Here is a 56,406-nt window from a genome sequence, read left to right as displayed (position 1 = left end):
GGCGGCGGCGCGGTCGGCGGCCCAGGCGAACACTTCATCGGACACGACCGCGTGCTGGTCGGGTTCGTGGTTGTCGAGCCGGGCCGCGGCACGGGTACGAAGAGTGTCCACAGTGGCCGGATCGGGGATGGGGTCGCCGTCGTCGAACCACGGCAGCATCGTGGGAGTCATTCGACACCTGCCTGCGTTGTCTCGAGCCCGCGGTGGAAGCCGACGGGCCTGTGCGCTTGGGCGTGCAGCACGCGGGCGGTGCGGCGGGTCGCTTTCCACAACGGACGCCGTGCGAGATGAAGCGGCTCGGTCGCGCCGTCGGCGAACACGCGGGCGCTGGGTGTGTCATCGGGCAGCGTCAGCCCGCGAGGCGCGTCCACGGCGCGGGCGGTATCGGAGGCACCGCGGGAGTCCGCGGCCAGCACCGCCAGCTCGACGCGCTCGAACCGGTCGGCCAAGTGGCGGGCGAGGTCCGTGCTGCCCGAGCAGGACCGCAGGTTCGGCCGTACCGCTAGCAGCACGCGGTCGGCCGCGTTCAGCAGCGGCCACGGTGTTTGCGGGCACCACCGGCCCGCATCCACCAGCACATCCGGACCCGTCTCGGACAGGTCCCGCAGGGCGCTGGCCAGCCGCGACCAGCCGTCCGCGCCGATCGCGACCGCCTGCTCGGCGTGCACCACTCCGGGCAGCACCCGGATGTGGCGCGCGTTCGGCACTTCCGCGGTGTGCCCCACCAGTCCTTCGGCCGGCACCGAGGTCATCCGCCGGGTACTGGCGGCGAAGGTCACCACCCCGGCCTCGGTCGTGATGCGCCCGTCGACCCACCAGCGCGAGAGCCAGCCCGGCACCAGCGACCCGCGCACCGGATCGGCATCCACGGCCAGCACCGGGCCGGGCCAGGCGGTGGCCAACGCCGCCACCGTCGTGGACACGCCCGGCGCACCGAGCGCACTGATCACCGTCGTGATCGCCATGCCACAACTCCTTTCACTCATGGGCAATTCAGTGCGGTGGGCCGAGCAGGCTCACCTGGGCACCAGTGACTGCTGCTTGTGCGGCCGCCGACGCGGTGTCCTCGGCAACGAGCAGGTCGACCGTGATCGCCCCGTCGGCATCGGGTGGGGAACTGCGCACGACGCGAGCGGTGAACTCGGTGCCCTGCGGGCTGATCTGTGCGCCGGAATCCGCCGCGGTGCTGGAGTTCTCAGGCGCAGGCCGCACGACGACCGGATCGTTCGGTGCCAGCCCGCGGGCGGGAAACCGGCCGGGTTCGAGCCGCAGCCCGACCACTTGCTGCCCAGGACCAGGGACCGCTTGGCGAATCAGGTCGCTGTGGGCCAGCAGGCTCCCGGCCTTGAGGTTGTGCCCGGCGACCAACCCCACGACCTGGCCGCGTTCGGTGTCCGGGACGGCGAAGTCCCCGACCGGGGCGGGAAGGTCTGCTTGCCGCACATCGGCGCCGGAAATGCGCTCGCCCCACGGAACATCGCGGGCCAGCACCAGCATCGGCTCCCGATCCGCGACCTGAGCGATCAGCGCGGCATTGCCCCCGGCGGCACCGAGCACGAGCACGAGGGCGGTGCCCCACATCCACCAGCGTCGCTTGCGCGGTACGCGTGGGGTCGTCGGTTCTCGTGCCGCAGAGCTGCTGGCGCGTGCTGTGTCTGTTGTGGACATAGGTATCCCCAAGGAAGAAAGGAAAATCGACGAGAAAAACGAGTTGCGTTAGTCGGTGGTGAGGGCTTGGGCCTCGGCCACGGCCAACTCGGCTTCGGCGCGGGAGGTCATCGGCGCTAAGGTGCCGCCGACCGGGGCGGTGCCGTCGAACCCTCGCCAGGACACCTGCCAGGTGATCGCCCACCGAGCCGGGACCTGCTCGCCAGGACGGCCCGCTGAGGAGTGCGCGAACACCACATCGCAATCCGGGGAAGCGGCGTGCAATCCGAACGACCGGTTGTAGGGAGTCCCTGGCCCGGTGCAGGAGGACGCTGGTTGTCCGGTCCCGGGATCCAGGCTCAACGTGCGGGGTGTGGCGGTGACCTCGACCCACACCGGCCCGGCCTGGGTCCGCCGCGATACCGGCCGCCACGCGCCGGGTTCGGTCCAGAACCAGGTGTGCTCGCCGACCACCGTGGCCGCGCGCCCGTCCGGCAACCGCAGATCCGGCGAATGCCGCGGCGTCGGCAACGGCAACCGCAACTGCCCGGCGGCCTGTCCCGCCAGCACATCCGGCGAGGGCGCGACCGCGGGGTCACTGAAGTCCGGGAACCGGAACTCCGGTGCCACGGTGAACCATTCCGGCACCCCGCTTCCCGGTGCCGACCAACTCAACCCCAACGGCGGCCCCGCCACCCCGGCACCGGCTTCCGCCCTACCCGAGGGCGCCGAGCCGGACTGGCCCGGAGACGACGGCGTCCCGCCCGCCACGGCGCCGAGGTCGACCGATGGGGCACCGTAGAGCCCGTCCGCATCCCCGGGCGTGACCACCACGTCGCCGTCGGCCACCGCGGGCACTGGCAGCAGCGTGCCCGCTCCGAGGCAGGTCAGGACTGCGAGAACACCGCGGCGCGGGCGCATCAGCAGCCTCCGTGCGGGTAGTCGATGCGCACGACCCGCCAGGTCCCGTCTCGGCCGCGTTCGAGCGTGCCGGAGGTGAGGTTGCGGGCGACGCCGACCGTGCGGGGCTTACCGGTGCCGGCCTCGGCCTGCCCGGACTGGCTGGTGTCCTGGCAATCGGTCACCACCGCACGAGTGCCCTCGAAGCGAACTCCGGTGATGCGGGGGTGAATCTCCCCGTACAAGCCGATTCCGGCCGCGCGCTGTTGTGCCAGGTTGGCCAGGATCGTCTCGGCCATCGGTCCGGCCGCGACCCGTTCCAACTCCGGGCGCCAGCGCTCGACCGGACGCTGCGGCAACGACCGCGACACCTGCCAAAACCGCTCATACGCACGCTCGACGTCCCCGTCGGGACCAGAATGCCCGGCCTGCGCTTGTGGAGGCGCTGCGATCGCCGGTTCCTCTGGCGGTGCCGGAGGCGTCGCACTCGCGCAGGAGGCCAGCAGCCCGGCTGCTAGCACGACGCCAGCCGCCGCGAAGCAGCGTCGGATCCGGCTCACAGCAACGGAATCCACGCCCCCAACAGCAGCCCCGGTCCGGCCGCGATTCGCGTGCTTGGCTCGCGGAGCCTGGACAACCATGCCAGCCCCGCGAAAGCCCCGAGCATCAGGTGCGCCGTGGTCAGTCCGGTGAGCACGGTCGTCCAGCCGTGCCAGGCCCAGAACGGTGCCAGCGCGGCGAGCAGGAGTGTGTCGCCGAATCCGACCTCGCTCGGCATCAGCCACTGCACCAGCAGCCCGAGCGCCAGTACCAGCAGGCTCGCGCCGATCAACCATCCGATCAGCTCGGGGCGCACTGCTCCGAGCATGGTTACGCCGCCGATCGCCAGGATCGTCAGCCACGGGTACGGCAGCCGGTGATGCTTGGTGTCGATCAGGCCGAGCACCGTGCCGATCACCGCGAGCCACCACCACGCCGCCCACGCCGGATCCGCCGCGAACCGCGCGTGCACCGCCGCCGACAGCACCGCCATTCCCGCCCCGATCAAGGTCGGCGTCCACACCGGCCAGCTGGGAAACCACGGCATCAACCCGAGGGTCACCAGCGGGGCGGCGACGAGCCCGCACAGCATCGTGGTCACGTCCGAGATCCTGTTCCGTGTGCGCGTTGGTGTGTTCGCGGTTCATCGCGCCGCTCCCAGCACCGCATCGGCCGAGGCCCGCGCGCGGCCACGCGGGCCAGGTGTGCAGCGGACCTCGGCGGCCGTGTCGGGCTTGTGCGCGTAGACGCCCGCATCGGCGCGCCGCAACAGCTCGTCCCGGCCCGCTCCACAGGGCAGCTCGGCGGCGTGGGCGTATCCGACCGAGGCGGACACGTGCACCGACCGTCCAGCGGGGAGCGGGACCGGTTCGAGCATCAACGTGGCGAACCGCGCGAGATCCGTGTTCTCGTCGAGGTCGCTGACGACGACGCCGAACTCGTCCCCGCCCAGCCGCGTCACCACCGGTGAGCGCACGGCGAAGGCGTCCTGCAGACGGCGCGCGACCTCGCGCAGCACCGCGTCGCCGACGAGGTGCCCGTGCCGGTCGTTGACCTGCTTGAAGTGGTCGAGATCGGCCCAGACCACCGCGGTACGGCCGGGTTCACCGGCCAGGCGGGCGTCCACGATGGACTCCCACACCGCGCGGATCGGTACTTCGGCCACGGTGTCCCAGGCCTGCGCGCTGGCCCGCGCCAGTTCTCGTTCCAGTTCACCGGTGTAATCACGCCAGAACTCGATCTGCCTGCGCAGTTCGCCGTTCTCGGCCTCCAGCCTCGTGCTACGGGTGCACACGTAATGGATCAGCGCGGCGTTGCCGACGACTTCCGGTGCGGTCGCCGTCCATCCCACGGTGTCGCTCATAACCTGCTCCTTCTCGAATGATGTTGAATTGCTGCTTCAGGGGAGCGAGATTTCGTTTTCTTGCCTGAGCTGAACCGTGGGTGGCGTGGTGGTGGTTCCGGTAGTGGTTCCGTGGTGCCAAACTTTGGAACCTCACGCTTGGCACCACGGAATCACTCGGACGAGTGAGCATCTGGGTTCGTTCGTCCCTGGCGTGTTATCACCGAGGCGGGAGCGAGGCTGTTTCCGGAGGTGCGCGTGGACGATCACCGTGTGGGCGCGCTGGTGAAGGAGTGGCGACGCAAGCGCGATCTGTCGGTGCGGGAACTCGCCAAACAGATCAGCATCAGCCACGGCCAGCTCTCCCGGCTCGAGGCAGGACACCGCCGATTGCGGCGCGAGTTGGCCGAGATTCTTGATCGCGAGCTGGAAACCAGCGGTCACTTCGTCGACGCCGTGTCGCGGTTGCCGGTCAACGGCGACGACCCCGCAGGCAACGCCCACGGGCGCGCTGCCGCCGTAGTGGCCCAGGTTCCCCCGGTCGAAGAACTCGTCGATCGCGTCGCCTTGCTGGAAACGATCACCCGGGAGGCCACCTCACCGACAAGCCCCGGTACGTCGTCGCCGATGACGCTGGTGCTGACCGGCCCGGGAGGCATCGGCAAAACCGCGGTCGCGGCCACGGCCGCTGCGCAGCTACGGCAGCGTTTCGACGGGGTGTTGTGGGCCGACATGCGCGGGTGGGACACCAACACCGGGCCTCGCATCCCGGCCACGGTGCTGCGCTCATGGTGCGCGTTGACCACCCAGACCCCGGTGACCGAACTCCCGTCCGACCTCGACGAACTCGTCGGACTGTGGCGCAGCAGCCTGCTGGACAAGCGCTACATCATCGGTGTGGACAACGCTCGATCCGATCAGATCTCTGCCCTGATCCCGGCCTCGCCCGGTAGCGTGGTGCTGATAACCAGTCGTGATCGAGTGCCCGACGTGCCCGGACGGGTCCGGTGGGTATCGGTGCCACCACTGAACATCGACGACGCCACCGCCCTGATCGCCGCCCGCGCCCACCAACCGCACCACCGGGTAGCCGGTCTCGCCGCCCGCGGCGCGGGGCTGCCGCTGGCATTGCGAGCACTCGGGGACTACATCGCCGCGCATGATGCCGACGAGGAGATGATCGCCGAAATGTCCGCCGACACCGTCCCTCCCGATGCCGTGCGCGGCGCCGCCCGCGCCTCCTACGAGCACCTCACCGACGAACAGGCCCGGGCCTGGCGGCTGTGCGCCTACCTGCCGGACGTGACCCCGGAGTCGGCGGCAGCGATCACCGGTCTCGACACCCCGCAAGTCCGCGAGCTACTCAACGCCGTCGCCGATGTGTCGCTTTTGACCAAGCACGGCCGCGAATGGAAATACCACGAGCTGCACCGGGCTTTCGCGCTCGAAGAATCACACCGTGTCGACTCGCGCGCGGTCCGCGACAACGCCGCCGAACGCACCCTCGGCTACATGCTGCACGGCTGGGCCAACGCCGGCGTCATGCTCGCCCCCGACCGCGCCGCCGGTCCTCCGCTGGAACCGCCACCGGCCGGGGTCCGCCCACCGCATTTCGACTCCTACGAAGCCGCCCTTGCCTGGTCGGAATCCCGCTGGGAATACCTCCCCGCTGCCGTCCGCACCGCCATCGACAAAGGATGGAACCGGCTCGCCTGGCAACTCGTCGCCAGCGCCTTCAGCTACATCATCCTCGTGAAAAGCTATGACCAGGCGTATCGACTGACGCAGCAGGTCTTGGAGGTCACCGAGCGATCCGACTCGGTCGAAGGTCACGCCTGGATGCTCAACATCCTCGGCTACATCGACACCGAACGACACCACCTTGACGACGCCGTGGAGCATCTCGAGCAAGCCCTGCAACTCCGCCGCCGGCGCGGCGACCTGCGCGATATCGGCTGGGCCGCCCAAGGACTCGGACGAGCCCAACTACTCCGCGGAGACTCGCCCGACACCGTCACCGCAACGCTGACCGAGGCGATCGACGCCCTCGACAGCATCGGCGGCACCTCCGCGTCCGCGAGCGCACGTTCCCTTCGAGGAACCCTGAACCTCGCCGCCCGCGACCTCGACACGGCCGCCGCCGACTTGACCCGCGCGGTCGAACAACTCCCCGTCGGCGGCGACCCGCTGCTGCACTGCTACGCCTACACCCGCCTCGCCGAAACCCGCCTGCACCAACACGAACTCGCCGACGCGGCCGAGCTCGCCCAGCACGCCGCCGACTACGCCCACGAACACACCGCCCAGTTCAGCGAAGTCGACGCCCTCGACATCCTCGGCCAAACCCGCAAAGCCCAACACCACCCCGACGACGCCGCACAGGCATGGCGCCGCGCACTCCAGATCGCCGACAACATCGGCGACCCCGAAGCCGACCGCATCCAAGACCAGCTGGACTCGCTTGATCTCGCCGACTGACAGGCCAGAACAGCCTGGATGCCCTCTGCCGATAGATGCCCGCGACGGCTCGGCTGTGTGCTTCTGGAGGACGGGATTCTTCGTTCGGCCACTACGGGACAAGCCGGTGTCGTAAACTGCCAGCGGTCTGTCGTGATCATGGATAGTGGTCGCGCTTGAGTGCTCGTCGCGGTGTCGCCCGTGCAGAGGTGTCGGCGCACACCACCGCGGACATGAGCCCTGGTGATTTGGGGGTCGCGATGGCGGATTTTCCGGAGCACTTGTTCTCGCTGGGTGGATCACCGGAAGCGATCGCGGGTTCGGCGCGCCGGTATGACCGCTTCGGCGGGTCCGCGTCGCACGCAGCCGAGCGGATCACCGGCATGGATACCGGCCAGTTTCAGGGGCCGGAGGCTGAGCAGTTCCGGGAGAAGGTCGATTCGGAGCTGCCGCCGAACCTGCGGGTGACCGGGACGGCGTTCAGCCAGGTCGGGACGGCGTTGGACACCTTCTCGTCGCGATTGTCGGAGCTGCAGGGCAAGATGCGACCGCTGGCGCATCAGGCGCCCGGCCTGTGGGAGCAGCTCAAGGCCAGTGAGGGACGTGTGGAGCGCGCTCAGTCGGCCGACCGCGCTCATGCTCGGTCTGAGCAAGATCGCGCCGCTCATGCCCCGGCCGGGCATGCTCCGCCACCGCCTGGAACCCCGTACGAATCGGATACCGGGGACGCCTCGGCGGCGTTGTCGTCAGCGCGCGTGGCCTGGCAGGACTGTGTGGACAAGGCCAATGGTCTGCGCACGGAGATGACCGCAGCCGCGCGGGAGTGCACGAACCGCATCAACGAGGCCAAGGAGATGCGGTTCCAGGAGCCTCCAGCCAGCTATGACCTCATCGGGCAGGGCCGGGACTTCATCCGCGAGAACAAGGACGTGCTCAAGAGCATTTCGGAAGCGCTCAAGGTGGTGTCGGGTGCGCTCGCGGTCGTCGGCCTAGTGCTGCAGGCGATCCCGGTGGTCGGCAACGCCGTCGGCGGAGCGTTCCTGATCGCCGCGGGCATCACCGGTGGTGCGGCGCTGGCCATTGACGCCGGTATCTACGCCGCCACCGGCGAAGGCAGCCTCACCTCGATCCTCGTGGACACGGCATTAACGGTCATCCCGTTCGGCAAGGTCGCCAAACTCGGCAGCAAAGTGGTCGGGGGCCTGTCCAAGGTTGCCAAGAACGCCCGAGGCACCAAGCACGGCGGCGACCTCGCCAGCCACACCGACGAGACGAAATCCCTGACCACGGGCGGAGACCCGATCGACGTCAACAGCGGGCGCATGCTGCAGACGCAGACCGATGTCGAGCTCGACGGCGTTCTTCCGTTGGTGCTACGCCGGACTCATCTGTCGTCGTATCGGATCGGGCAGGCGTTCGGGTCGAGTTGGGCATCCACATTGGACCAGCGCTTGGAAGTCGACGGCGATGGCGCGTATTTCGCCTCGGACGACGCCCTCGCGCTGGCCTACCCGGACCCGATGCCCGGGGTCACGGTCCTTCCACGCGTCGGGCCGCAATGGCCGCTGACCCGTACCGAGGACGGCGAGTATGTGCTCACCGACGTGGAGCAGGGACGGTTCCTGCACTTCACGCAGCACGACACGCACTGGCCGCTCACGGCGATCACCGACCGCAACGGCCACCGCATCGACTTCGTCCACGACGACACCGGTCTGCCCACCGAGGTCCGCCACAGCGGTGGCTACCGGATCCGGATCGAGACCACCGACCGCCTCGTGACGGCGCTGTACCTGTGCGGCGCTGACAACGGCGCGGACGTGCCGCTGATGCGCTACCGGTACCGGGGAGACCGGCTCACCGAGGTCATCAACGCCTCCGGACAACCGATGCGGTTCGACTACGACGACGCCGGTCGCATCACCGGTTGGCAAGACCGCGTCGGCAGCTCGTACCGCTTCACCTACGACGGCGAAGGCCGCTGCATCCGCGGGGAAGGCGCAGACGGGTTCCTCAGCTGCACGCTGGCGTACGACAGCGACAACTCGATCACCTACCTCACCGATTCCCTCGGCAATCAGACTGAATACCACCTCAACGATGACGGCAAAATCATCCGCGAGGTCGGCCCGTTGGGCAGCGAGACATTGTCCGAATGGGACGAGCACCGGCGGCTTTCCTCGCGCACCGACCCCCTCGGGCGCACCACGCGGTACTGGTATGACGACAACGGGAACGTCACGACCGTGCTTAGGCCGGACGGCAACCGGATTTCCGTGGAGTACAACGAGCTACGGCAGCCGGTTACCATGATCGCGCCCGACGGCACGCTCAAGCGTCATGAGTACGACGACGCGGGCAACCTCACCCGGGTCATCGACCCGATGGGCGCGGTAACCGCCTACGGCTACAACGAGCGCGGCCATCTCACTGCTGTCACCGACACGTTGGGGCATGCCAGTACGGTCGAAACGAACGCGGCGGGACTTCCGACGGCGATTACCGGGCCGACCGGCGGGACGACCCGGTACGAGCGGGACGGCTTCGGCCGCGTCGTCGCCAACATCGATCCGGTTGGCGGCGTGACCCGGCTCGGCTATACCGTCGACGGCAAACCCGCATGGCGGATCCTACCCAGTGGTGCCACCGAACGGTGGCTCTACGACGGCGAGGGCAACCTCCGCACTCACATCGACCCGCTCGGTCAGACCACCCGTTCCGAAGCCACGCACTTCGAACTGCCCTCGGCCGAAGTCCGTCCCGACGGCACGCGACTGGAATTCGGCTACGACACCGAACTCCGACTCGTCAGCGTCACGAACCAGCGCGGCTTGGTGTGGAGCTACGAATACGACGCTGCGGGCAACCTCACCGCCGAGCACGACTTCGACGGACGAACCCTCACTTACCAGCACGACGCCGCAGGTGAACTCGTTGCACGCACCAACGGAGCGGGCGAGACGACCTCGTTCCTCCGTGATCCGTTGGGCCAGGTCCTCGAACGCCGCAGTGGAGGTTCTGTGGCGTCGTTCCGCTATGACGCCCTCGGAAGGCTGCTGGAAGCAACCAACGACGACGCACAGGTGCGCTTTGAACGTGACTCGCTGGGCCGCGTGCTCACTGAATCCGTCAACGGCCGCACTGTCAGCTCGACCTACGACGCACTGGGACGGCGCACTCGACGACTCACTCCCTCCGGCGCGGAAAGCGTGTGGGACTACGACGAGGGAAGCAACCCGCTCGCGCTGCACACCGCGGGACGCACGGTGCGGTTCAGCCACGATGCAGCCGGGCGAGAAATCCGCAGATCCCTCGGAGCGAATGTGGCGCTGACCCAAGAATGGGACGCCAACCATCAGCTCACGGCACAGGCCGTGATCGGAACGGCCGAAAGGCAGACCCAGCATCGTGCCTACGCCTATCGTCCCGACGGCTACTTGGTCGGCATCGAGGACCAGATCGCGGGGCCTCGTCGCTTCGACCTTGACCACGTCGGACGCGTCACCGCTGTGCACGGTTCCGGGTGGAGTGAACGCTACGCCTACGACACGGCGGGCAACATCACCAGTGCATCGTGGCCTGCGCCGGAGAGCGAGTCCGAGGCGTTGGGCGAGCGCGAATACAGCGGCAGCCTGATCAGGCGAGCCGGCAAGGTCCGCTACGAACACGACGCGCAAGGCCGGTTGGTGTTGCGGCAGCAGAAGCGCCTGTCGCAGAAGCCCGCCACATGGCGATACACCTGGGACGCCGATGACCGGCTTACGCGTGTGGCCACACCGGAGGGATCCCACTGGCGCTATCGATACGACGCCTTGGGGCGACGCACCGCCAAGCAACGTCTCGCCCTGGACGGCTCGATCATCGAGCAGGTCACGTTCGCCTGGGACGGCGCACAGCTCGCGGAGCAATCCCAGACTCATGAAAGCGCGGAAAACCCGGAATCTGCCAATGCGTCGGTGATGGTCTGGGACTACGAACCAGGAACGTTCCGTCCGGTCACCCAACGAGAACGGGGATCTCTCCGCGAGGCGTCCCAAGAAACCATCGACGAGCGCTTCCACCTGATCGTCACTGATCTCGTGGGTTCTCCCGCGGAGCTGGTCGATGATGACGGCGCGGTCGCTTGGCATAGCCGCATGACAATGTGGGGAACCGTGCCCGGTCGACGGGAACACGACGCCGCTACGCCGCTGCGCTTTCCCGGCCAGTACCACGATGAGGAAAGTGAACTCTACTACAACTACCACCGGCATTACTCGCCCGAAACAGGACAGTACGCATCCGCGGACCCGCTTGGACTGGGACCGGCGCCGAATCCGACTTCGTACGTCGACAACCCCTTCCGGTTATCGGACCCGGTAGGGCTCTCGCCCTACCAGGGCGGCCAGGCGGCAGGACGCGACCCCGAATTCCCCTCCATCAGTAAGGACAACTACCGTGGCAGATTCAACGCTTGGCTGAACAAGAATGGCTTCCAGCGACTCCCGAAGGACTGGGACGCCCACCACGCGGTGCCGCAGGAGTACCGGAACCACCCGGAATTCCACGACTTCGACTTCGACGCGCCGTCCAACATGCGCGGGATCCCCGGTAGTAGGATGGGATCTCGCGGGGCCAACGTCCACCAGGAAATCACGAATCAGTGGAAGTGGTTCCACGATCTCAACCCGAACCCTACGCGAGCTGAGATCGAAGACGTAACGAGCCAGATCGATAGGGGCTACGGTGAATATTTCTGGGCAGAGCCTAAATGACTGGGTTCAGTCGATGTCGCAAGACCTCGACGAACTCATGCGCGGATTCGAGGGCATTTTCGGATACCCTCCCGACGACAACGTGGTGACCAGGGCGGAAGCTGGCGGCGAGAGCGAAGCCATCGCCGAACTTTCGTCGATGGGTGCTTCTTCGGACCTGCTTGAGTTCTACTCGGAAGTTCACGAGGTATCACTTCCCGACGTGCAGAACGGCCTGTTTATCGAATCGGCCACAGCGGTTGTCGACGGCGCGAAAGACGGTCAACCCACCCGCGTTACGGGCGCTGTCGAGGACTCGGTCATCGTCATCGGGTCCGACGGCGGTGGAGGGCTGTTCGCCCTGAGTCGTTCAGATGGCAAAATCTACCTCCTCCAAGGCGGCGCCCTCGTCGGATCCACCTACGAGGTCGAGTCCGGTGGCGTCGAAGTAATCGCGAACGAACTCCCAAGCCTCCTAGAGGGCTTTCACCAGAAGGTTCGCGAAGCGCTGCAAGACGCATAGATGTGGGGATCCGAGCTGCGACGAATGCCCGTTGGCCACCACGTACCAGGGAGGCGACGGAGCCGCTCCGGACGACCGATCCACTCGTACCGTTCCCATCGGAGCGAATCGTTCCCAGGGCGGTCTGACGAACGCTAACTACGACCGGTATCGCGTCCTTGATCGCGACTCGTTCTACGTTCAAGCTGTGCTCGCAGACGGAACTCCCGCCTGGTAGAGCAGGAGCACGATTCGTGAGTGAAGCATCGATTCCGCTGGTACTGACCGTCTATTCCAGGGACGGTCAGTACCAGCTGCGTGGACAGCCGGGCGAAGAAAATCCGTGGTCGGATCCCGTCTATGGACTGTTCGTCGGTGGGGACAACTGGGTCACGATTCTGTGCGGGACCGAGTGGGGACCGGTCGCCGTGACCGTGCATGTGCACCGAGCGGCACCTGACCAGGTCGATCGTGCCTGGGATATGGCCGCGGAGTGGACTCTGGACTGCGGGGACGGGCAGCTCGACCTTCGTGAGCTCTACGTCGCCGACACGCCGACCCGCATCATGGTCCCGGCTGGCTGGGTCCGGTTGCGCGTTTCCGTCCGCGGCCGCCACGAAGCGGTCAGTCATGGCGAACCGATAACCGAGGCGATCGAACAGCACCTTTTGGAGGTGTGGCCGGTCGACGACCACTTGGAACCGACCGAGCTGTACGGCCCCGACTCGATGGCGCCACTGCTCGGATAAGTGCCCTTCTGCGGGAGTCGGCTCCAGGGCGAAACACGAGGTGTTGTGGCCGCACCCGCTTGGGGCTGTCGGCATCATTAGGCGCAGGCACGCTTGGGATGATCTCGTTTTCGGTGCCGAGCTCAGGGTGTGGTTTCGAGCGGGAGCAGTGCGCAGGTCGCGGCGTGGGCGAGTGCGTGCTGGGTGTTGGTGTCGAGGCCGAGCCGGTTCCAGTGGAAGATCACGTGGTGGGCGAGGATGTGGCGGATTCCCCTGTGCACCTTGGATTCTCGTGCTGCGCGGGCGAGGTCACGTCCAGCTTCGTGGAAGGCGTGTGCCCAGTCGTGGGCTGCGTGGAGCGAGCCTTCGGGAGCGAAGAGCGGCCCGGTGGGGCGAGCGTCGTAGGTCAGCAGTGTGCGTAGCTGCCGGGTCAAGTCGGTGTGGTGTCCGGTGTCGGTACTGGGGTGTTGCGGGTGCGGACGCAGGTAGGTGACGCGGTGCCAGATGTCGCCGGCCTCGAACTGCTCTTGTCCCGCGGCGCGGAAGAGCTGGGTGCACAACAGCATCGAGAGCTCGACGCGGCCGAGCGGCACGTGGCGGGTGTGAAGGTGAGCGAGGAGGTTGGCGCTGTCGGCGCTGAACAGGGTGTGTGCGATGCGGATTCCGCTGGGGCCTCCGAATGCGAGAGCTTCGGGTTCGTAGTGGCTCGGGCGCCAGCTGGCGAGGTGACCTTGCTGGACGAGTCGGTCGAGCTCGGCGGCGGCGCGGGTGCGTAGAGCATCGTGGTCGGTGTCGGGTTGCAGGCGAAGGCGCCAGCTCGGTGCTTTTCGGATGAACCACCATTGCCGGAGGAGTCCGGTCCGGCACCAAGCGTTCAGGAGTGGTGCGAGGGCTGAGGCTGCGATGAGTTCGGCTTGCTCCCATGCGCTGAATTCGAGATGTGCTTGCCACCAGGTCGTGTCTGCCGTGCGGTCATACACGGCGGCGCGCCCAGCCCGGTCGTACGTGTCGAGTGCGTCAGCGAGCTCGCCGACGTCGAGGTCGTGGGCTGCGGCGGCTTCGGGGAGGGTTTCGCCTGCCATCACGCTGCGGACGGCCGTCGCGATGAGTTCGGCGGGCGCTGCCGAGGTGTTCAGCTGATTAAGAGGCATTGGTCCCATCCGGATATCGGGACGCCCGTCGTGACGGCGTGAAGGGCGAGGGCGACGCCGGTCGCGCTGTCGAGCAAGCCGAGTTCGGGAGGCGGAGTGGCTTCGGCGTGTTGGACGAGTTGCTGTGCGAGTGAAGGCAGAAGTGCGGCGAGGCCCGGGGTGGCTCCATCGTGGGCGGTTCGCGCTGCCGTGAGGTACAGCCCGGCCCATCCGTGACATAGCCCCATGTCGCTGATCAGGTCGGTTTGGCTGTCGTCGTTCAGGCAGGCCAGCAGCGCTGTCTCCGCGGCGTGTTGCCGAGTGGTATCGCCGGTGGCGAGTCCTGCGAGTTGTTGTGCTCGGGCGATCCCTGGGGTGCCGTAGCACCACGATGGCCGTCCCGGCTGGTGGCTGGTGAGGCACCCGCGGGCGTAGTCGTGGTGGTCGATCCAATACGGCCACCAGGGTCCGGCGTTGTCCTGCTGCCAGTGGTCGAGGTGTGCGCAGATCCGGTCTATGGCGTCGTAGTGGCCATCGACGGTGATCGCGCGGCGGGCCGCGTGGGCGAGCACGGCGAGCGGGCCGGTGATGCCGTGGGCAATGCCGAGGTTGCTGTGCCCGCCCGGTGTCGGCAGCAGCTGGTCGGGTGCGTGGTCGACCCACCATCCCGGCAGTGTCTCTCCGTCGACGGTGAGCGGTTTGGTCAGTCGGACGAGGTAGTCCAGGACGCGGGCCAGGGCGTCGGTGCCTGGCTGGTGGTGCAGCAGCAGGTGCCCGATCCCGGTCAGCCCGCGCATCAGGTCGTACTCGGCGAAACCAGCCGGACGGCCGTGCCGGATGCGTTCCAGCGCGACGTCGACCCGGCGGTGGGCGAGCCGTCTCAGGTGCTGGTCGAACTCGGTGATGGCGGGACGGTATTCGGGCAGTACGGGCTCGGCGAGATGCAGCAGGAACGTGATCGCGGGCAGACCTGCGTGCAGGCCCGCGGTTTCGGCGGAACTGATCGGCGAAGCTAGGGCGGCGCGCACCCACTGGTGCAGCAGAGGCCGTGCTTCGGGCACATCGTGGTGGGAGCGTTCGAGATGCCAGAGGGCGATGCCAGCGGCTCCGCGAGACAACGATTGGGCCAGCTCGGCCTGCCCGGTGGCGGGTTCGGTCAGGGGCGTCGCCATGACGCTGAGGAGTTCGGCGTGCTTCGCGTTGCCGGGCGCGGCGAAATGCTGCCGGTTCATCCGACACCTCGTTGGGTCAGCGCGAGCGCCTGCAACGCGACGGCGCGGGCGAGCCGGTTGGTGGTCTCCTCCTGTTCGCGGGAAACCGCGATGGTCCTCCGGAAATGTTCGTGCAACAGCGCTCGGAGTACTGATTCCGGCGGCCGGTCGAGCTGCGCTCGGTACGTTTCGAGCGCTTCGCGGCGCGCGGCCCATGCTGCCTGCACTGCATCGTTGCGGACGTGCGGTTGGTCCTGTTGTAGGTGACGTGCAAGGCCGAGGGCGCGCTCGCGCAGCGCAGTGTCGAGCGGACCGGTCTGCTGCGGGAGGCTGGCGATCACCATCTCCCAGCCCTTCTCCGCGTCCGACGCGAGGGCTGTGGCGAGATCAACCATCGACACCGCAGCCACCGCAGGCCGAGGCAGCTGGAGCTGTTCGGCATAGGAGATCTCGGCAAGTGCGGCTGCGGAATCGGCTGCGAACACCCGCTCGGCGGCGGACAGATCGCCGTACTTGCCGGGTTGTGCCCAGGCGGTCTCGAAGCTGACTTGGGCCAGCAACCCGGACGCGCGCAGGTCTTCGGCCCATCCGGCCAGGCATGTCGTAGCGGACCCGTAGCGGTCGGCGCTGGTCAGCCTCAGCCATAGCTGTAGCGAGTGGTCCGAGTCAGGCCGGGTGGTGTCGTGGTGGCGGCGGAACCACAGGCGTTGGATCTCGTCGCCGAGGTGCTGGCGCAGGTTCGGGAGATGCTCGGTCAGGATGGTGTCGAACCGCTGCGGGGGTCCCTCCAATTTGGACAAGACGAGCGATGAAGTGCCCGGGAAGGCGCCGTCGTTTCGGGCGGGCGAGCCGACGCTGTCATCGCGGACGACGACTTTCCGGCTGACCGGCGGCGCGGACGGGCTCGGGCTAGCGGTGAGCGGCACCAGGAATTCGCACGCGCGTCCCGTCCAGCCGCGTCGTGCAGGATCACCTGCTTCGCGAAGCTCCGCCTTGCCTGCTCGGTGCAACCGTACGCGCAGCAGGCTGCGCTGGGTCGGTTCGTCGAGGTCGAGTGGCAGGCGTTGTTCTCCTTCGACGAGGAGCAGGTGGGCGGGAACCCGCCAGCGCTCGCGCCACCTTTTCAACGCTTGCTCCCATTCAGTGCTCGCGGCGCGTGGGCCGGGGAGGTCGGTGGCGTGCAGCAGCCACCGCGCCGGGGACAGCACGCTGCGGCCGTGTCGGATTCGGGGCAGGAATCGCAGGGTCCGGCTCGCACCGAAGTCGATGGGGCCGAACACCGCCCGCCGCGCGATGGGCAGTTCGGCGAGGAAGCGCGCCAGTGGTGGCGTGTAGATGGTGGTTTCCAAGGCGTGTGGCACGTAAGGGTGCACCGGTTTTCCGCTGGGGCGGTGGATGAGGAAGAACTGGGCGGAGCTGGCAGTCACCGCGAGGTCGTCGAGATGGAGTAACCGAGCTGAGTCGGCGCCGAGCTCTGGCGGGTGTTCGCCGATGGGCAACAGCCATGGCAACAGGTCCGGAGTGCGGGTGACGGCTTCATTGGCGATGCGTCGCGGGGGAAAGGAAAGTTGGGCGACCATCACCTCGTCCCCTGTGGGGTAGGTGCGGGACAGCTGTTGCCGCGCGTGCTCGTCGAGCACGGCGGCGAAGCGCCCGGCCATGCTGGAGGTCGGCACCGGAGCCCCGGTGACCCACAGCCGGAACCGTCCCTGGTCCAGGGCCTCGGTCGAGGTTGTGTGGATCGTGAAGGCCAGCTCGACCCGCTCGGGCGGCGTCAGATCGCGGTGGTCTCCGACGGAGAGTTGCTCGATCAATTCCTCGGACAAGGCGACTTCGGTCCGTCCATCGAGGACGGTCTCCTGCAGCATCGCTTGCAGGGCGGCGTCGCGATCGGTCAGCAAACGAGCCCCTTGTTCGCGGGCCGCGCCGAGGAATCCGGTTGGGAAACCGAGCCCGGAGTCGGATACCAACTCGCGTACCGGTACCAGCGCACCGGAGCCGTACCGTTCTCGGAACCGCAGGTGGTAGTCGCGCCACGGGGCGGTGCCGAACGGGCTCGGAGTCACCTCGAGCAGGACGGAGGCCGCCGACTCGGCTTCGCGCAGCACGGGCTCCGGCAGCGTGACCCGTCCGTCGAGCGAGACGTCCACACTGGACGGAGGTGACGGGCGAGCCGGACTCGCGGCTTCGGACACGGTGGTCTTCGCCTGCGATCCCGAGCTAAAGAAGGAGCGCAGATCCTCGCGAGCATCGCCGACATGATCGTTCTCCTCGCTTTCGCGGCGGGGATCGTCCAGCTGCGCGAGAACATGCTCGGCAGGGTTCGGGCACGCCGATGGAGCCCGGAGGCTGGTCACCAGCACGCGGTGCGCGACAAGTCCGCTGAGCAACGTCGCGACCTGCTCACGCGGAACCGACGGGAATTCACGGTGTAGTTGGTCGAACAGCATTCGTCCCGGGATCGGGACGCGCGCAGCAGCAAGTGCGGCATCGACCGGGCGAGTGCGACGCAGCGCCAGTTCCACCTCATCGAGCCCAGCGGCCACCTGCGCCGAGGGCTTGTCCTCAGCGGTACCGGAGGAATGGTTGGGGACGACGAATCGGTCGCCGCGGACAGTGCCCGCGTTGTTGACCACGAGCGATGCCTTCGCCAGCACCTCGGGATCGGATTCGAGCTCGCTGATCAACTCGTGGAGCCAGCTCGGGTCGATCTGCCGGTGCAGCTCATGCTGCTCGCCGAAGACGACGCGCGTGGAGGCGCCGATCGCCGCGGTGGTCACTCCGGCGAACAGGCCGAAAGGAGTGGGGCGCTGTTGCCAGCGCAGGACGTAAGAGCACGTCGAGACCAGCAGGCTGCGCCAGGAGCGGCGGTTGAGTTTCGCGCCGTCGACTGCGGCGGCGATCTGCTCGCACAGCGCCGGGCTGGCGACACCGAAGGCGGTGCGTACGACATCGCGCCCCCATAACTCGGTGAGCCATTCCCGGCCGGTCGTCTCGGCATCCTCGGCGGTGTGCAGATCCAGCCGCGGCAGGCTCAGCCCTCCCGGGTCGGTGCTCGCTCGAACCAGTACGAAATCGGCGTGACGAAAACGGCGCGGCGTGGCCACGCGCACCTCCTGGATCGGACAGAGCGTTCCCGCCGGGACGCCAGAGGGATCAGCGTCCCGGCGAGGGCAGGGTTCACGACGGGTTGTTGGCCTGGCTGTTGCAAGCGCTGGTGGAGCAGGTCTGCCCGCACCCGTCATCGGTGTCGCAGCTCAACTTCGCGAGCGGATACGCGGACTCGATCACCTGGAAGTCGAGCGTGAAATCGTCGCTGATGTCGACGTCCTCGGTGCGGGACAGCGTGGTCGTGTTGGCCGCCATGCGTTTCCTTCCTCGTTGTTCTGTTCCAAACGAACCTGGCCGTCTCGGCTGCTATGCCGAAGGGCGCGGCCAGGAGATCGTGATGCTGGTGTGCCGCTTCGCGATCACCGTGGTCGCAGCGGCGTCCGGGGACAGCAGTGCGTCGTCCGGGGCGTCGTACGGCCAGACGGCGATGACCGGGTCAGGGCCGTGGCGATAGTCGCGGTCCCACGCGCGGATCTGCTCCACCATCGCCTCGGCGGCCTCTCCGGCGTGCGGGCCGAAGGCGTGGGCGCCGAACTCGAAGAGCCCGTCGTCGAGGCGCCGGGTAGCGAGATAGGCGAACGAGTCCTCGTGCGAGTTCACGTAGGCGTCTGGGAACCAGCGGCCTTCGGGGACGACCATCACCGGACCGCTGTCGATTGCCCGGTCGTAGTCGGGATCGACCGCGAGTCGGCACGAGCCCGGCAGCACGGAGGCCAGCCACAGCCCCAGGCTGTCGAATGGCTCCATCGCTTCCACGGTGATGCCGGACCACACGTCAGCGCGATCAGTACCCAACGCGCCGTCGAGCCGAGACGGATCGGCAGGTGCGGTGTCGTCGTCGAAGCGCAGAGCGATCCGGTCGCCGTGCAGCAGCAGCATCCTTTCCTGGTGCGCGCCAAGACCTTGTGCCTTGACGAACCCGCACACCTCGGCCGAATCCGCCAGCAAGTGGTCACCGGCGCGATGCAACGACAGGGATCGCGTAATTCCCCGCATCCGCAGCGGAACGACGATGCGTCCGCTTTCGGCAAGCTGGTCCGTCAACGCGGCAGGAAGATCCCAGCAGCCGACCGTCACCAGCACCACGTCGAACGGTGCTCGTGCGGGCACGCCATGCTCGGCGTCCGCGCACTCCACGTGCACCTGCGGGTATCCCGCCGCATCCAACAGCTTTCGGGACCGGCCAGTGATCTCCGGATCAATGTCCATTGTGGTCACGTGGCCGGTGTCGCCGACGAGTTCGGCCAGCATCGCGGCGTTGACGCCGCCCGAGCCGACCTCCAACACGCGCATCCCCGGCCGGACATCCGCTTGTTCCAACATGAATGCCTGGATCTGTGGAGCGGAGATCGAGCTGATCGCGCTGCCGTGCTCGTCCCACTTCGTTCGCACCGCGGTCGTAGCGTCGTAGACCTCTGCCACCGGCACACCCGGCGCGAACACGTGCCTGTCGACCGTGGCGAAGACCTCCGCGACACGTTCCGAACGCAGCGCATCGAGCTCCCACAACCGCTGCACCATCGCCGCCCGCGCCCGCTGAATCTGGGTTGCCTCGGCGGCGGGGCTCACGTCCGGCTCCAGCGAGTCGTCCGGAACCTGTTCGGAAGATGTGCTCACCGGGCTTCCTGCCTCTCTTTCGATGGTCTTCCCTCGTTCGCCGCACGCGCGTGTGCTCCCTGTACGTCAGCCGTCCTCGCGCCCTGGTGGGTAGGGAGGGGAAAGCCGCCGACGGACTATCGGGAACGCGACCCGACAACGATCAAGGTTAGAGCGCGGTTAGGTTGAGGTTGTCAGTAAGGTTATGGACAGTCAAGGTCGTTCTAAGCGAAGATCGTGGCGTTCGTGCCCCGACGAGACGGGAGGCCGTCGTGCACCTGCACAAGATCTGCAAGGACCCGGAGTCGAACCCCACCGGCTGCCAGAGTGTCTACCTCGCTGAGAACGGCATGATGGCCGTCCAGGGCCTCGAGATGGACCCGGAGACCTTCGCCAACATGGAAAATCTGCTCCCGGGCGAGTCGGGTGTCCTGATCAAGCCCGAGATCCTCGTCGAGGCCGCCCGCCTCTACCAGGAAAAGACCCCGTGACGCCCGCGCACGACCTACGCGACGGCATCGACCAGCTCCGCGATGAGCTTGCCGCCTTCCGCTATTCGCTTTTTCGGTTGGAGACGCTGCAGAACTACTCCGGCAGCAGCGAGGACGACGCCCTTGCCGAGTGGCGACGCACCGGCCGCATCCCGATTACCGCGGAACTCCAGCAGTGGTGCGAACGCACCCGTCACCGCGTCGGCCAGGGCTGCCGGATCCAGCGCGTGCACGTGGTGACCGAACCGCTGACCGACTACGTACGGTTCGAACTGGCCTCGTACGCCCCCAACGTTCAAGCGGGCGAGGACGTCCGGATCATTCCCGTCCGCGGAGATCGATGGCCGACCGACGTGCAAGCCGCCGATTACTGGCTCATCGACGCACGCAGGCTGTGGATGATGCGCTACTCCGCGGACGGCGCGTGGCTCGGCGCCGAGCCGACCTCCGATCCGCAGTGCATCGCCGATGCGTGCGCCCAGCGCGAGGCCGCGATTGCGCAGTCAATATCGTGGAGCGAGTACGACTCGCGTTAGAAGAAGGGAACGAGCGTGCCAGGCCCGAACACGCCGCAGCGAGCACTGCTCGCTCGACGTCTTCGCGAGCTGCGCGCGACCGCGTTTGCCTCCGGCAGTGCGTTGGCGCGGCATTTGGACTGGCACCAGACCCGGGTGTCGAAGCTCGAGCAAGGTAGCCAGCGTCCCACCGACGACGACCTTCGCCGGTGGGGCGAGGCTGTCGACGCCACCGCCGAGCAACTGGACGAGCTCTTCGAACTCGCCGGTGCCGCCCGCATCGAGTACGCCACCTTCGGCCAGCGCTACCGCCAGCACGGCGGTGCTGTCGCCGAGCAGCAGGCGACCACGAACGAAGATGCCGCCTCGGCGCGCATCGCGGAGTTCCAGCCCGCCATGATGCCTGGACTGCTCCAGACCGCCGCCTACGCGCGTGAAGTTCTCACCCGCCCTTGCGGCCCAGCTTCCGCCGGGGTAGCCGACGAGGAAATCGACCAGATCGTCGGCAAACGCATGGAACGGCAGCAGATCCTCTACCAGCCCCGGCCAGAACCGATCCGGATCATCATGGGCGAGGCCGCCCTGCACACCCATTTCGGAGACCCCCGGACCCTCGCCGGTCAACTGGACCGGCTGCTTGCCCTGCTCGGCTACCCGCAGGTCGACATCGGCGTCGTGCCGTTCACCGCGGCCATGCCCGTGTTTCCGCTGACGAACTTCCTGCTCTACGACGACCACGTCCTCATCGAATCCCTCACCGCCCAGCAACGTCTCGATTCGCCCGACGACGTCCGCGCCTACGAGGACTTCTTCGCGCAGCTCCGCGACGCCGCCATCACTGGCGCACAACTGGAAACCCTGTTGGCCCAGAGCTCCACGGAACTCCGCAAGCAGTCCGGCGTAGCTTCTTCGTAAGGCACCACGCCCTACGGGCCTTGAGCCCGTAGTGGGCGGGTGGTGTCGTACTGCCATCCGTGGCTGCGGTCGCAACCGATGCGGTGCAGCCGGTCGGCTTCGGCGGGATGGAGCAGGCGCAGCGCCTCGTGGTGACCGGACCAGCAGATCTCGGCGACCTCGCCGGCGTCCGGAACCGGGACGCTGGTCCCCACGATGTGCGCCTCGAACACGAAGTGGATCTTGTTGTCACCGGTGGCGGATTCAGCTTCGGACCAGCCGGCCCACACAAGCTTGCCGGGCGTGACCGCCAGCCGAAGTTCTTCGTGGACTTCGCGGGCCATTGCGGTGGGTGGCGAATCGGATCCGATGGCCTCGCACCGGCCGCCAGGCAGCGAAAAGTCTTCGTCGTCGGGACCGCGTACCAGCAAGATGCGTTGTTGGGCATCGCGAATCAGCGCTGCGGCGCGAACCGGCAACGCGGGGCGAGGTTGGCTTTCCGGCATCCACTCACGGAGCTCGCAGATCGCCTCGGCCAGATCGGGAACGGCACGGTAGCGGTCCGGTCCGGCTACCCGCGGAATGCGCGCATGGTCGGGGTGAACCCACAGGGCACGTGCTCCGGCCAACAGCGGTGCCTGCACATCTTCGAGGAGCGTGTCACCGACGTGAACGATCTCGGCGACTTCGACGCCGTGGCTCCGAGCGAGGTGCTCGAACACGGGGGGACCGGTGCCTTTCGCCAGGCCGGTCTCGCAGGAGAAATAGGCCGCATCCAGCAACTGGCCGAGTTCATCGCGCACCGCGTTCGCGTGGGTGTGGTCGGCGGCGGCGAGGTTGGAGCAGACCACGACTCGGATGTCGGGGCATGCGTCGCGGAGCCCCGCGATCAGCGCACGCGCGGTCGGATTCAACAGCAGTGGCCGTGGTGTGTGCAGCAAATCGGCGAGCTGTCGGGGAGGAAGCGCGAGGTCGGCCGCGACTTGGCGGATCAGGTCGTCGCCGATCGCGGTGGCGGTGTGCAGGTGGGTGCGCACGACTGCGGCGACAGTGGCCGGCTCTTTCGGGGATGCCGTGGCCAATGCATCGCCGAGGCTCTGCCCGTACGTGTGCCCTAGCAGTCTGTCGACGCTCAGCGACACCACACTGATTCCGCGGTTCATGCACAACTCTCCTGATAGGACGGTGTGCCGTTGCGTAGGAGCTTCGGCACGGATCGGTAGGCATTCGGCGCGGCAGTCGTAGGCGGTCGAGCCAAGTCAGGATGCTGACAAGGTCGAGACTTCCCGCAATGAGGTTGTAGTGAGGTGCGCGCGGAATACGGGCCCGCGTCTACCTGGGGACTCGATCACCACACGCGGATCTCGCCGCGGCGAGACCCGCTCGGGGCGGGCGTGGTGATCGAGCCCCCGCATTGCCAGCCGGTTCTCGTTCGGGGCGGAGACCGGCTCGGGCGCTGCAGGGGATCTGCACCGGCAGCGATGCGGGGCGCTGCCGATGTCGATTCCTGCTCTGCGCCTTGGGGTTGTGGTCTGTACCGCCGGTGGAGGGGTGTCCTGGCGGCACAGACCACGCCCGGCCGGAGCGCTCGTGTCGGGGAGCACGACACGCTCTTGCCGGGAGTCGGTTATCGCTGCTGGCCCGGGAAAACCCAGACTCGCGCGTTCTCCTGTGGAGCTGTGGCCGAGCCGGGACGCTCAGCCATCGGGCGGGTGGGCGCGTACCGGTCGAAGATCTTGGCGAGGCCGCGCAACCGGGCGCCAAGATCGCCGAGGTCTTCGTAGGTGACGGTGCTGCGGCCCGGAAGTGCGAACAGGACTTCGCCCAACCGGTCGTGGATCTGTTTTCCAAGCTCGACCACGTCACCGGTCTTCGGCGGGGCCGACGTGTGCTGTTGGATCATCAGAACTCCTTGAGTCCGTGCCTGGATGGTGAGTAGTGCTCGTTGAGGCGGTTGGACGGGAACTGGGAGGTTCCTGCGCTTCTTCGTCTCTCGGCGGGAAGTGCGGACCGCGCGGTGCGGAAGCGGGGGGCCTTCATCCGCACCGCACGGCCCTCGACCCGGCGCCCGCGCCACATCAAGCGGGCACCGGACGATCACGAATCCCAGACGACCTCACGGGCCTGGAGTGATTCCGCGACCTTCACGCACGCGCCACATCGCGCCGTGATCGCTCGGCTCTTCGGAACCCGGTCGTTCGGCGTCGGCAACGGCACCGTCGCCGCGTACCCGCACAAGGTCTTGACCGCGGAGTTGACGGGCAGAGCGGAGAGGCTTTCCGGCGTAGCGTGACGTCGCTGCGGATCTCCACGAGCGCAAAACCAGTACAGGCGGGCCGTTCGCTTGGCGGTACGACCACTACGGGAAACTTGTTCCGGTCGAGCTGAGGAAACTGCCACAGCGAGTCGTCCGTGCATTCGAAGGCACCTCCTCGCGTCGTTGGTGCTGGCGTATGTAAAAGCTATGGCCGCGCAACCGGCACGATTGCCCGGATCGCGCATGAAAAATATGCGTACCGCGCATACTGGCTGGCCCTGGCAGATACGATGGCTACCCGAATCGACTGGGAGCGATCTTGATGAGGTCAGAAGCCAGCCGCTCAGAAACATCGCGCCACTGTGCGAGATGCGGCAGCAAACTTGCCCGGGACAACGCCGCGCCCGTCTGCTCGCCGTGTCGGCGCGTTCCGAAGAATCATCAGGAGGCAGGCCCGCGCTTCGGCGACGAGTTCTGGGCCGAAGACCGGCTACGCCAAGCGCTCGCCGGCAAGGACATGGGAGCTGTCGTGCGGGCGTACCGCGTTCATCCCGCGCACGGCCGGAAACCGTTGCCCCAAGCCGATGTGGCCAAGTGGCTGAGCATCACCCAAAGCCAGCTCAGCAGGATCGAGTCCGGGCGGAACCGGGTGCGCGAGCTGGATCAGCTCCGGCATTACGCCCGGCGGCTGCGCATCCCGCCCGAACTGCTGTGGTTCGACGCGGGCGATAGCGCTGACGAACCGGTGCCACCAAAACACGCTGCGGTAGTTCTGCCGGGAGGCCCACCTGTCCCCGCCGCGAATGTGCGCACCGAGCCGGCGTTGGCCGAGTCGTTGCTGATGACGCTCAAGCAGTACATCACCACCGACAACCTCGTTGGTCCCCGCTCGGTGCTTCCGGTCGCCGCTGAGCAAGCAAGCTTCGCCAACGGACTGCTCGCGCAGAGCCAAGGGCATAGCCACCGGTCGCTGTTGTACGTCGCCGCGCGGTTCGCCGAGTTCACGGGATGGCTCGACCAAGACGCGGGCAAGTTGCAGGAAGCGATGGCGTGGTCGAACACGGCGCTCGATCTCGCCCACGAGGCCGAGGACGCACACCTGGCTTCGTACATCCACATGCGCAAGAGCAATATCGCCAGCGACGCGCACAAGCCTGCTTTGACGATCAACTTCGCTCAGGCGGCCCTGCGGTCCTCGGAGACGCTGAGCCCGCGCCTCAAGGCGGTTGCACTGCGTCAGGAAGCGCACGGGCACGCCATGGCCGGAGACTACGAGGGATGTTCGCGCGCCATCGACCGAGCGTTTCGATACGCGGCCGACGAGCCCGACGACGAGAGCGACATCGCGCGGTATTGCACGCCGAGCTATGTCGAGATGGAAGCCGCGCACTGTTGGGTCGAACTCGGCAAGCCGGTCAAAGCGCTGGCCACGCTCCAGCAGGGCATCGCGAACTGGCACGCGGACTTCCGCCGGGACCTCGGACTCGGGCTTGCGCGGTTGGCCGTTGCCCATGCCGTTGCTGACCAGCCGGAAGAAGCGGTCGCCGTGGCGCGGCATTCGCTCACGATCGCGACCGATACGCGGTCCCACCGCACAGCACGGCAGCTCCGTCGAACGTCGCAGCTGTTGGCGGATGCGGGCGCGCACGATCAGGCGTCCCAGTTGAGCCGTACGCTGCGGACGACATTGGCGTGACGCCGAAGCGAGCAAGTTGAGGAGAGTCGTGGACGTGCTCACCACTGCCACTTCCGCCGATGAAGCAGCCCGGAAGGCACGTGTCGCCGTGCTTCCCGTCGGCAGCTTCGAGCAACACGGCGAGCACCTTCCGCTGACCACCGACACCGTCATTGCGTGCTTGATCGCGCAACGGATCGCCGAGGACTACGACCTTTTCCTGCTGCCGCCGATCACCGTTTCGTGCTCGCACGAACACGAATCCTTCCCTGGAACGGTCAGCGTCAGCGCCACAACGCTGGTCGCGATGATCGAGGACATCCGCGTTTCCTTGCGCCGCTCGGACATTACCAAGCTGGTCCTGGTCAACGGGCACGGTGGAAATTACGTCCTCTCCAACATCACCCAGCAAGCCAATACCGACGAACGGTGCGTGGTTCTGTTTCCTGGCGGGGGCGACATGAACCGCGCCCGCGAGCACGTCGGCGCGGTCACCACGTCCCACGAGGACATGCACGCCGGTGAACTCGAGACCTCGCTACTGCTACACGCTCACCCGAACCTCGTCGGCGAGAGCTACCGCCGCGCTGATCACCAGGCCGACGACCGGCCGCACCTGCTGACCCTCGGGATCGAGCACTACAGCCCCAGCGGCGTCATCGGTCGCCCCTCTGAAGCTACCGCGGCCAAAGGGCGAGCCATCCTGGACAGCTTGAGCACATCGTTCGCCGAGCACCTCGCGCTGATCGACGCGCGTTGAAACGCAGCCGATCCGACCCCGGTGGTTAGGGGAGCGGTCCATGGATCACATCCTGCGCAGTCGCGGAACCGTCATAAGTTCCGGCCGCACTAGCTGGTCGTGCTCGGCGCTGTGTTAGCGCGGGCGGACCGCGTCGGCGGTTACGAGCTGGGTCGTGACCAGACTGGCAGTGCCGTTGCGGTTGGTGATTTCGAAGCTGGTCAGGGCGTACCAGTCGCCGGTGTGGGTTTGGTGCCAGGCGTGCAGGATGCCGGGCACGGTGGCGGAGTTGTCCAGTCCGCTGGCCCGAACTCGCAAAGGCACCCTGTGCAATGGCGGACCTGCGTGAGTGGCGACTTAGCGCGTCGAATCGTCGGTTCACATCAGGGGTGAACGTGTGAACGTTTGAATCTCGGGGCTAGATGAGTGATTCCTTGATCTTTAGTGGTCGAATGCTGTGAGTGAGCGTTTGCTGGTCGCGCCGGTGGTCCAGTTGTGCCAGATCGCGGTGGTGAGGGCCAGAAGGCGCTGGGTGATGCGGGTGATCACGTCTGCGGGGGTGCGTCCGCCGTGTCGTTCCAGGTCAAGCTGTCCTTTGAGGGTCTGGTTGACCGACTCGATCCACTGGCGAACGCTGCCGAGTTTGCCGTTGGTGTAGGTCTCGTCCTTGCGGTCCGGTCGCAGCAACCTCAGCCCCATCGCTTCAGTGACCTGTTTGAACTCCTTGCCTGCAAAGCCCTTGTCAGCCAGCAGGATCTGGCCTTGACGGATCAGGTGGTGGTTGTGGTCGAGCAACGCGGCAAGTGCCTCGCGTTCCCCGATTTTCGGGTGGGCCAGGCACCACATGACCGGCATCCCATCACCGGCACAGACCAGGTACAGCTTCAGCCCCCAGTAGAACCGGGAATGCGAGGCGCAGTAGCCATACCCGGCGTGCCCGGCCAGATCGGATCGTCTGACCGTCTCCCGGGAGGACCCGCAGGGCACCGGGGTTGCATCAGTGATCCACATATCGTCGAACCAAGAGGGGCAGCGCTCGGCCAAGACCAAGATTGTCTTGCACAGCAACGGTTCCGCGGCCTTGAGCCGCTTGTGGTAGCCCGGCTGCTCCGGCAGGTACGGAAACATCGCCCGCCAGGCGGGCTGCTGCGAATGTGACGGATCCAGCGACGTTCGGAGTGATACCCCAGCAACACCTGGGCCACCGCCAGCGTGAGCAGCTCGCTATCGGACAGCAGCGGCTGACGGCCCCGCCCCGCTCGGGGCCTGGCGACGTGATCGTCGATCAACACGTAAAGTCCGGTCAGGAGGGTGTTCAGTTCTTTCGTCACACATTGATCTTGAACACCCTCCTCCCACCTCTACGGGCCCGGCCCACCTCACGTGATCTTCACGGAATCAACCATCTAGTGGTGACAACCGTCCGCTTGGGGATCGCATGCGGAAGTGGGACAAGCTCAATGACAAGCAGGTTGCGGTGCTGCGCAGGATCGCTGAGGGGATGATCTCAGTAGCCCGGATGCTGTTGTTCTTCGTCGGTCGGCGAGGGCGCTTGTCGACCGTGGTTTGGTGACGGTGAGTCGACGCGATGGTTGGCGCGCGACGATCACCGATGCCGGTCGTTACTACCTCGAGCACGGTCATCATCCGGACCGACTGGTGAGGGTCGGTACGTCGGTACGTCGGACGAGCGCCGTGGCGAAGCGGGTGACGAGCACGCCAGTAGCGGGAGCGAGACAGCCAACGGCCGGAGGCCGCCGCCCCGCGCCACCGCAGCCATAACGGCCAAGCGGCGGAAGGTCGCTGCGGAGTTGGTGGCCACGTTGCAACGAGACGGAGAGTTGGTCCACGCGGACGCGAGCCGGGAGCAGAGGGACGACACGCGCAAGGTGGTCGACTTCGCGAAGCGCAATGGCCTCGTACCGGCTGGCCAGCGGATCGAGAGGGGGTAGTGGCAGACAGGCGGTATCGTGTGCGGCTGGTGTCCGGGTCTCACTCCAATTCGAAGTCGACCTCGGATGCGGATCGCATCAGCGTGCCGTCTTCTGTGGACGAATGGCATCCACTGCTGGCAGCACTCAGCAAACCCGGCGAAGTCCTCGGTGTCTCGGAGGATGGCCTGCCACGCGCAATGCGGATCATGCACGTGCTGCTCGTGGAGGCTGAGCAACGGGGATACGAAGTCAGCTGGTCGGATGACGCGCGTCCCGCACGGCGTTCCGGCGCTCTTCTCGTTCTTGCCACGCAGCGACGTCTTCCCAGCGGACTTTCAACCGATTCGGCGGTACCCAGTCCTCGCGGTCCTGGTAGTCGTCCTCGACGAAACGCACGCGCACTCGCGCAGGGCGGGCGGAACCACGCCGGAGGACATCGACACAGGTGACAGGGTCGCGCGCACCTTTGCGGTACGCCCACCGCTGGTGAGGTGTGATGGGTTCGCCGTTTGCCGCTTTCATCGTCGGCTGGCCACCGTGGTCTGTTCGAGTCATCACCGGCATCTTCATCTCCCCGCCGGCTGCGTCAACCGTCCTGGTCTTGCGAATCCGTGTCGACATAGCAGGGGAGCATCGCTTCCACCTGCTCGATGACGAGGTGAAGTTGACTCAGGCTGCTTGTCGGGTGGGTACTGGACCACCAACTGCTTGATCGAGGACCGCAGCTTGGCCCGCACGTCGTCGCGGACGGTCCAGTCGGTCTTCACGTCGCGCCGCATGATCCCGACGAGGTCTCGGGCGATCTGCGTCAGCACGTCCTCGTCTTGCAGCTCAAGGTTTCCTGTCGTGCCGCCACGACCGAGGACAGCAGCCAGGTGTTCCTCGACGACGGCGAGCAGCGAAGGTGGTTCAACCCCGTGCACATCGGGGCACATGCCCGAGGAGGTCATTTCACGCCGTGGGAGAATCCCGATGCGGTGGTCGAGGACGTCCGCGCGACGTTCCGGAAGTTGCGGTGACCGTGGTGGTGCCGGACACCGTTGTCCGTGACGAGTATCTGGAGCGACTGTCGACTGTGGATCTGCTGTTGGCTTCAGGGGTGTTCACCACACGATCGGAAGCGTTTCGAGTCCGTAGACGACGTGGTGTGGCGGGAATCGGATGTCGTGCTCGGGGATTCCGAGGGCGAGGTTCGGGAATCTGCGCAGCAGTGCGGGGAAGGCGGTCTGCATCTCCATCCTGGCCAGTGGTGCGCCGAGGCAGTGGTGCACGCCGTGGCCGAACGCGACGTGGGCGCCCGGCTTGCGGGTGAGGTCGAGCCGGTCGGGCTCGCCGATGAACCGGGGGTCGCGGTTGGCGGGGGAGAGGGCGAACAGGACTTGGTCGCCCTTCGGGATGGTTGTCCCGCCGATCTCCACGTCGCGCGTGGTGATCCGCGGGATGCCGGAATGCGCGACGCTGAGGAAGCGCAGCAGTTCTTCCACCGCTTGATCGGTGTGTTCCGGGTGCTGCCGGAACCATTCGAGTTGGTCGGGGTGGGTGAGCAGTGCCAGGGTGCCGACGGCGAGCATGTTCGCGGTCGTCTCGTGGCCCGCGGTCAGCAGCAGACTGGCGATGTTGGTCAGCGCGTCGGCGTCGAGGGTTTCGTCGTGCTCGCGTACGTGCATCCCGAGCATGTCCTCGCCCGGCTCGGCTTGCGCGGCGGCGACCAGCCGCTCCATGTACGCCCGCCCCTCCTGGGCCAGTGCCGCACGTTCTTCCCGCGGCAGCGAGGTGTCCGTCTGCTTCGACGTGCGTTCTTGGAACTCGGCGCGGTCACCGTAGGGAACACCCAGCAGTTCGCAGATGACCAGCGAGGGAACGGGCAGCGCGAAGTGCGTGATCAAGTCGGCGCCCGGCCCGGTGCTGTCGAGCAGATCGAGGTGTTGGTCGACGATTTCGGAGATGCGTGGTTCGAGCCTGGGCCACCAAACTTGCGTGGTGCGGTGTCGGGCATCGCGGGAGCGTGAACGGGGGCCTCGCGGGGACATTCGATGTGGGGCGCCGGTAGCACGTGCCTCGTCGGGGCGACGTGGCAGTCTGGGTGCATGTGCGCAGACGATTCGTCCTCTATGGAAGATCGGGCCCCGGAGCGGGAGCCTCGCGAGCGCAACCCGCGAGGGCAAGGCGAGCGGCTGCGCGATGAAGTGCTGGCGGCGTTGGTTCGTCTGGTTGGTGACGAGGAGCGGATGCGTCCGTTGCCGCTGTCGTTGCGCGAGGTGGCGCGCGAAGCGGGTGTGACCGCGCCCGCGCTCTACCGGCACTTCGCGGACAAGGAAGAGTTGGGCCGCGCTGCCGAGCAGGACGGGTTCGCGCGGTTGGTGGCTGCGATGGACGCTGCTGACGAGGCGGCGGCGGGCGGTGCTCCGAGTGAGCGGTTGATCGCGGTGGCGCAGGCATACTGCCGGTTCGCGCTGGAGAACCTCGGATACTTCCGGATCATGTTCAAGGCAGGGATGGCGGGCTTTGACGAAATGCGCACTGTGCCGAGCTCGGCGGAGCAGCTGGCCGAGCGGTGGCGTGCGGCGGTGGTGCGGCTGCGGGAGCAGGGCATCGAGCTGAGCCAGTCCCCGGAGCAGGCTGCGATGTTCGTGTGGTCGTCGGTGCACGGGCGGTTGACGTTGTCCTCTGCTGTCGAGGCCGTGTGGCCGCTGGGTGATGTGTTCGTGTATGTGGAGAAGCTGGTGGACTCGCTGGTGAAGACCGGTTTGCCGCGCTTGTCGGCTATGTGACTCAGTGCCTTTGTGACGGTCCGGACGGGTGGCGTGCAGTCATTTAACAAGTGTAAACTTACTTGCGTTGACTGACTGCCGGCGTTGTTCGGCCACCCACCACCAGTGAAGGACGGATCTTGAAGATCACTATCGACGAGGCGAAGTGCGTCGGTGCCGGCCAGTGCGTGCTGAGCGCCCCCGAGATCTTCGACCAGCGCGATGAGGACGGCGTCGTGATCCTGCTCGACGAGGCTCCGCCGGAGTCCGAGCACGACAACGCTCGCACCGCCGCGCAGCTGTGCCCGGCTGCCGCGATCGCAGTGCACGAATGACCCTGACGCGCTGCGAGCGGGCGCGGCCCGTCTCCGCACGGCGCGCGGGTTGGGGCTCAACGCACCGGCGCGAGGTGATCGCTCCCGCAGCGTTTCGCGGACCTGTGCGTGAGGGCGATCGACCCGAGCTGACGGTCGGAAGGTCGTCGATCTCGTTGCCGTTGCCCGCCTTTTCTTCACACCAATGTGGACACATCTAGGAGTTCTGGGATGACCAGCACCACAGAGCACCCTGCTTTTCCCGCTTCCCGCAGCTGTCCGTTCGCTCCGCCGGACCTCTACGCCGAGGCCCGGGAGGACGGCAGGCCCCGCCGGGTGACGATCTGGCGCGGCGATTCGCCGTGGCTGCTCACGCGGCATGACCAGGTCCAGCAGATGCTGCTGGATCCGCGGTTCAGCGGGGATGTCACGTTGGCCGGCTTCCCCAACAGCAGCCCGTCGCAACCGGACGTGGAAGGTGGCCTGTTCTTCCGCAAGGAGGGCGACGAACACCTGCCCACCCGCCGCATCCTCAACCCGGACTTCACCGCGAAGCGGGCCCAGTCCTGGCGGCCCCGCATCGCGGAGCTGGTCGAAGCCGCGATCGACGACATGCTTGGACAGCCCCGGCCGCTGGACCTGATCGAGCACTTCGCGTTGGCGGTGCCGACGGCGGTGATCTGCGAGGTGCTGGGGGTCGACCAGTCCGAGACGAGCGTGCTGCACGAGTCGATGAAGCTCGTCACCGACATCGAGGCCCCGTACGACGACAAGATCGCCGCCCATCAGAAGGTGGTCGACCTGCTGACGCGCTACGCGGAGCAGAAGCGGGGTGACTCCGACGAGCGGTTGCTGAGCCGGCTGGTCAACGTGCACGTGCCAAACGGGGACATCACCTTCGACGAGGCCGTCCGGTTGGGCGTGCTCGTGATCGGCGCCGGGCACGAGACGACCTCGAACATGCTCGGACTCGGTGCGCTGGCGCTGATCCGGGAACCCGAGCAGCGCGCCAAATTGCTCGCGGATCCGGACAAGCTGGCCAGCACCTGCACCGAGGAGATGCTGCGGTACTGGACGATCACGCAGACCGAGCCGCGCCGCGTCGCGCTGGAAGATGCCGAGATCGGCGGCCAGCTGATCAAGGCCGGTGAAGGCGTGGTCTGCTCGCTGGGCGCGGCCAACCGCGACCCCGAGGTATTCGAGGACCCGGAGAACCTGGACGTCGCCCGGTCCGAGCGGCGGCACGTGGCCTTCGGGCACGGGGTGCACCAGTGCCTCGGGCAGAACCTGGCGCGGGTGGAGATGCAGGTCGCCTGGCCGAAGCTGTTCGCCCGCATCCCCGACCTGCGACTGGCCGTGCCGGAGTCCGATCTGCGGTTCCTCGACACCCACCTCACCTACGGCTTGCACGAACTGCCCGTCACCTGGTGAAAGGAGCCGTCATGACCAACGATTCGCTCGATGACCGCAGAGAGCGCGGACTGCGACGCATGCTCGAAGTCACCTGCGTCGACGAGAACACCCCGACGCCTCCGATCGAACCGCGTTCGGTCGAGGAGCACGCGGTGAAGGTCGTTTTTGGCGAGCTGTGGTCCAACGATGCGCTCAGCGATCGGGACCGCAGGCTGATCACCCTCGGGATTCTGGGGGCTCTTGGTGCGGAGCGCGAACTTCCCTGGCACATCAGGGGAGCGCTGGACTCCGGGGACCTGAGCCCGGACCAGATGCGGGAGACGGCGCTGCAGATCGCGCACTACGCGGGCGTGCCCCGTGGGGCGAGCGTGTCGACGATCATCCGCGAGACCACCGGTCAGACCGGATCCACCGAGACGGAGGCGTGAGGCTGCGATGACCGGGAAACTTGATGGCCGCGTCGCCGTGGTGGTCGGCGGCGGGCAGACCGCGGGACAGACCGTGGGAAACGGGCGGGCGGCTGCGTTGACCTACGCCCGTGAAGGGGCTGCGGTGCTTGTGGTGGACCGCGAACTCGGGTCGGCGGACGAGACCGCGGCGCTGGTTCGAGACGAAGGGTTCAAGGCCGAGGCGCACCAGGCCGACATCACCCGCGACGAGGACTGCCGCGGCATCGCCGAAGCCGCGATCACCAGCTGGGGCCGCATCGACGTGTTGCACAACAACGTTGGCATCGTCCTGCCCGGCAGCACCGAGGATCTGTCCGAACAGGACTGGAAGCGCGGGTTCGACGTGAACCTCACCGGCATGTGGTCGAGCTGCCGGTACGTGCTGCCGCACATGCGCGAGCAAGGTTCCGGTTCGGTCGTGAACATCACTTCGCTGGCGAGTTTCGCGGCCGGGCCGAGCGCGATCGTCTACACGACGTCGAAGTCGGCGGTGAACTCGATGACCCGATCGCTGGCCTTGGACTACGCACCGCACGGCGTGCGGGTCAACGCGATCGCGCCGGGCATGGTCGACACGCCGATGGGCGTGGATTCGGTGGCGCAAGCCAGTGGCAAACCGCGGGACGAGGTGGCCGAGGGGCGGGCGGCGATGGTCCCGCTGAAGTACCCGGCGACCGGCTGGGACATCGCCAAGGCAGCGCTGTTTTTCGTCTCCGACGACGCCGCGTTCATCACCGGAACGGTCCTGCCCGTCGACGGCGGCAGCGCCCTGCTCACCGCTTCGACCGTCCCACCCGGCTACTGACGGCGACACCCGGCCGGGGGTGGCCCCACCGTCCCCGGGCCGGGGCGTGTCATGCCCGCACGATGAGAGCGTCTGTGAACATGGCTCCATGAGCGATCGGCCGCGTAGTCCCCGTGGGCAGGGCGAACAGCTTCGAGTGGAAGTGCTCGAGGCCGTGAACCGGTTGCTCGCCGAGTGGGGCAGCGACGAGAAGCTGACCATGCGGGCGGTCGCCAAAGAGGTGGGCGTGGCCGCTCCGAGCATCTACCTGCACTTCAGCGACAAGGCGGAGCTGGTGTGGGCGGCGTTGACGGACAAGTACGAGCAGCTGGCCGACCGCATGCGACTGGCCGATGAAGCGGTGGCCGGGGAGGACGTTCGCGCGAGGCTGCTCGCGCAGGTGCACGCCTACTGTCGGTTCGCGATGCGGAACCCGGGTCACTACCGGTTGATGTACGAGATCCGCCAGCCAGCGGTCGATCCGGAGCGGCTCGGCCGGCACCCGTCGCGACTGGTGGCCCGCAGCTTCCGGAGCGGGATTCAGCGGTGCTTGGCAGCGGGGTACGCCGTCGGCCTCCCACCTCGACAAGCCGCGCACACGCTCTGGACCGGACTGCACGGGATGCTCTCGTTGCAGCACAGCCTGTCGCTGGAGCCCGATCGAGACCTGGTCGCGGGGCTCGCCGGGGGCCTGGTGGACGTTCTGGTGAGCGCTGAGCCGCAGCACGGGGCGCAGCCGCCGGACACCGCGATCGAGCAGGTGCTCGCGCGGACCATCACCGACGACGAGGACTGAACCAGGCGCCTTCCGGGCGGTTCGGGCGCGATGCTGTCCGCATCGTGCCGCGGTGCGCGATTTCCACTCGAGTGTGACGGGAGTCACCGTCGCTACTGGCCTCCAGTTCTGTTGGTGCCTCTATACTTGTAAGTGAACTTAGTTAGGTAACTCTTCGTGTCGGGCGGCAGGCGACGCGATTCCCCGGAGCGGTGCTGCGGGCGGGCTTGTCGATCGCGCGGAGGGCTAGGGACTCGCGACAGCGCCCGGCGTGCGCGGTGGCTGCGATTCCGCCAGCCGACCGCGTACGGGGAACGGAGTGGACATGGACGCAGGAGCAGCAGAGGGCCGGTCGTTGCGCGCCGGCGTCGTCGGGCTCGGCATGATCGGCGGGGGAATCGCCATCAGCCTGGCCCGTCGGGGCCGGGTGCCGGTGGTCTACGACGTTCGCCCGGAGGCCGCCGAGCTGCCGGGTGATCCGGAACTGCTGGGCTCCCCGGCGGAGGTGGCCGCGCGCAGCGACGTGGTGCTCATCGCCGTTGTCTCCGCTGAGCAGGCGCGGGAGGTAATCACCGGCGAGTCCGGGTTGCTGGCCGGTGCCCAGCCCGGATCGACGGTCGTGCTGCTGAGCACCGTCGAACTGTCGATCGTGCGGGAACTCGCCGAGGTGTGCGCCGCGTCCGGTGTCGCCTTCCTCGACTCCGGTGTCACTCCGGGTGACAAGGCCGCCGAGAACGGCCTGGTCACCATGGTCGGCGGCGATGCGGAGACGGTCGAGAAGACGCGGCCGGTGCTGGCCGACTTCGCCAAGGAGGTCGTGCACTGCGGTCCGCTCGGGGCGGGGATGGCGACCAAGCTCGCGCGCAACATCGTGACCTACGGCTGCTGGCGCGCGGTCGCTGAGGCGGCAGGGCTGGCGGACGCCGCCGGCGTGCCAGCGGAGACGCTCATGCAGGTCATCATCACGGCCGACCCGAACGGCAGCACGCTGCTGCAGCTGCTGAGGATGCAGCGACTGGACGAGGCCGGCGCTAAGGCGCTGCTCAGCAGCGTGTCGAAGACGGACACGGAACTGGACGGGCCTGCTGCACAGGCAGCGGCCGCCGAGGTCGTGCGCGGGATCTTCCCGTTGATGGACAAGGATCTTGACGCCGCGCAGCGGCTCGGGAGCGCGCTGGAGCTCGACCTGCCGCTGGTCGACGTCACCCGTTCCCAGGCGAAGGCGACCCTCGGAGCGGAGGAGAAATGAACGACCGGTACCAGCGCGGGCGCGCGGTGATGGACGAGGTGTACGGGCCCGGCTTCAGCGCCGCGCTCGACGGGCAGAGCGGGCCGTTTCTGAAGGAGACGGTCGAGCATCTCTTCGGCGAGGTCTGGAACCGGCCCGATCTGTCTACAAGGGACCGGAGGCTGCTCGTGCTCGGCGCGACCGCCGCGTTCGGACGGGCGGACCTGGTGCAGGTGCAGGCCCGCGGCGCCCTCGCCAGTGGCGACTGCACGCCGGACGAACTGCACGAATCAGTGCTGCAGCTGGCGTTCTACGTCGGGTGGGGCAACGCCACCTCGGTTCAGGAGGGAATCGCCCGAGCGGTCGCGGAGACCACCACGGCCGCGGAACCGAACCAGGACTGACCGCAATCCCCACGGGAAGAGGAAGGACGAACATGACTCAGTCGATGCCCACCACGCGCGACGGCGACGCTCCGCTGGATCCGCCGCCCGAGTACCAGACCCTGCAGGAGGAGCAGCCGGTCCATTGGGTGACGTTCCCGAACGGCACCGAGGGCTGGTTGGTGACGCGGTTCGAGGAAGGCAGCGCGGTCTTCTCCGACCCGCGTATGAGTGCCCGTCGGCCGCGCCACGACAACCCTCCGGGCGAGGAGCCTGAAGGTGCCGAGCAGCAGGGCGGCGGTGGGCTGCCTCCGATGTTCGTGATGATGGACGAGCCCGACCACGGCGCTTACCGCAAGCTGCTGGCGGGCAAGTTCACCCCGAAGTCCGTGCAGAACCGTCTGCAGCCGTACATCGACAAGATCGTGGACGAGCACCTGGATGCCATCGCCGCAACCGACGAGCCGGTCGATCTGGTGCAGGCGCTGTGCCTGCCGATCCCGTGTCTGGTGATCTGCGAGCTGCTGGGTGTGCCGTACGAGGACCGGGACGGGTTCCACGGCGCGACCGAGCAGATGATGGACATGAGCAACCCGCGTGAGCAACGGGACGCCGGTGCGCAGTGGTTGCTGCAGTACATCGGGAAGTTGGTCGAGGAGAAGCGTGCGAATCCGGACTCGCCCGGTCTGCTGGCCGAGCTGGTCCGCATCGCCGACGAGGGCGGCACGATCCTGACCAACGAGGATCTGACCGGGGTCGGTGCGCTGCTGCTGTTCGCCGGGCACGACACCACAGCGGCCATGATGGGCCTGTCGATCATGACGCTGCTCAGCCAGCCGGAGAAGTGGCAACAGCTGCGCGATGAGCCCGCCAAGATCGGCACCGCGGTGGAGGAACTGCTGCGCTACCTCACGATCGTCCAATTCGGACTCGGTCGGGTGGCCACGGAAGACCTGGAGCTCGGCGGCGCGCAGATCCGCGAGGGTGATCTGGTCGTGGTGGCGATGCCGGCGGCCAACCGGGACCCGCGGGCGTTCGACAACCCGGACATGGCCGATTTCGACCGCAAGATGAGCCGCCACTTGGCCTTCGGGTACGGGGTGCACCAGTGCCTCGGACAGAACATCGCTCGGGCCGAGCTCAAGACCGTGCTGCCCCGGCTGATCGAGCGTTTCCCGAACCTGCGGCTGGCCGTGGATCCCTCGGATGTCCCGATGGACACCCACGGCACGAACTACGGCGTCCGGGCTCTGCCGGTCACCTGGTAAACCGCACCGCGCGGACGGGTGGTCATCAGCAGCCCGCGTTTCCCGGGGCGGGCCGCAGAAAACACCCGCCGCCATCCACCGAACACTGACTCATCGCCGCAGCGGACCGCTTCGTCGCGCGGCGCATCCCACAGCAGGAGGACCCATCATGAAGATCACCGTGGATGAAGAGAAGTGCTGTGCCGCCGGGCAGTGCGTGCTCGCCGCGCCCGAGGTGTTCGACCAGCGCGACGACGACGGCGTCGTGATCCTGCTCGACGAGGCTCCGCCGGAGTCCGAACACGAGAACGCGCGCACCGCGGCTCAACTGTGCCCGGCTGCGGCGATCGCCGTGGAGGAATGATGGCCGGGCTCGATCGTGTCGTCGTCGTGGGCGCCTCGGCGGCGGGGCTGGCCGTTGTCGAGGGTTTGCGGCGCGGCGGCTTCGACGGTGAGCTGACGCTGGTCGGTGACGAGCCGCGCCTGCCCTACGACCGACCTCCGCTGTCCAAGCAGCTGCTGTCCGGGCAGTGGGAATCTCCGCGGTTGCAACTGCGCGCACCCGAGGCGTACGCCGAGCTGAACGTGGACCATCGACTCGGCTCTCCGGCGGAGAATGTCGACGCCGAGGCGCACGAAGTCCGTCTGGCCGACGGCAGCGAACTGCACTACGATGCCTTGGTCGCGGCTACTGGAGTCCGGCCGAGGCCGATCGCCGGGATGGACGGGATCGAAGGTGCCCACCTGCTGCGCACCGTCGACGATGCGCTGAGCTTGCGTGCCTCGCTGTCCGCCCATCCGCACTTGGTGATCGTCGGCGGCGGGTTCATCGGGGCGGAAGCCGCCGCGGTGGCGCGGGAACTCGGCTGCGCGGTCACTCTGGTGACCGACCAGCACGTGCCGCTGTCCGACGCCGTCGGCACCGAGATCGGCGGAATGCTCACCGCGCTGCACGAGGAGCACGGGGTCCGGGTGGTCACCGAGGCGATGGTCGAGCGCGTGTGCCACGACGGCGAGCGGGCTACCGGCGTGCGGCTGGTCGACGGCCGCAGCGTCGACGGCGACGCGGTGTTGGTCGGCATCGGCACCCGGGCGAACGTCGAATGGCTCGACGGCAGCGGTATCACCGTGGGCAACGGTGTCGAGTGTGATGACACGTTGCACGCCGGCTGCAACATCTGGGCCGCCGGTGACGTCGCGTCCTGGCCCGATTCGCTGACGGGCGAACGGCTGCGCATCGAGCACCGCACGAACGCGGGTGAACAGGGCATGGTCGTGGCCCGGAACATACTCGCCGGCAGGGACGGTGCGCAGCCGTTCCGCACCGTGCCCTATGTCTGGTCCGACCAGTACGACCGCAAGATCCAGGTCTACGGGCTGGTACGCGGTGCGGAGCAGATGCGCGTGGTCGACGGCAGCATCGCCGACCGGAAGCTCACCGCCGTGTTCGGCCGCGACGGGCACGTCACCGGCGCGCTCGGGGTCAACATGGTCCGCCCGCTGCGGGCGCTGCGCGCACTGGTCGCCGAACGCGCCGACTGGGACAACGCCGTGTCGGCGACCACTACCTGACTCCGCTCTTCTTGAATGCCCCACCACGAAAAGGGAGCTCTCCCATGACCTCGACGGAAGAAGCCGTGCCCCCGACTTCCCGCTGCACCGCGAACGCCGTTCGCCCTCCCGGATGCGGTGGGGTCTGTCCGATCAACGGTGTTTCCGGCGGTTCGGTCAGTAGGTTTCAGCGGCCGGCCAGCGGTCGCTGAAGGTGATGGCGAGCGCGTTGATCACGGGCTTCCAGCGTTGCGCCCACCGTGTGCGGCCGGTGCCGGTGGGGTCCAGGCTACGGGTGACGAGGTACAGGCACTTCATCGCGGCCTGCTCGGTGGGGAAATCTCCGTGCTCGCACGGCTCGCCGGTAGCGGGCGTTGAGTGATTCGACCGCGTTCGTCGAACAGATCATCCGTCGTATCTCGACGTCGTAGTCGAGGAACGGGATGAACTCCTGCCAAGCGTTGCGCCACAAACGAACCACCGCCGCATGGCGCGTGCCCCATTTATCGTCGAGTTCGTCGAGTGTGACCGCTGCGGCCTCCGGCGACGACGCGGTGTAGATCGGGATTAGGTCGCGTTTGAGCTCTTCCCAGTATTTCCGCGACACCAGACGGAACGAGTTACGGATCAGGTGAATGATGCAGGTTTGCACGATCGTCTGCGGCCAGACGTTCGCGACGACCTCGGGTAGTCCTTTCAGGCCGTCACAGACGAGGAAGAACACGTCTTTGACTCCGCGGTTTTTCAGGCCGATCAGGAAACTCATCCAGAACTTCGCGCCCTCGCCGCCCCCGGTGCCCATGGACAGGGCCAGGACGTCTTTGCGGCCGTCGAGCGTGACGCCGATGGCGGCGTAGACGGGCCGGCTGGCCACCTGCCCGTCCCGGACCTTCACGTGGATGGCGTCGATGAACACCGCCGCGTAGATCGAGTCCAGGGGCCGGTCGGACCAGTCGTCCATCTCCGCGACGACCTTGTCGGTGATGGTTGAGATCGTGTCCTTGGACACCGAGGTGCCGTAGATGTCGGCGAAATGCGATGCGATCTCGCCGGTGGTGAGCCCTTTCGCATACAGCGACAGCACGATCTCGTCCACACTGCCCAGACGGCGCTGGCGCTTTTTCACGATCTGCGGGGTGAACGTGCCTGAGCGATCCCGCGGGACCGCGATGTCCACATCGCCGGCCGCGTCCGAGAGCACCGTCTTGGCCCGTGTCCCGTTCCGGACATTCTCCGAGTCCCGGTCCGGGTCGGTCTGGTTCTTCTCATGCCCGAGGTGCTCGGTCATTTCCTCGTTCAAGGCTGTTTCCAGCACGTTTTTGGTGAACACCTTCAACAGTCCACCCGGGCCGGTCAGATGCAGCCCTTGCTCACGGGCCTGGGCGATCATTTCCGCCGCTGTGGCCTGCTCCGGCGACAGCTGCCGCCCTGAATTCTTCTCACTTTTCGATGTGCTCACAGCATCGGATGCCATCAGTCACGGCGCCCTTCCCACCGGACCTTCGCCCGGCGCGTCAGGCCGGAAACACCGTTCGACCGACACTCCCCCTGACACACCACTAGTGGTGGGCATGCGGCTACGGCGATGGAGCAGGCGTTGAGTTCGGGGGCGGAGGCGATGTTGGCGCATAGCGAGATCCCGATGCCGAGGCCGAATGCGAGCCATGCTTTCCATTGCCCGGTGGTGCGGTGATGGTGGCTGGTTTTCCATAGTTCGATGGTGGCGATCATCAAGAGGCCGTCGACGATGAGTGGCCAGAGGGTGGCGGTGGTTTCGTCGGCGCTGAAGCGTAGGGCGAACGCGCGGCCGTGTCGGTAGGAGACGTAGGCCGCGTCGGCGGCTACCAGTAGCGTGCACGCGGCTTGCAGATGTAGGGAACGATCACGGGGTTGGGTCGTTCCGGTTGTCGTGCTGTTCATCGGGCGTCACCTGCCCGCGGCTGGCCTTGGGTGTTGCGCATCGTGACGCCGTGCTCGTGCAGCCGTTGGCGCACGGTGCCGGCGGCGACGTCCATGCGGTTGCCGGTCCGGGCCAGCGACCATCCCTGGTTGTAGAGGCGGACGGCGTCGTCGATCTGTTCTTCGGATAGGCCGCGTCGGCGCATCGGGACACCGTGGCGGTGCAGGATCGTGCTGACGGTGCGGCGCTCGATGCCGAACTGCTCACCCGGCTCGTAGATGGTCGCGCCGGACCGGTAGCCCTCGATCAAGTGCTGCACTTGCTCGCCGTCGAGTTGCTTGGCGCGGTTCGGCCGTTGCCGCTTGGGTTTCGGTTGGAGGGGGTCTTCGAGGTCGGGCAGCTGTTGCCGCAGGGTTTCCAGCGCGCTGACCTGGTCTTTTGTGTTCGAGTAAGCTCCCCCAACCTCCACCTTCGGGTGCTAATTGGAACAGCGCCCTGACCGGACGACGGGCAACACGCACACCGGTCCTCCTGCAAGATCATATGGCGATCTGATGGCGACGGGAACGCGGTTCAACGCGTGGCAACCCGTCGGAACGAGGAGGAACGAGGGCCGCTGAACTGCGGCGGGACGCGAACGCGCTGGTCAGGATCAGTGGGCCACTACCTTGACAGGGTAGAGGTCGCTGAGGCGGGGCTGTGGATTGGAGTCTGTGGCTCCCGGTTGGCGGGGCGTGTTTGCGTGTGTTCGGTGCGTGTTTTTTGGTTCGCTGGTGACCGGTTGAGGCCGTTTTTGCGGACTTCAGGGGCGTCGTTGCTTGTTGAGCGGTTCGCCCGGGGTGGCTGATGGTTGTCTGTTGTGAACGGTGGGGATGCGGGGGCTTGCGGCCCGTGCGGGTGCGGTCGCGAATCTCCAGCGGTGTCGGCTTCGCCTGCTCGGGCTTTTGGGGTGCCGGCGTTACGGTTCTGGATCGGCGCTGTTTGTCCTGGGGTTGGCGATGACGGGCCGGTTGAAGACGGAGCGGGAGATCGTCGTGCAGGTGCCGGAGGCTCCGCCGGTGTTGGATCCTGAGGCGGCGAGGGCGTTGTTGCGGCTTATCTTGCGTGCCGCCGAACGGGATCGAGTTGAGCAGGAGATGAGTGGGGAGCGCGCTGCATGAGTGTTCGTTTTGCCTTTTACGGGCGTGTGTCCACTGAGGATCAGCAGGATCCTGAAGCGTCGCGGAACTGGCAGCTGGCTCGTGCTCGGGCGCTGGTGGAGGCGCGTGGGGAGATCGTGGCGGAGTTCTTCGATGTGGGGCGTTCACGGTCGTTGCCGTGGAAGCGGCGTCCGGAGGCTTCGCGGTTGCTGGAGGCGCTGAAGGATCCGGCGCGCGGCTTTGATGCGGTGGTGATCGGGGAGCCGCAGCGGGCGTTTTACGGCAATCAGTACAGCCTGACGTATCCGGTGTTCGAGCACTACGGCGTGGGGTTGTGGGTGCCGGAGGTCGGTGGGGCGATCGATCCGGCTTCGGAGGCCCATGACTTGATCATGGGTGTGTTCGGTGGGATGTCGAAGGGGGAGCGCAACCGGATCAAGGTTCGGGTGCGTACCGCGATGGGGTCGCAGGCCCAGATCGAGGGACGGTATCTGGGCGGTCGCCCTCCGTACGGCTATCGGATCGTGGATGCGGGGCCGCATCCGAATCCGACGAAGGCCGCCGACGGGAAGCGACTGCACAAGCTGGAACCGGACGAGGAAACCGCGCCGGTGGTGCAGCGGTTGTTCCGCGGGTATATGAACGGGGTCGGGATCTTCGCACTGGCCCAAGAGCTGACGGCCGAGGACATCCCATGTCCGTCGGCACGGGACCGTGCGCGGAACCGGCACCGCAGTGGGGTCGCGTGGTCCAAGAGCGCGATCCGGGCGATCTTGACCAACCCCCGTTACACGGGTCGGCAGGTGTGGAACAAGCAGCGCAAGCAGGAGTCGTTGCTCGATGTCGAGGACGTAGCGCTGGGGCATCAGACGCAGATGCGGTGGAACGAACGCAGCGAGTGGATCTACTCGGCCGAGCCGGTGCACCCGGCGCTGGTCGATCCCGAGATGTTCGAGGCGGTCCAGCAGCGACTGGCCTCCCGCGGTCCGCGCTCGAGCAAGCGGGCCACCGAGCGGGTGCGGCATCCCTACGTGTTCAAGGGGTTGCTGCACTGCGGTTTGTGTGGGCGGCGGATGCAGGGCACGTGGAATCACCAGCGGGCGCACTACCGGTGTCGGTTCCCGAAGGAGTACGCGCTGGCGAATGAGATCGAACACCCGCCCTCGGTGTATCTGCGCGAGGACGCCATCACCGCCGATCTGGATGCCTGGCTGGCCCGCGTGTTCGAGCCCGACCGGATCCAGCAGCAGCTGCGGCGACTCGCCGAGATGCAGCCGGACGCCGACACCGCCGAGCAACAAATCGCCCGGCTGCACGAAGAACTGGCGGTGTGTCGGCAGAAGCTCGAGCGACACAAGCAGGCGATCGAAGCCGGCCTCGACCCGCACCTGGTCGCCGGCTGGAGCCGAGAGCCCCAGCAGCGCGCCACGGAGATCGATACAGAGATCACCCGTCTCCGTCAGCGTGCTTCCGCACGCCCCGAACTCACTCCGGCGGAGATCCACGAGATCGTCACCACGCTCGGTGGCCTCCGAGCAGCCCTACACAACGCTGACCCGACCGATAAGGCAGAGGTATACCGCCACCTCGGCCTCACCATGACCTACGATCCCACACACAAAACGGTCCTGGTCGAAACCCGACCAAGACCGCTCGTGGACCAACTGGTTGTGTCCGAGGGGGGACTTGAACCCCCACGCGTAGCGGATTCGCGCAAAGCGCGTCTCCATGCCTGGATTGTAACGTCCGGTTCGCGGTCGTCTTGTAAAACCGTCGGTCCGTTGCGGCGCAGTGTCGTTCCGTTTCGTTCCCGGACGTCGGCGCAGCCGATTCGGCGAGGTCTTGGGATCGGCAGTAGCGGCGAAACCCGTGGATCGAAGTGCGCGGTGAATCCCCGATCGGTCGTTACCGCGGAGCTTTCGGCTACGTGGATGCCTGCGGCCCGGAACCTCCACTGGCGCGCTACGCGGAGGAGGCGTCGGGCCGTGCGTTGTTGTTGACTGGTCGGTTCGGCTCAGCGTTTTTGGGTAGCGGGGACAGCTCCAGCAGTCGCGCCGGACCAGCTGGACGTTTCGAAGGCCGCGATGTCGTCGTGGAAGCGGGGAGGGGTGGTTCGAGGTCGATGAGTTCGTAGATGGTGACGCCGTCGAAGCTGATGGAGCGAAGGGCGTCGGCATAGTGTTGGAAGCCGACTTTGCCGCGGCCAGGAGATATGTGCCCACCGGCAGGGCTTGGTCTAGCCACCCGCGGCATGCTTCGTGCGGTGCCGGGGAAGGACGTGGCGGCGGCCGGGCGTAGCGATCACGGGCCTTGCGCGCCGCGGGGACGCTCGGGCCATTGGTTTGCGCACCGGCGACGACTGCCTCGTCGACGTTGGACGGGCTCAATTCGCCAGCATCCACTGCTGAGAGTCCTTCAGGACGCAGCTGCGTGGACGGACTATCTGCTGTCGTGACGAGTGGACGGACGTTGCGCCCTGTACGACTCAGGGAGGTGGGCTTCCACGCTGAGACCTCTTCCTTGCGGAGCCAAGACGGAAGGACCGTTCGACCCACAGCCTCCAGGCATCCGACGCCGTCGTGAATAGCCGAGTGTGGGGCAGATCCAGCGCCGTCGATGCGATCTTCGTGGGTGGCTCGCGGGAACTCACGGGAACTCAGCCGTCGCTCATGGCCAGCGCCTGTCGCAGCGCCTCCAAGCCGGGCGAGCCTGCCAGGCCGTTGGGCGTCGCGTAGAGCCGGCAGGACAGTCCTAGTGCCTGTTCGGGATCGGCGAACGGGTCGGTGCCGTTGATCAGGATGGTGGGGGATCCGGTGAAGCCGGACTTTTCGGCCTGTTTTTGGTTGGTGATGACGCGGGTCTTGATGGCGATCTCACGAAGGTCGAGAAGGTCGAGTGCTCGCCGAACCTGGGCGACCGTCGGAGCGGCGTTCGGGCAGTCGGGCACGGTGAGGACCTCGATTTCCACCTGTTCAGCATCGCGCACCATCGCTGCGAGCGGTAGGAGCTGTTAGATAGGCGGTCTGGGTGTCGGTGGCGTTTTAGACGTTCCAGCGGGTGGAAGGTGCACGCTTGGCCGGGAGGCATCGGGGCCGATGGGAGCGGAGGGCAGCTGTGCGTATCGGGGAATTGGCCCGCAAGGTCGGTGTGAACCCGAAGACCGTGCGCTACTACGAGATGATCGGGCGGTTGCCGGCGGCCGAGCGGACCGGCGCCGGATACCGGGTGTACGGCCACTGTGACGCCGACCGGGTGGGATTCATCAAGGCTGCTCAGCGGCTAGGAATGCGTTTGGACGAGATCGCGGAGGTGCTTGCTCTGCGCGATGCGAACCGGCGGCCCTGCGGTTATGTGCGTGGCGTACTGCACGAGCACGTTGCGGACATCGATGCCAAGATCGCCGATTTGCAGCGACTGCGCGATCAGTTGGTCGATCTCGATGCCCGTGCCGACCAGCTGGGGCCTGAGCCCGATGCGGCGCACCGGTCTTGCCCGCTGATTGACCACGTTCGGCGCCAGGGGCAGGCGCGGGCTTGACCTTGCACCCGGGTGGAATCTCTAGCGTCCATGGTGGAGGTGATGACGATGGCAAAGAGCCGTGTCGAAGTGTTCACCACCGGCTGCGCGGGTTGTGCGCCTGCGGTAGCGCTGGTGGAGAAGATGGCCGGGCCGGAGTGTGAGGTGATCGTGCGCGATCTGCGCGAAGACGCCGACGCCGCGGCCCAGGCTGTCCAGAACGCGATCAGGCAGGTTCCTGCGGTGGTTGTCGATGGCCGTGTGGCCCCGTGCTGTGAGGACGCTCAGGGTCCTACTCGTGAGGGCTTGACTGCGGCGGGTGTCGGTAGCTGCTCCTGAACCCTGTGGGAGGTGGTCCGCTCGGTGCGGGCTACCTCCCCTACGCAGCTTCGTGCGCAGCGTCTCACTCGCCTGGCCGCCCTGGCGGTGCGACCGCGCCGCTGGCTTCAGCTTAGGCGGCCCGCTCGTGGCCATGGCATCGAGCCTTCTGACTCCCGCTGATCCAGTTCCCTGCGGGCCAGCCCAGCCGGCAGCGCTCACCGCGCCACCCGGCGCTGTGAGCACTGCCATGCACGACGCATCCGAATCTCTACTAACCTACTAAGGAGGTAAGTAGACAGCAGGCGTTGGTGCGAAGCGAGGCAGACATGAGCGAAGACCTGCAGGAGTTGGCAGTGGCGACGTCCTTGGGAGGGAGCCCGGAATGTCGTCCTCTCACCACTGCCTGTGAGCGCAGCTTTTCTCGCCGCAGCCACGTCTGCTTCGGCATCAGCCCGTTCAACAGCTACTTCACCACTGCTCGGATCACTGCGATAGCCCGATGGGGCTTCAGAGAGTTCGACGCGGTGCATTTCTTCGTTCCTGATGTTCCAGCTGTACACACGCTGGAAGCGCTTGGGTATTCGCCCGAGAAGGCGCGTCACAAGGCTCATCGCCAGGGGCGTTACGTCTACAACAAGATCTGTCGGGCGCTCGACGATCTCGGAATCGTCAATCCGGGCGAATTGATCCTCAATTGGCCGATTCTGCGCGACAATGGCCGCTACCTCGAGTTGCTGGGGCAGGCGCACGCGCTGTTTGACGAGGACCCCAACTTTCGCGCCACCTGCGTTGCGGCCTCCGCCTGGGTGCTCGAGGGTCGCCTGCCTGATGGAGCGGAGCCAACCGACCACCAGTTGCACATCGCGGTACGTTACCTGCTGGCAGAGTTCCCGCTGTTCGTAGATACGGCGGGCATCGTCGGAGCCGATGCGTCGGTATTCTGCTACCACCAGGCGCCTGCGTTCTTAGAGCAACTCTACGCCGGTGCGTTGCCGTGGAAGACGGCCGACGAACAGGGTTTCGTTCGATATGTCTCCGAATTGTGACGGCCCGGTCATAGTGTTTGGTCGACCGGCAATGCGCTGAACGATAAGGCAGGGGTGAAGGTGCTGGGTAGCACCTTCACCCCTGCGTATTGAGTCGCAGTAGCGTGCGACTACTTCTGTTCGAGCAGCTTCTTCATGGTGTCGATCTCGGCGTTCTGAGTGCTGATGATCTGTTGGGCGAGCTGCTTGGCCTCGGCGTTTTGCCCGTTGGTGAGTTCGGTCTGTGCCATGGTGACGGCGCCTTGGTGGTGCTTGATCATCATGGTCAGGAATTGCCGGTCGAACTCAGGGCCGGTGGCCTGTTGGAATTGCTGCATTTCCTCAGGCGACATCATGCCTTCGCCCATGTTCATGCTGCCATGGTTCATGCCTCCGTGGTCCATGCCGGGCATGGGTGAGGTGGCTGCGCCCCAAGCGCGCAGCCAGCCGTTCAGGGTCTCGATCTCCGGGCCTTGAGCGGCTTCGATCTGCCGGGCGAGGTTTTTGACCTGGTCGGACTGGGCGCGTTCGAGAGCTGTTCGGGACATCTCGATGGCCTGCTGGTGGTGCGGGACCATGCCTTGGGCGAAGGTGATGTCCGCCTGGTTGTGCGGTGCCTGCGTCGGGGCCTGTTGGGACGGGGCTCCAGCGCTCGGCGGTGCCGGGCTGGGGGCCTGGCTTGTGTCGGTGGCGTTGCTGCATCCGGCGATGACCGCGGCGACGGCGACGGAAGCTGCCGCGGAAGCGATTGCGCGAGTGCGCTTCATGATGTGTTCCTCACTTGTCGACGTGATGTCGTGTGCGCTGATCAGGCAGATGAGACCGTTCCGGCACAAGGGTCGGAACGGGCTTAGCGACCTGTCACAGCCGAAGCACGCACAACACGGCAAGACGGCGGGGAACCGGGAGGGGCGGCCGGAATCGGCTTCGGCTCTTGTACGGGGCGTGTTTTGCCCAGGGCAATCGCACCTGCAGGAGGCCGGTCGCGGCAGTGAGCAGCAGCAGGGCCAGGCCGGTCACGATGGCCAGGCACATGTGGAGCATGGCGTGGGATGAATCCAGTGTGTCGTCGGGATTCGACACCTTCGACAACATGGTCTTCTCAGATGCCTGTTCCATCAACGACGCCGACCCGGCGATGGTGTGCACCTGGGTGCTGTGCACAGCGGCAACCGCTGGGCCTTCGTGTGCTGGCGTATGCAGTGCGGGCGCGTGGTGCATGAGGATCACGCCAAGGGCGAGAACCACCAACATGCCCCATCGAAGCGGCCGGGACCTTCCCTGCACATGACCACCCTACTCAGGTCGTAGAACGTTCTCAGCGAAGTGGTGAACCACTCCCGTTCAGGCCGTGCCGAGCGGCCTGCAGCGGAGCTCGGCACCCGGGCGAATAGTTCCCACGTCGCCGAGATGGCATGGCGTTAGGCAACCTCCGCGTGGGCTGCGGAAGAAGTTGTTGCGTGGCTGCGGAAGTGGCGCAGGCGCAGGCTGTTGCCGACGACGAACACGCTGGAAAAGCCCATAGCAGCGCCTGCGATCATGGGGTTGAGCAGGCCCGCTGCCGCCAGCGGCAACGCGGCGATGTTGTAGGCGAACGCCCAGAACAGGTTGCCTTTGATCGTCGTCAAAGTCCGTCGGGCGAGGCGGATGGCATCAGCGGCCCCGCGCAGGTCGCCGCGCACCAGGGTCAGGTCCGAGGCTTCGATGGCCACGTCGGTGCCGGTGCCCATGGCCAGCCCGAGGTCGGCGGTGGCGAGCGCTGCGGCATCGTTGACCCCGTCGCCGACCATGGCCACAGACCGCCCGTCGCGCTGGAGGCGTTCGATCACGGCGACTTTGTCTTGCGGGAGTACCTCGGCGATGACCTCGTCGATGCCGACGTCGGCGGCGATGGTGCGTGCGACGGCGTCGTTGTCGCCGGTGAGCAGTACCGGTGACAGGCCGAGGTCGCGCAGCTGCGCGACGGCTGCCGCGGAGGTGGGCTTGACGGTGTCGGCGACTTCGAGCACCGCACGGGCCTGCCCGTCCCACGCGACCGCCACAGCCGTGCGCCCGTGGCTTTCCGCGGTGGCTTGGCGGGCGGTGAGATCCTGGGGAAGGGGCTGACTCCAGTGCTGCAGGAGCTGTGGCCGTCCAACGAGCACTGCGTGCCCGTCGACGGTGGCCTGCACGCCCAAGCCTTCGACGTTGCTGAAGTCCTCGGCCGCGGGGAGCTGTCCTGTCCGGTCCATGGCCCCGTCGGCGATGGCCTTGGCGATGGGGTGCTCGGAGCCGTGCTCGGCCGCACCGGCCAGCCGCAGCACCTGCTCGTGGTCCTCTCCTGCGGCGACGTGCACAGCGATCAGCGACATCTGGCCGGTGGTGACGGTGCCGGTCTTGTCGAGCACCACCGTGTCGATCCGGCGGGTCGACTCCAGCACTTCGGGGCCTTTGAGCAGCACGCCCATCTGGGCGCCTCGGCCGGTGCCGACCATCAGCGCGGTGGGCGTGGCCAGTCCGAGCGCGCATGGGCAGGCGATGATCAGAACGGCGACGGCGGCGGTGAACGCCGCGGTGGCGCCAGCACCTGAGACCAGCCAGAAGACCAGTGAGGCGACCGCCAACGCGATTACGATGGGCACGAACACTGCCGAGACGCGGTCGGCGAGTCGCTGCACCGCTGCCTTGCCGCTCTGGGCGTCCTCAACGAGCTTGGCCATCTGGGCCAGTTGCGTGTCGGCGCCGACCCTGCTCGCCCGCACGATCAGGCTGCCACCCGCGTTGACGGTGGCACCGACGACGGTGGTGCCGGGCGCGACCTCGACGGGCACGGACTCGCCGGTGAGCATGCTGGCGTCGACGGCGGAGGTGCCGTCTTCGACGATGCCGTCGGTGGCGATCTTCTCGCCGGGGCGGACGAGGAACCGGTCGCCGACGACGAGCTGGTCGGTGGGGATGCGTTGCTCGCGGCCGTCCCGCAGCACGGCGACGTCTTTCGCTCCGAGTTCGAGCAGTGCGCGAAGTGCTGCGCCGGCACGGCGCTTGGACCGTGCTTCGAAGTAGCGTCCGGCGAGGATGAAGGTGGTTACGCCCGCCGCGACTTCCAGGTAGATCGACCCGGCGCCGGCTCCGTGCTGGATGGTCAGGGCGAACGGGTGTGTCATGCCCGGCGTGCCCGCGGTGCCGAACAGCAGCGCGTGCAGCGACCAGGCGAAGGCCGCCGATGTGCCCATTGAGATGAGGGTGTCCATGGTGACCGCGCCGTGGCGCAGGTTCGTCCACGCGGCCCGGTGGAACGGCCACGCTCCCCAGACCACGACCGGTGCGGCCAACGTCAGCGAGATCCATTGCCAGTAGGTGAACTGGAAGGCAGGGACCATCGCCATCGCGATGACCGGGACGGAGAGCAGGGCCGAGATGACAAGCCGCTCGCGCAGGGCCCGCGCGGGATCGTCGATCTCGGCCGGGGTGACGGCCGGTTCGCCTCGCGCGTCGGATTCGGGCAGCGTGGCCGAGTACCCGGCGGCTTCGACCTGGTCGAGGAGCCGCTGGCGGTCCAGCCCCTCGGGGTAGCGGACGCTGGCCTTCTCGGTGGCGTAGTTGACCGTGGCGGTGACCCCGTCGAGCTTGCTGAGCTTCTTTTCGATGCGGGCCGCGCATGACGCGCAGGTCATCCCGGTGATCGCGAGCTCGACCTCGTGTGCGGGTGTGGCTGTGGGATCGGTGACCGTGCTCATGCTGCTTCTCCTGTGCTCGGTGACGCCGCCTGGCGTCGGTCGGTGCTCCACCGCGTCAACCAACCCCAGAACAAGGGCTGGGACCGCGGTGTGCTGGGGTTAGTCGGAGGTCAGTTCGTAGCCGGCTTCGGACACGGCCGCGCGCACCGCGTCCGTCGGTAGCGTCTCGGCGCTGGTGACGGTCACTGCTCCGGAGCCCAGGTCCACGGCCACGTCCTGCACGCCGGTGATCTCGGAGATCTCTTCGGTGACCGAGCGGGCGCAGTGCTCGCAGGTCATCCCGGCCACGGTGTAGGTCGCCTCGGTCATTGCTGTGTCCCTTCCCTGTGGTTTCGTTGAATCGCGCGTGCCAGTCAGGAGCGAACGAGCCGTGCGATCGCGTCGCTGGCTTCGCGCACCTTCTCGTCGGCGACCTCGCCGCCCTCGGCGGCCGCTTCGGCGACGCAGTGCTTGAGGTGGTCGTCCATCAGGCCCAGCGCAACCGACTGCAGCGCCTTAGTGGTCGCACTGACCTGGGTGAGCACGTCGATGCAGTACTGGTCGTTCTCAATCGCGTTCGCCAGGCCGCGGACCTGTCCCTCGATCCGGCGCAACCGTGCGGCGTACTGGCTCTTGTCCTGGGCGTAACCGTTCATCTCGCCGTCCTCTCTGTTGGAGCTACCTAGAGATATACCCCTAGGGGGTAGTGGTACGCAAACCAGCTGTCGACGAGACGTGGACAGGGGTGGCCGTGCGCGAACGGGCGTGGGTGCGGGGATGGGATCAGACTGGGTGCCTGCGGCGGTGATCTTCGGCCCGGCCACGGCAGGAGGTGGATGTGAGCGGATTCGGGGCGGCCCTGCTCGTGCTAGTGGTGACGGTCGTCTTGGTCGCCGGGGTGTATGGGCTGGCGGCGCTGGCCTCGGGCGCACCGTCGGAGCGGCCGGTCAAGCCGTTCCTGTCCGGTCATGAGCCTTCCGAGCACGCGTTTTCCCGCTTTCACGCGCGGTGGTACGCGCTGACGATGGTCTATCTGGCCTTCGAGATGGAGATGCTGTTCATGTACCCGTGGGCGCTCGTGGTCTCGTCGGTCGGCGCCAGCGCGGTCATCGAAATGTTCCTGTTTTTGGGGATCCTGCTCGCCGGGGTGGTCTATGCCTGGCGCGAAGGGGCACTGCGATGGGCTTGAACGCCGCTTTGCGGCGCTTCGCCGCCGACGTTCCGCATGTGTTGGTCGCGCAGTCCCCCGCCGGTACGGCGGCGCGGCTGGCCGTTGAGAACGTGTTGCGGGTGCGCGGCTGGCCGGAGGCGGCGAGTCCTGCGGATGCGGACCTGCTGGTCGTGACCGGCCCCGAAGATCCTGGGCTGGCGGAGTTCTTCGATCAGGCCTGGGGCCAGGTCCCGGGTCCACGGGCTCGTGTTCATGTGCCGGGCGCCGACGACGCCGTCGGCGCACTCGACGAGGGCAAGAGCGCGCTCGCCGCTGCGGAACCAGCCGCGCAGCACGACTCGCACTCTCGGCCCAGCCGCGGTGGCAGCGACCACCAACACGATCCCAGTGCCGGACACGGCGGTGATGCAGGCGCCCACCACGATCCCGGCTCGGACCATCAACACGGGCATGGTTCGGGCGAGGATTTGCCCGGTGGCTTGGCGATGGCCGAACGCGGTGACGACCGTGACGGGCTCACGCTCGATCAGTTGCACGTACCGCTCGGCCCGGTACTGCCCGCCTGGCCCGCCGGTCTGGTGCTGCGCACGACGGTGCAGGGCGATGTGCTCCAGGACGTGCGCGTCGCCGGGCATCGACGGGCGGGTCCGGCGGATGCCTTCTGGACCGCGCCCTGGCACCGCGCCGACACCGGCCACGCGGTGACGATCGGAGAGGCGACTCGACGACGGGCGGGCGCACATCTGGACAGCCTTGCCCGCGTGTTGACGGTGGTTGGATGGCCGGACGCGGCCTGTCGTGCTCGCCGCGTGCGCGATGCGGTGCTGGCAAGTGCCCCTGCTGCGCAGGTGGCCTCGGCGTGGTTCAAGCTGGCCGGACGGTTGCGTCGCTCGCGGACGTTGCGGTGGCTCACCGATGGCCTCGGCGTGCTCTCTTCGGAGGAAGCTGCACAAGCCGGAGTGACGGGCCCGGCGCTGCGGGCTAGCCGGGCGAGCGGTGATGTCAGCGCCCGTTGGGCGATCTGGCTTGACGAACTCGACGAATTGCTCCCGCACGTCGATGACGTCGGCAGGTTGACCGACGACGTGGAGCCGCCGCGCGGACAGGGCGGCTCAGCACCGCTGCTGGCTGTTCTGCCCGATTTGTTGGAGGGAACCGAGTTCGCCACGGCGCGGCTGATCGTGGCCAGCTTCGACCCTGACCTGGCAGAGCTCACCTCCGAGGAGCTCGCGGCGGGATTCCTGGATGGGTGAGGCGCCGGTGTGGTCGGTCGTGGTTCTTCCCTTCGCGATGGCGGCGGCGGCCTATGCCGCGGTCGCCATCGACGCAGCGCTGCACGCACGCGCCGCGGGGCGTTCTGTGTCGGTCGCGGGTTCGATGGTGCGGCCGTTGCGCTCGGTGGTGCGGTTGGTGATCGGTCAGCGGCGTACGACCACGGCTGCGGATCTCGTGCTGTGGCGGGTAGGTCTGGTCACGGTGCCGGTTGCCGCGGTGTCGGCGGCGGTGGTGCTGCCGTGGGGACACGTGGCCGTGGCCGATCTGCCCGTGGGCGTGGTGTGGTTCAACGGGATGGAGATCCTCGCGTGGGCAGCGGTGTGGATGGCCGGTTGGGGCCCGAACTCCGTGTTCTCGTTGATCGGTGGGTATCGGTTCGTCGCCCAGGGATTGGCCTACGAGCTGCCGCACATGTTCGCGTTGATCACGGCTGCCACCGCGGCGGAAACGTTGCGGGTGGGCGGCATCGTCGAGGCGCAGTCCGGCCTGTGGTTCGTGGTGTGGATGCCGGTGGCGTTCGTGGTGTATCTGCTCAGCGCCGCGGCCATGGCGTTCTGGGGTCCTTTCGAGGCACCGCTGGGGACTGACCTCGCCGGCGGTGCTGCCGCGGAACTGTCCGGTGTGGACCGGCTCGTGTTCGTGGGCGGACGGTGGATGCTGCTGGTGGTCGCCGTGGCGATGTCGGTCCCGTTGTTCCTCGGTGGCGGCAGCGGCCCGGTCCTTCCCGCGTGGGCGTGGACGTTCGTGAAGACGGCCGCCGTGCTGGCGGCGGTGATATGGCTCGGGCGCCGGTTCCCGGCGGTGCGGATGGACCGGTTCGCCGAGTTCGCCTGGATCGTGCTGATCCCGCTGACCATCCTGCAAGCCCTGGTGGTGGCCGTGGTGGTGCTGGCGCGATGAGGAGGGGATGCGGGTGAGCACAGTGCTGTTCTGGATCTTCGCGGTTTTCGCGGTGGTCAGGGGCTTCCTGGTGTTCCGGTTGGACTCGATGGCGCGGGTGACCTTCGCGCTGTTGGCGTCGTTTCTGTGCGTGGCCGCCGAAGTGGTCCTGCTCGGGTTGGACTACCTCGGTGTGGTGATCGTGCTGATGATGGTCATGGAAATGGTCATCATGGCCGTGTTCATGATCATGTACATGATGAACCCCGCCGGGTTGATGCCGATGGCGATGTATCACAACAAGACCGGCGCGATGACCCTGTCGGTGGGGACATTCGCGGTGCTGGCCGCCGGGATCGTGCTTGTCGACTGGCCGCAGCGCACCGGGGAGCCTCCCCGTGATCCCACGTTCGCGCTGGGACAGGCACTGATGGGCCCGCACATGCTGACCATGATGACGCTCGGTCTCGTGCTGTTCGCGACGATCGTGGCCACGGTCGTGCTGGCCACCCACCGCGGCCGGTACGACCGATTCGGCGATGACCTGCGGGATCCGGCGCACGACCCGATTCCGGGAGGTGCCGGACGTTGAGCCTGGAGTGGTTCCTGCTGTTGGCCGCTGGGCTGTTCGCGATCGGGTTGTTCGGCACTCTGTCGCAGCAGTCGATCGTGATGTTGATGATGGGCCTGGAGCTAATGCTCAACGGCCTCATCGTGGCCGCGGCGGCCTTCTGGTACTTCCTCGCACCGGCCGCGACGGCCGGCCAAGTGCTGGTCATCGTGATCATCGCGGCGATGGCGGTGGAGATGGCGGCCGGGTTCGCGGTGGTCACCGCGATCTTCCGCGCACGGGACGTCGACATGACCGATATGGCCGCCGATCTCAAGGAGTAGGCGATGGGCACGCTCGTGTGGCTGCTGATCGCGGTCCCGCTCGGAACCGGGGTTGTGCTGGCGTGCGCTGGTCGACGCGCTGATCGTTTCGCCGTTGCCGCGGGCACGGCGGCCGCGGGAATCACCTCGGCGCTCGCGGTCGCCGTCGCGGTCGGCCGACCGGCAGTGAGCGTGCCGTTGTTCGCCGGGATCGACGCGGGCTTGGCGGTCGACGGGCTCTCGGCGATCCTGGTCGTCACCGTCGCCGCCGTCACCGTGGCCGTGCTGGTCTTCGCTGCGGGGGAGCCCGAACTCGCCGCGGCGCGCGGACGGTTCACCGGGCTGATGCTGGTGTTCTCCGGGGCCATGCTGGTCACCGTCACCGCGACCGGGATGGCGGTGCTGCTCATGGGCTGGGAGCTCATGGGGGCGACGAGCTGGGCTCTGATCGGATTCTGGTGGCGCGACACCCGCAGAATGCGAGCCGCCAACGTCGCCTTCCTCACGACCCGGGCGGCCGATCTCGGCCTCTACCTCGCCTCCGGCGCGGCCCTCGCCGGAGGAATCGGCTCGCTGGCCCTATCCGCGCTCCCGGACGCAGGACCAGGATGGCGGGACGTCGTCACGGCGGGAGTGGTGCTCGCGGCGTTGGGCAAGTCAGCGCAGGTGCCGTTCCACTTCTGGCTGTCCCGGGCGATGGAGGGCCCGAGTCCGGTTTCGGCGCTGCTGCACTCGGCGACCATGGTCGCCGCCGGAGCGTACTTGCTGCTGCGGGTGCACCCGTTGCTCGCCGCGTCCGGTTGGGGCGAGTCGTTGGTGGCCTGGGCCGGCGCGGTGACCGCGCTGCTGCTGGGCCTCGTGGCGGTCGCGCAGACCGACCTCAAGCAGCTGCTCGCGGCATCGACTTCGGCCCAGATCGGTTTCATGGTGCTGGCCGCGGGTGCGGATGGGATCACCGGCGGAGTGCTGCAGCTCGTGGCGCATGCGGCGACCAAGTCGGCCCTGTTCCTCGCCGCTGGGGCGTGGCTGACCGCGTTGGGCACCAAAGCACTGCCCGCGCTGCGCGGCGCGGCGCGGCGGTATCCGTTGGTCGGGGCCACGTTCACCATCGCCACCGCGTCCCTGGCCGGTCTGCCGCCGCTGTCGCTGTGGGTGTCGAAGGACGCCGTGCTCGCCGCCGTGCTGCACCGCAGTCCGGGGCTGTACGCGATCGGGCTGGCAGCGGCGGTGGTCGCGGCCGTCTACAGCGCCAAAGCCGCGTGGTTCGTCTGGCGGCCGGAATCCGGAACGACCGACTGGGACACCGAGCAGATCGG

Annotated in this window: 56 protein-coding genes and 4 pseudogenes (2 of these 60 cut by a window edge); 32 read left to right on the top strand and 28 right to left on the bottom strand. The window is 67.2% G+C overall.

The genetic code is table 11. The features are described from left to right. The 7 genes from V1457_RS23620 to V1457_RS23590 all read right to left on the bottom strand — a co-directional run. Positions 1-171 carry the beginning of a CpaF/VirB11 family protein gene (locus V1457_RS23620; protein ID WP_338596910.1) on the bottom strand. 1,173 nt of this gene lie to the left of the window's left edge, so 171 of the gene's 1,344 nt are visible here — the first part of the coding sequence; the start codon lies at positions 169-171; the stop codon falls past the left edge of the window. Beyond that, complete coding sequence (locus V1457_RS23615; protein WP_338596909.1) at positions 168-965, bottom strand: hypothetical protein; 798 nt, start codon at positions 963-965, stop codon at positions 168-170. Before V1457_RS23615 ends, V1457_RS23620 begins: the two co-directional genes overlap by 4 nt. A 28-nt stretch (positions 966-993) precedes the next feature. Beyond that, complete coding sequence (locus V1457_RS23610) at positions 994-1,581, bottom strand: SAF domain-containing protein (RefSeq protein WP_338596907.1); 588 nt, start codon at positions 1,579-1,581, stop codon at positions 994-996. Positions 1,582-1,716: 135 nt separating this feature from the next. Then, complete coding sequence (locus V1457_RS23605; protein WP_338596905.1) at positions 1,717-2,568, bottom strand: hypothetical protein; 852 nt, start codon at positions 2,566-2,568, stop codon at positions 1,717-1,719. After that, complete coding sequence (locus V1457_RS23600) at positions 2,568-2,906, bottom strand: hypothetical protein (RefSeq protein WP_338596904.1); 339 nt, start codon at positions 2,904-2,906, stop codon at positions 2,568-2,570. Before V1457_RS23600 ends, V1457_RS23605 begins: the two co-directional genes overlap by 1 nt. A gap of 197 nt (positions 2,907-3,103) precedes the next feature. Next, positions 3,104-3,688, bottom strand: coding sequence for a methyltransferase (locus V1457_RS23595; protein ID WP_338596903.1), 585 nt, complete (start codon positions 3,686-3,688; stop codon positions 3,104-3,106). 42 nt (positions 3,689-3,730) lie between these two features. After that, positions 3,731-4,450: a GGDEF domain-containing protein gene (locus V1457_RS23590; protein ID WP_338596902.1), complete on the bottom strand. Its 720-nt coding sequence runs from the start codon at positions 4,448-4,450 to the stop codon at positions 3,731-3,733. 237 nt (positions 4,451-4,687) lie between these two features. On the opposite strand from V1457_RS23590, the gene V1457_RS23585 reads away from it, so the two are divergent. The 5 genes and pseudogenes from V1457_RS23585 (at position 4,688) to V1457_RS23570 (ending at position 12,870) form a co-directional block, all read left to right on the top strand. Further along, positions 4,688-6,907, top strand: a complete 2,220-nt coding sequence (locus tag V1457_RS23585) for a helix-turn-helix domain-containing protein (RefSeq protein ID WP_338596900.1) — start codon at positions 4,688-4,690, stop codon at positions 6,905-6,907. Positions 6,908-7,119: 212 nt separating this feature from the next. Next, positions 7,120-11,640 carry an RHS repeat-associated core domain-containing protein gene (locus tag V1457_RS23580; RefSeq protein WP_338596898.1) on the top strand — a complete coding sequence of 1,507 codons (4,521 nt, stop codon included), beginning with the start codon at positions 7,120-7,122 and terminating at the stop codon, positions 11,638-11,640. A gap of 13 nt (positions 11,641-11,653) precedes the next feature. Next, entirely contained in the window at positions 11,654-12,142 is a 489-nt protein-coding gene (locus tag V1457_RS23575) for a hypothetical protein (RefSeq protein WP_338596897.1), read from the top strand. 10 nt (positions 12,143-12,152) lie between these two features. Further along, positions 12,153-12,359: pseudogene (locus V1457_RS30670) on the top strand (NucA/NucB deoxyribonuclease domain-containing protein); the annotation flags it as partial. Positions 12,360-12,375: 16 nt separating this feature from the next. Further along, positions 12,376-12,870: a hypothetical protein gene (locus V1457_RS23570; protein ID WP_338596895.1), complete on the top strand. Its 495-nt coding sequence runs from the start codon at positions 12,376-12,378 to the stop codon at positions 12,868-12,870. Positions 12,871-12,992: 122 nt separating this feature from the next. Here the strand turns inward: V1457_RS23570 and V1457_RS23565 are convergent, their stop codons facing one another. The 5 genes from V1457_RS23565 to fxlM form a co-directional block, all read right to left on the bottom strand. Further along, positions 12,993-14,000, bottom strand: a complete 1,008-nt coding sequence (locus V1457_RS23565) for a thiopeptide-type bacteriocin biosynthesis protein (protein ID WP_338596894.1) — start codon at positions 13,998-14,000, stop codon at positions 12,993-12,995. Continuing rightward, positions 13,982-15,211, bottom strand: coding sequence for a lanthionine synthetase C family protein (locus V1457_RS23560; protein WP_338596892.1), 1,230 nt, complete (start codon positions 15,209-15,211; stop codon positions 13,982-13,984). The genes V1457_RS23565 and V1457_RS23560 overlap by 19 nt, the downstream gene beginning before the upstream one ends. After that, positions 15,208-18,297, bottom strand: coding sequence for a lantibiotic dehydratase (locus V1457_RS23555; protein ID WP_338596890.1), 3,090 nt, complete (start codon positions 18,295-18,297; stop codon positions 15,208-15,210). The genes V1457_RS23560 and V1457_RS23555 overlap by 4 nt, the downstream gene beginning before the upstream one ends. A 73-nt stretch (positions 18,298-18,370) precedes the next feature. Next, positions 18,371-18,556 (bottom strand): FxLD family lanthipeptide, encoded by a 186-nt coding sequence (locus V1457_RS23550; RefSeq protein WP_200073138.1) that lies wholly within the window; start codon positions 18,554-18,556, stop codon positions 18,371-18,373. A 51-nt stretch (positions 18,557-18,607) separates the two neighbouring features. Next, positions 18,608-19,918, bottom strand: coding sequence for a methyltransferase, FxLD system (gene fxlM, locus V1457_RS23545; RefSeq protein ID WP_338596887.1), 1,311 nt, complete (start codon positions 19,916-19,918; stop codon positions 18,608-18,610). A gap of 251 nt (positions 19,919-20,169) precedes the next feature. Here fxlM and V1457_RS23540 point away from each other — a divergent pair, with 251 nt between their 5' ends. The 3 genes from V1457_RS23540 to V1457_RS23530 are packed head-to-tail and all read left to right on the top strand — an operon-like array spanning position 20,170 to position 21,818. Then, positions 20,170-20,388 (top strand): hypothetical protein, encoded by a 219-nt coding sequence (locus V1457_RS23540; RefSeq protein ID WP_338596885.1) that lies wholly within the window; start codon positions 20,170-20,172, stop codon positions 20,386-20,388. Further along, positions 20,385-20,924, top strand: a complete 540-nt coding sequence (locus V1457_RS23535) for a DUF6879 family protein (RefSeq protein ID WP_338596883.1) — start codon at positions 20,385-20,387, stop codon at positions 20,922-20,924. Before V1457_RS23540 ends, V1457_RS23535 begins: the two co-directional genes overlap by 4 nt. Before the next feature lie 15 nt (positions 20,925-20,939). Next, positions 20,940-21,818, top strand: a complete 879-nt coding sequence (locus V1457_RS23530) for a helix-turn-helix transcriptional regulator (protein WP_338596881.1) — start codon at positions 20,940-20,942, stop codon at positions 21,816-21,818. A gap of 11 nt (positions 21,819-21,829) precedes the next feature. On the opposite strand, the gene V1457_RS23525 is transcribed toward V1457_RS23530, so the two are convergent. Further along, positions 21,830-22,960: an NUDIX domain-containing protein gene (locus V1457_RS23525; protein ID WP_338596879.1), complete on the bottom strand. Its 1,131-nt coding sequence runs from the start codon at positions 22,958-22,960 to the stop codon at positions 21,830-21,832. Between the two features lie 464 nt (positions 22,961-23,424). Beyond that, positions 23,425-23,700 (bottom strand): hypothetical protein, encoded by a 276-nt coding sequence (locus V1457_RS23520; RefSeq protein ID WP_338596877.1) that lies wholly within the window; start codon positions 23,698-23,700, stop codon positions 23,425-23,427. A 676-nt stretch (positions 23,701-24,376) separates the two neighbouring features. Here V1457_RS23520 and V1457_RS23515 point away from each other — a divergent pair. Next, entirely contained in the window at positions 24,377-25,750 is a 1,374-nt protein-coding gene (locus V1457_RS23515; protein WP_338596875.1) for a helix-turn-helix domain-containing protein, read from the top strand. A gap of 28 nt (positions 25,751-25,778) precedes the next feature. Then, positions 25,779-26,489 carry a creatininase family protein gene (locus V1457_RS23510; RefSeq protein ID WP_338596873.1) on the top strand — a complete coding sequence of 237 codons (711 nt, stop codon included), beginning with the start codon at positions 25,779-25,781 and terminating at the stop codon, positions 26,487-26,489. 114 nt (positions 26,490-26,603) lie between these two features. On the opposite strand, the gene V1457_RS23505 is transcribed toward V1457_RS23510, so the two are convergent. From V1457_RS23505 to V1457_RS23490, 4 genes and pseudogenes are all read right to left on the bottom strand, one after another. After that, a complete protein-coding gene (locus V1457_RS23505) occupies positions 26,604-26,792 on the bottom strand; it encodes a hypothetical protein (protein ID WP_338596871.1) in 189 nt (62 codons plus the stop codon). Positions 26,793-26,909: 117 nt separating this feature from the next. After that, positions 26,910-27,799, bottom strand: a pseudogene (locus tag V1457_RS23500) (IS982 family transposase). 852 nt (positions 27,800-28,651) lie between these two features. Next, positions 28,652-29,023, bottom strand: a complete 372-nt coding sequence (locus V1457_RS23495; protein WP_200073606.1) for a hypothetical protein — start codon at positions 29,021-29,023, stop codon at positions 28,652-28,654. Then, positions 28,969-29,181, bottom strand: coding sequence for a type I restriction enzyme endonuclease domain-containing protein (locus tag V1457_RS23490; RefSeq protein ID WP_233628752.1), 213 nt, complete (start codon positions 29,179-29,181; stop codon positions 28,969-28,971). Before V1457_RS23490 ends, V1457_RS23495 begins: the two co-directional genes overlap by 55 nt. 45 nt (positions 29,182-29,226) lie before the next feature. Between V1457_RS23490 and V1457_RS23485 the strand changes: the two genes are divergently transcribed. After that, the gene (locus V1457_RS23485; RefSeq protein ID WP_338605183.1) at positions 29,227-29,421 is read left to right on the top strand and encodes a hypothetical protein; all 195 of its coding nucleotides are present in this window, start codon (positions 29,227-29,229) and stop codon (positions 29,419-29,421) included. A gap of 84 nt (positions 29,422-29,505) precedes the next feature. On the opposite strand, the gene V1457_RS23480 is transcribed toward V1457_RS23485, so the two are convergent. Next, positions 29,506-30,288: a cytochrome P450 gene (locus tag V1457_RS23480; RefSeq protein WP_338596870.1), complete on the bottom strand. Its 783-nt coding sequence runs from the start codon at positions 30,286-30,288 to the stop codon at positions 29,506-29,508. A 225-nt stretch (positions 30,289-30,513) separates the two neighbouring features. On the opposite strand from V1457_RS23480, the gene V1457_RS23475 reads away from it, so the two are divergent. From V1457_RS23475 to V1457_RS23425, 11 genes are all read left to right on the top strand, one after another. Then, a complete protein-coding gene (locus tag V1457_RS23475) occupies positions 30,514-31,173 on the top strand; it encodes a TetR/AcrR family transcriptional regulator (protein WP_200073603.1) in 660 nt (219 codons plus the stop codon). A gap of 119 nt (positions 31,174-31,292) precedes the next feature. After that, on the top strand, positions 31,293-31,487 hold the full coding sequence (locus V1457_RS23470; RefSeq protein ID WP_200073602.1) for a ferredoxin: 195 nt from the start codon (positions 31,293-31,295) through the stop codon (positions 31,485-31,487). Positions 31,488-31,697: 210 nt separating this feature from the next. Next, positions 31,698-32,897: a cytochrome P450 gene (locus tag V1457_RS23465; RefSeq protein WP_200073601.1), complete on the top strand. Its 1,200-nt coding sequence runs from the start codon at positions 31,698-31,700 to the stop codon at positions 32,895-32,897. A gap of 11 nt (positions 32,898-32,908) precedes the next feature. Further along, on the top strand, positions 32,909-33,307 hold the full coding sequence (locus V1457_RS23460; protein WP_200073600.1) for a carboxymuconolactone decarboxylase family protein: 399 nt from the start codon (positions 32,909-32,911) through the stop codon (positions 33,305-33,307). 7 nt (positions 33,308-33,314) lie between these two features. Then, positions 33,315-34,133: an SDR family oxidoreductase gene (locus tag V1457_RS23455; RefSeq protein WP_338596868.1), complete on the top strand. Its 819-nt coding sequence runs from the start codon at positions 33,315-33,317 to the stop codon at positions 34,131-34,133. Between the two features lie 88 nt (positions 34,134-34,221). Then, entirely contained in the window at positions 34,222-34,908 is a 687-nt protein-coding gene (locus tag V1457_RS23450; protein ID WP_338596867.1) for a TetR/AcrR family transcriptional regulator, read from the top strand. A gap of 304 nt (positions 34,909-35,212) precedes the next feature. Further along, on the top strand, positions 35,213-36,136 hold the full coding sequence (locus tag V1457_RS23445; RefSeq protein WP_338596866.1) for an NAD(P)-dependent oxidoreductase: 924 nt from the start codon (positions 35,213-35,215) through the stop codon (positions 36,134-36,136). After that, positions 36,133-36,519, top strand: coding sequence for a carboxymuconolactone decarboxylase family protein (locus tag V1457_RS23440; RefSeq protein ID WP_338596865.1), 387 nt, complete (start codon positions 36,133-36,135; stop codon positions 36,517-36,519). The genes V1457_RS23445 and V1457_RS23440 overlap by 4 nt, the downstream gene beginning before the upstream one ends. A 32-nt stretch (positions 36,520-36,551) precedes the next feature. Beyond that, positions 36,552-37,766: a cytochrome P450 gene (locus V1457_RS23435; RefSeq protein WP_338596864.1), complete on the top strand. Its 1,215-nt coding sequence runs from the start codon at positions 36,552-36,554 to the stop codon at positions 37,764-37,766. A gap of 148 nt (positions 37,767-37,914) precedes the next feature. Next, a complete protein-coding gene (locus V1457_RS23430; RefSeq protein WP_200073594.1) occupies positions 37,915-38,109 on the top strand; it encodes a ferredoxin in 195 nt (64 codons plus the stop codon). Then, positions 38,109-39,317 (top strand): FAD/NAD(P)-binding oxidoreductase, encoded by a 1,209-nt coding sequence (locus V1457_RS23425; protein WP_338596862.1) that lies wholly within the window; start codon positions 38,109-38,111, stop codon positions 39,315-39,317. Before V1457_RS23430 ends, V1457_RS23425 begins: the two co-directional genes overlap by 1 nt. Before the next feature lie 156 nt (positions 39,318-39,473). Here V1457_RS23425 and V1457_RS23420 read toward each other — a convergent pair. From V1457_RS23420 to V1457_RS23410, 3 genes and pseudogenes are all read right to left on the bottom strand, one after another. Then, positions 39,474-40,770, bottom strand: a pseudogene (locus V1457_RS23420) (IS256 family transposase). Positions 40,771-40,850: 80 nt separating this feature from the next. After that, positions 40,851-41,216: pseudogene (locus V1457_RS23415) on the bottom strand (DUF2637 domain-containing protein); the annotation flags it as partial. Continuing rightward, positions 41,213-41,665: a helix-turn-helix domain containing protein gene (locus V1457_RS23410; protein ID WP_338596860.1), complete on the bottom strand. Its 453-nt coding sequence runs from the start codon at positions 41,663-41,665 to the stop codon at positions 41,213-41,215. The gene V1457_RS23410 and the pseudogene V1457_RS23415, both read right to left, overlap by 4 nt. A gap of 687 nt (positions 41,666-42,352) precedes the next feature. Between V1457_RS23410 and V1457_RS23405 the strand changes: the two genes are divergently transcribed. Beyond that, a complete protein-coding gene (locus V1457_RS23405; RefSeq protein WP_338596858.1) occupies positions 42,353-44,335 on the top strand; it encodes a recombinase family protein in 1,983 nt (660 codons plus the stop codon). Positions 44,336-44,991: 656 nt separating this feature from the next. Here the strand turns inward: V1457_RS23405 and V1457_RS23400 are convergent. Next, positions 44,992-45,324 (bottom strand): hypothetical protein, encoded by a 333-nt coding sequence (locus V1457_RS23400; RefSeq protein WP_338596856.1) that lies wholly within the window; start codon positions 45,322-45,324, stop codon positions 44,992-44,994. A 125-nt stretch (positions 45,325-45,449) separates the two neighbouring features. Between V1457_RS23400 and V1457_RS23395 the strand changes: the two genes are divergently transcribed. The 3 genes from V1457_RS23395 (at position 45,450) to V1457_RS23385 (ending at position 47,218) form a co-directional block, all read left to right on the top strand. Then, positions 45,450-45,872, top strand: a complete 423-nt coding sequence (locus tag V1457_RS23395) for a heavy metal-responsive transcriptional regulator (RefSeq protein WP_338596854.1) — start codon at positions 45,450-45,452, stop codon at positions 45,870-45,872. A 42-nt stretch (positions 45,873-45,914) separates the two neighbouring features. Continuing rightward, positions 45,915-46,190, top strand: a complete 276-nt coding sequence (locus V1457_RS23390) for a thioredoxin family protein (protein ID WP_338596852.1) — start codon at positions 45,915-45,917, stop codon at positions 46,188-46,190. Between the two features lie 308 nt (positions 46,191-46,498). Continuing rightward, positions 46,499-47,218, top strand: coding sequence for a tRNA-dependent cyclodipeptide synthase (locus tag V1457_RS23385; protein WP_338596850.1), 720 nt, complete (start codon positions 46,499-46,501; stop codon positions 47,216-47,218). 110 nt (positions 47,219-47,328) lie between these two features. Here V1457_RS23385 and V1457_RS23380 read toward each other — a convergent pair whose 3' ends face one another. From V1457_RS23380 to V1457_RS23360, 5 genes are all read right to left on the bottom strand, one after another. Beyond that, complete coding sequence (locus V1457_RS23380; RefSeq protein ID WP_338596849.1) at positions 47,329-47,964, bottom strand: DUF305 domain-containing protein; 636 nt, start codon at positions 47,962-47,964, stop codon at positions 47,329-47,331. A gap of 94 nt (positions 47,965-48,058) precedes the next feature. Beyond that, a complete protein-coding gene (locus tag V1457_RS23375) occupies positions 48,059-48,361 on the bottom strand; it encodes a hypothetical protein (protein WP_338596848.1) in 303 nt (100 codons plus the stop codon). Positions 48,362-48,618: 257 nt separating this feature from the next. Then, on the bottom strand, positions 48,619-50,913 hold the full coding sequence (locus V1457_RS23370; protein WP_338596847.1) for a heavy metal translocating P-type ATPase: 2,295 nt from the start codon (positions 50,911-50,913) through the stop codon (positions 48,619-48,621). Between the two features lie 99 nt (positions 50,914-51,012). Then, on the bottom strand, positions 51,013-51,222 hold the full coding sequence (locus V1457_RS23365) for a heavy-metal-associated domain-containing protein (protein ID WP_338596845.1): 210 nt from the start codon (positions 51,220-51,222) through the stop codon (positions 51,013-51,015). A 44-nt stretch (positions 51,223-51,266) separates the two neighbouring features. Further along, a complete protein-coding gene (locus tag V1457_RS23360; protein ID WP_338596844.1) occupies positions 51,267-51,548 on the bottom strand; it encodes a metal-sensitive transcriptional regulator in 282 nt (93 codons plus the stop codon). Positions 51,549-51,730: 182 nt separating this feature from the next. Here V1457_RS23360 and V1457_RS23355 point away from each other — a divergent pair, with 182 nt between their 5' ends. The 6 genes in view from V1457_RS23355 to V1457_RS23330 are tightly spaced (at most 13 nt apart) and all read left to right on the top strand, a layout consistent with a single transcriptional unit that may run on beyond the window. Further along, positions 51,731-52,081 (top strand): NADH-quinone oxidoreductase subunit A, encoded by a 351-nt coding sequence (locus V1457_RS23355; protein WP_407074716.1) that lies wholly within the window; start codon positions 51,731-51,733, stop codon positions 52,079-52,081. Next, a complete protein-coding gene (locus V1457_RS23350) occupies positions 52,072-53,316 on the top strand; it encodes a hypothetical protein (RefSeq protein ID WP_338596841.1) in 1,245 nt (414 codons plus the stop codon). Before V1457_RS23355 ends, V1457_RS23350 begins: the two co-directional genes overlap by 10 nt. Further along, positions 53,309-54,238: a complex I subunit 1 family protein gene (locus tag V1457_RS23345; protein WP_338596840.1), complete on the top strand. Its 930-nt coding sequence runs from the start codon at positions 53,309-53,311 to the stop codon at positions 54,236-54,238. The genes V1457_RS23350 and V1457_RS23345 overlap by 8 nt, the downstream gene beginning before the upstream one ends. Before the next feature lie 13 nt (positions 54,239-54,251). Continuing rightward, positions 54,252-54,809: an NADH-quinone oxidoreductase subunit J gene (locus tag V1457_RS23340; RefSeq protein ID WP_338596838.1), complete on the top strand. Its 558-nt coding sequence runs from the start codon at positions 54,252-54,254 to the stop codon at positions 54,807-54,809. Further along, positions 54,806-55,111 (top strand): NADH-quinone oxidoreductase subunit K, encoded by a 306-nt coding sequence (locus tag V1457_RS23335; RefSeq protein ID WP_338596836.1) that lies wholly within the window; start codon positions 54,806-54,808, stop codon positions 55,109-55,111. Before V1457_RS23340 ends, V1457_RS23335 begins: the two co-directional genes overlap by 4 nt. A 3-nt stretch (positions 55,112-55,114) precedes the next feature. After that, positions 55,115-56,406: the 5' portion of a proton-conducting transporter membrane subunit gene (locus V1457_RS23330; protein WP_338596834.1), read on the top strand. 574 nt of this gene lie beyond the right edge of the window; 1,292 of the gene's 1,866 nt are visible here — the first part of the coding sequence; it begins with the start codon at positions 55,115-55,117; its stop codon lies off the right edge, out of view.

The sequence above is a fragment of the Saccharopolyspora sp. SCSIO 74807 genome, from assembly GCF_037023755.1.
Taxonomy (GTDB): domain Bacteria; phylum Actinomycetota; class Actinomycetes; order Mycobacteriales; family Pseudonocardiaceae; genus Saccharopolyspora_C; species Saccharopolyspora_C galaxeae.
Note: the sequence above shows the minus strand (reverse complement) of the source record. Positions and strands in the feature narration are given on the sequence as shown.

Bases quoted from the DNA above. Each gene is read 5' to 3' on its own strand.
- V1457_RS23615 (WP_338596909.1), bottom strand. From the start codon at position 965: ATGGCGATCACGACGGTGATCAGTGCGCTCGGTGCGCCGGGCGTGTCC.
- V1457_RS23610 (WP_338596907.1), bottom strand. From the start codon at position 1,581: ATGTGGGGCACCGCCCTCGTGCTCGTGCTCGGTGCCGCCGGGGGCAAT.
- V1457_RS23605 (WP_338596905.1), bottom strand. From the start codon at position 2,568: ATGCGCCCGCGCCGCGGTGTTCTCGCAGTCCTGACCTGCCTCGGAGCG.
- V1457_RS23590 (WP_338596902.1), bottom strand. From the start codon at position 4,450: ATGAGCGACACCGTGGGATGGACGGCGACCGCACCGGAAGTCGTCGGC.
- V1457_RS23580 (WP_338596898.1), top strand. From the start codon at position 7,120: ATGAGCCCTGGTGATTTGGGGGTCGCGATGGCGGATTTTCCGGAGCAC.
- V1457_RS23575 (WP_338596897.1), top strand. From the start codon at position 11,654: ATGTCGCAAGACCTCGACGAACTCATGCGCGGATTCGAGGGCATTTTC.
- V1457_RS23565 (WP_338596894.1), bottom strand. From the start codon at position 14,000: ATGCCTCTTAATCAGCTGAACACCTCGGCAGCGCCCGCCGAACTCATC.
- V1457_RS23560 (WP_338596892.1), bottom strand. From the start codon at position 15,211: ATGAACCGGCAGCATTTCGCCGCGCCCGGCAACGCGAAGCACGCCGAA.
- V1457_RS23550 (WP_200073138.1), bottom strand. From the start codon at position 18,556: ATGGCGGCCAACACGACCACGCTGTCCCGCACCGAGGACGTCGACATC.
- V1457_RS23525 (WP_338596879.1), bottom strand. From the start codon at position 22,960: ATGAACCGCGGAATCAGTGTGGTGTCGCTGAGCGTCGACAGACTGCTA.
- V1457_RS23520 (WP_338596877.1), bottom strand. From the start codon at position 23,700: ATGATCCAACAGCACACGTCGGCCCCGCCGAAGACCGGTGACGTGGTC.
- V1457_RS23515 (WP_338596875.1), top strand. From the start codon at position 24,377: ATGAGGTCAGAAGCCAGCCGCTCAGAAACATCGCGCCACTGTGCGAGA.
- V1457_RS23495 (WP_200073606.1), bottom strand. From the start codon at position 29,023: ATGTCGACACGGATTCGCAAGACCAGGACGGTTGACGCAGCCGGCGGG.
- V1457_RS23490 (WP_233628752.1), bottom strand. From the start codon at position 29,181: ATGCGGCGCGACGTGAAGACCGACTGGACCGTCCGCGACGACGTGCGG.
- V1457_RS23475 (WP_200073603.1), top strand. From the start codon at position 30,514: ATGGAAGATCGGGCCCCGGAGCGGGAGCCTCGCGAGCGCAACCCGCGA.
- V1457_RS23465 (WP_200073601.1), top strand. From the start codon at position 31,698: ATGACCAGCACCACAGAGCACCCTGCTTTTCCCGCTTCCCGCAGCTGT.
- V1457_RS23460 (WP_200073600.1), top strand. From the start codon at position 32,909: ATGACCAACGATTCGCTCGATGACCGCAGAGAGCGCGGACTGCGACGC.
- V1457_RS23455 (WP_338596868.1), top strand. From the start codon at position 33,315: ATGACCGGGAAACTTGATGGCCGCGTCGCCGTGGTGGTCGGCGGCGGG.
- V1457_RS23450 (WP_338596867.1), top strand. From the start codon at position 34,222: ATGAGCGATCGGCCGCGTAGTCCCCGTGGGCAGGGCGAACAGCTTCGA.
- V1457_RS23445 (WP_338596866.1), top strand. From the start codon at position 35,213: ATGGACGCAGGAGCAGCAGAGGGCCGGTCGTTGCGCGCCGGCGTCGTC.
- V1457_RS23440 (WP_338596865.1), top strand. From the start codon at position 36,133: ATGAACGACCGGTACCAGCGCGGGCGCGCGGTGATGGACGAGGTGTAC.
- V1457_RS23435 (WP_338596864.1), top strand. From the start codon at position 36,552: ATGACTCAGTCGATGCCCACCACGCGCGACGGCGACGCTCCGCTGGAT.
- V1457_RS23430 (WP_200073594.1), top strand. From the start codon at position 37,915: ATGAAGATCACCGTGGATGAAGAGAAGTGCTGTGCCGCCGGGCAGTGC.
- V1457_RS23425 (WP_338596862.1), top strand. From the start codon at position 38,109: ATGGCCGGGCTCGATCGTGTCGTCGTCGTGGGCGCCTCGGCGGCGGGG.
- V1457_RS23405 (WP_338596858.1), top strand. From the start codon at position 42,353: ATGAGTGTTCGTTTTGCCTTTTACGGGCGTGTGTCCACTGAGGATCAG.
- V1457_RS23400 (WP_338596856.1), bottom strand. From the start codon at position 45,324: ATGGTGCGCGATGCTGAACAGGTGGAAATCGAGGTCCTCACCGTGCCC.
- V1457_RS23390 (WP_338596852.1), top strand. From the start codon at position 45,915: ATGACGATGGCAAAGAGCCGTGTCGAAGTGTTCACCACCGGCTGCGCG.
- V1457_RS23385 (WP_338596850.1), top strand. From the start codon at position 46,499: ATGAGCGAAGACCTGCAGGAGTTGGCAGTGGCGACGTCCTTGGGAGGG.
- V1457_RS23380 (WP_338596849.1), bottom strand. From the start codon at position 47,964: ATGAAGCGCACTCGCGCAATCGCTTCCGCGGCAGCTTCCGTCGCCGTC.
- V1457_RS23370 (WP_338596847.1), bottom strand. From the start codon at position 50,913: ATGAGCACGGTCACCGATCCCACAGCCACACCCGCACACGAGGTCGAG.
- V1457_RS23365 (WP_338596845.1), bottom strand. From the start codon at position 51,222: ATGACCGAGGCGACCTACACCGTGGCCGGGATGACCTGCGAGCACTGC.
- V1457_RS23360 (WP_338596844.1), bottom strand. From the start codon at position 51,548: ATGAACGGTTACGCCCAGGACAAGAGCCAGTACGCCGCACGGTTGCGC.
- V1457_RS23350 (WP_338596841.1), top strand. From the start codon at position 52,072: ATGGGCTTGAACGCCGCTTTGCGGCGCTTCGCCGCCGACGTTCCGCAT.
- V1457_RS23345 (WP_338596840.1), top strand. From the start codon at position 53,309: ATGGGTGAGGCGCCGGTGTGGTCGGTCGTGGTTCTTCCCTTCGCGATG.